This window comes from Brucella intermedia LMG 3301, assembly GCF_000182645.1.
Classification (GTDB): Bacteria; Pseudomonadota; Alphaproteobacteria; order Rhizobiales; family Rhizobiaceae; genus Brucella; species Brucella intermedia.
Map to the genome: position 1 here is coordinate 1146865 of NZ_ACQA01000001.1, position 56603 is coordinate 1203467.

Sequence of the window (56603 nt, forward strand, 5' to 3'; positions counted from 1 at the left end):
TCCAACAGGCCGAAAGGCTGTTTCGTCGCCGTTGTCGGCCCCAGCGGGGCCGGCAAGGATACGATCATGGATGCGGCGCGTGTGGCTCTGGCGGGCGACACGCGTTTTCACTTTGTGCGTCGGATCATCACCCGCCCGCAAATGCCGGGAACGGAAGATCACGACAGTCTGGATGAAGCAGCATTTGCAAAATCGGCGGGCGAGGGTGCTTTCTCCCTGCACTGGCAGGCGCATGGCCTGAGCTACGGATTGCCGAAAACGCTGGAGGATGAAATCGCCGACGGAACTGTGGTGATCGCCAATGTTTCACGCCGGGTTCTGGGCGATGTTCGCAGGCTCTACCCGTCGCGCTCGGTGGTCGTAATTACGGCCCGGCCGGAAGTTCTGGCCGAGCGGCTCGCATCGCGCGGCCGCGAAAGCCGGGAGGAAATCGTCGCGCGGCTAGCACGTGAAGTCAGCTTCGATGACGCTGCGGGCGATGTTGTCACAATAGACAATTCTGGCGAAGTCGGTCTGTCCACAAAAGCCTTCCTGCGTCACCTGGAGGAAATCAGCGTCAAAACAGTCGCTTAGATAGATTTCTTGTAGCAATATCTAAATTTACACAAACGTCATGGGGCTTTCATTGCAGTGTCATGGAAGCCATTCAGAGTAAGCATGAATGGAGACGAATTCATGCTTCAACTGAAAAACATAACGCGCCGCTATAATGACAAGGTGGCGGTTTCGGGTGTGGACCTCGAAATCGAGCCGGGCACGTTTGTGGGAATTATCGGGCGCTCGGGCGCAGGCAAGTCGACGCTTCTGCGCATGATCAATCGCCTTGTCGAGCCTTCAGAGGGAACCATTCACTGGGATGGCCGCGATGTTACCGGGCTGAAGGGCGCGGGCCTGCGGGACTGGCGCGCGCAATGCGCGATGATTTTCCAGCATTTCAATCTGGTTGACCGTCTGGATGTTCTGACCAACGTCCTGATGGGCCGTCTGAACTATGTTTCGACGCCGAAATCGCTCCTGCGTATCTGGAGCGATGAGGAGCGCCTGATCGCGCTTTCAGCTTTGCAGCAGTTCGACATTGCGCATCTTGCAGCGCATCGCGCGGACGAGCTTTCGGGTGGCCAGCAGCAGCGCGTGGCGATTGCCCGCGCGCTCGTGCAGCAGCCGCGCATCATCCTCGCCGACGAGCCGATTGCATCGCTCGATCCGCGCAACACGCGCAGCGTCATGGACGCTCTGCGTCGCATCAATCGCGAATACGGCATCACGGTTCTCTGCAATCTGCACTCGCTCGATATTGCGCGCAGCTATTGCGACCGTCTCGTCGGCATGTCCGCCGGCAAGATCGTATTCCGCGGCACACCGTCGATGCTGACAGATATGGCATCACGCGACCTTTACGGCATGGAAGCCGCTGACGTCATCGATGCCGATGAGCAGTTGGACGCACCGATGCCGATGCCAGTTCCGCAGTCGGCTGAAGCCGTTCTGCGCCAGCTTTCCGCCTGAGCGCACAAAGCTCCGGAAAAAACACGCTCCAAACTCAGGATTAACAGGAGATACCCATGCTTAACCGTAGAACCTTTCTGGCGGCTGTTGCGCTCACCGCTACGATGACCTTCAATGCCCAGGCTGCTGACTGGAGCAAGGACTATCCGGAAATCGTTCTGGGCGTAATCCCGGCGGAAAACGCCTCGACCACTTCCGACCGTTATGCGCCTCTGGCTGCCTATCTCGGCAAGGAACTCGGCACCAAGGTAACGCTGCGCGTCGCCAACGACTATGCAGCCGTTATCGAAGGCCAGCGCGCCGGAAACATCCAGATCGCATTCTATGGCCCGGCTTCCTACGCCCGCGCCGTCATGACCGGCGTTGAAACCACGCCGCTCGTCAACCAGCGTCACGACACCGGCGTCAACGGCTATTATTCGGTCGTTTATGTTCGCGCCGACAGCCCGTACCAGAAGATGGACGACCTGAAGGGCAAAACCATTGCTCTCGTCGATCCGAACTCGACCTCGGGCAACAACGCACCGCGCTTCTTCCTCAACCGCGAAGGCTATAGCGTAGACACGTTCTTCGGTAAGAACTTCTTCGCCGGCAGCCACGAAAACGCAGTTCTCGCTCTGGCGCAGGGCACCGCCGATGCCGCTGCCAACTCCTGGAACTCGGAAAACGATTCCAACCTGACCCGCATGGTCAGCCGCGGCGTTCTGAAGGATGCCAACGGCAAGGAACTGACGAAGGACGACTTCCGCATCATCTTCAAGTCGGACTTCCTTCCTGAAGGCCCGTTCGCCGTTCTCAGCACCCTGCCGGATCAGCTGAAGGCCGATATCAAGCAGGCTTTCCTCGACATGCGGAAGAAGGACAAGGCTGGCTTTGACGCTCTTTCCGATGGCAAGGATCAGGAATTCGTAGCCACCGAAGCCAAGGACTATGAGCCGATCATCGAAATGCTCAAGTTCAACGACAAGGCTCGCAAGTCCTGATCCGTGAGAAATTGAAGTGCCCGGAACGCAACCCGTTCCGGGCATTTTTTTAGGGCATGATTCCGAAAGGTTCTCGGGATCAGGCTTGATCAAAGGAATTTCGCATGACGGTATCCTCACTCGACGGCAGTGGAGCAAAAAGCCTGCTCGCCGATTACCGCAGGGAAGTCGGCAAACGGCGGCTCTATGGTATCGCGCTTCTCCTTGCGCTTGTCCTTGTCGCCATTGCCGCCTCCGTCGTTGCCGATGTTCGGCCCGGCACCCTGGTCGAAAATCTTTTTCGCTTCACAAGCTATCTCGGCCGCATTCTGCCGGATCTGACCATCGCCAATTTCTGGGGCGACCTCGCTGCCTGGTACTGGAACCTCGGCGGCTGGCTCAAGATGCTGTTCGAGACGCTGCTGATCGCCTATCTGGCGACATTGATCGGGGCGGTCGTCGCTTTCGCTGCATCCTTCGCAGCCTCATCCAACATGGCCCCCAATTCCACGGTTCGATTCATCGTCCGTCGCGGGCTGGAATTGTTGCGCACTGTTCCGGAAATCGTCTTCGCGCTGCTTTTCGTCATCGCCTTCGGCCTTGGGCCGATGGCCGGTGTACTGGCGCTGATGCTGCACACCACAGGCGCGCTGGGCAAGCTGTTTTCCGAAGTCGTCGAGAATATCGACATGCGCCCGGTGGAAGGCATTCGCGCATCCGGCGGTTCCGGCCTGCAGGTCATCCGCTTTGCCGTATTGCCGCAAGTGGCCGCGAATTTTGCTTCCTATGGCCTGCTGCGCTTTGAAATCAACGTGCGCGGCGCTTCCGTCATGGGTTTTGTGGGGGCAGGCGGTATCGGGCAGGAACTGCTCACCTCAATCCGCCAGTTCTATTACAGCGATGTCAGCGCCATCCTGCTTCTGATCATCGTGACGATCTTCGTGATCGATCTTGTTACGCAGCGGGTTCGCCACGCGCTTCTTGGCCGTATTGGCTAGAGCATGTCTCCCGAAAGCGGGAACCGGTTTCGGGTCAAAGACATGCGATAAAACAAACAGATAGAGCATTTCCAATGATTCAATCAAAACAGGAAAAGCTCTAGACTGGGAGATTATCATGACTGATGTAGCACAAAGTCTCTCCCGTGAGGCACACGCGCACGAAAAGGAACTGAGGGCCGAATATGCCGATCTGTTCGGCAATGGGCGCACATGGCGCAATTTGGCGATCTTGACCGTAGCCCTTATCGCCTCGGTCTGGTTTGCCTTTTACTGGCTCGATTTTTCGCTGCTGCGCATTCTGAACGGCCTTGGTCGCCTCGGCGATTTTGCACTGATGATGATGCCGCCGTCCTCCGGCGGGCGTTTCAGCCTTTACCTGTGGTCGATGATGGAAACGCTGGCGATTGCCTATCTCGGCACATTGCTGGCCGCGATCCTTGCCTTTCCGTTCGGCTTTCTGGCGGCGAAGAACATCATTCCCAATGTGTTCCTGCATTTCGGCATTCGCCGCTTCCTCGACACCATTCGCGGCGTCGACACGCTTATCTGGGCGCTGATCTGGGTGTCGGTCGTGGGGCTTGGACCGTTCGCCGGTATTCTTGCGATTGCCTGCTCGGACTTCGGTGCTTTCGGCAAGCTGTTCTCCGAAGCCATTGAAGGCGCAGACAAGAAGCCCGTCGAAGGCGTCGTCTCGTCTGGCGGCGGCAGGCTGCACGGCTATCGCTTCGGCGTGTTGCCGCAGGTTCTGCCGCTCATCGGCAGTCAGGTGCTTTACTTTTTCGAGTCAAACACGCGTTCGGCGACAATCATCGGCATTGTCGGGGCAGGCGGCATCGGCGCGCATCTGGCCGAACAGATCAAGGTTTTGAACCTTCAGGACGTTTCCTTCCTGATCATCATGATCCTGATCGCTGTTGCCCTCATCGACTGGTTCTCGTCGAAGCTCCGTCACGCCATGATCGGCAAGAAGGCGCAGAAATCGGCTTAACCACTGATAAGTGTCTTGATGCCGTCAGCCACGAACTGAACGGCAAGCGCTGCCAGAATGACGCCGAGAAGGCGAGTGAGGATGGAACGGCCGGTTTCGCCAAGAAACCGGTCGACGCGCTCTGCCAGCAGCAGCACGAGATAGGTGATGAACAGGCAGATGAAGATGACGCCGAGAAGGGCCGCTTTCGGCCCCACGCCTTCAAAGGAATTTGACGTCAGCACGATAGCCGAGATCGCACCCGGACCCGCAATCAGCGGAATGGCGAGCGGGAAGGCGGCGATATTGCGGATGTGATCCTTGGTGATCGCAACCTCGGCGCTCTTTTCCTTGCGCTCCGTCCGCTTCTCGAAAATCATTTCAAAGGCGATCCAGAAGAGGAGCAGGCCACCCGCGACGCGGAACGCGCCGATGGTGATGCCGAACATGCCGAGTATCTGCGCGCCCGCAATGGCAAACAGCGCCATCACGATAAAACCGATGATGGAGGCGCGAAGGGCGACCTGTCCGCGATGATGGCGCTCCATGCCCGGCGTCAGCGCCAGGAACAACGGCGCCAGCCCGGGCGGATCGATTGTAACAAGCAGGGTGACGAAGGCGCTGAAAACCGTATCGTAGAACCCCATACTGCACGCGCCCTTCCTGTTGGCATGTTATGCTCGATCGGATACATGGATTGTAGACGATCACGAGCACATGGTCGATGCAAAGCGCGAGGTCGGGCAACACCGTTGCTCAATCTTTATGTGAATATCTTTTAAGTCATTGAATTGACGTGCGGAAATAGCCCGCCGAAAAGGTCGTGAAATTGGCGTTTTTTGCTGGTTTCCGTTATAAAGTGACTTTATCGATTCTGTTGAGAAAGAAATCTGAATAGTGTCAGATCAAACGCCTCCACCCGGTTCCGACGATATGAATGGTGGCCCAAACGGCGGCCCTAGCGGTATCGAACCGATTTCCATCATCGAGGAGATGCAGCGCTCCTATCTCGATTACGCGATGAGCGTTATCGTGAGCCGTGCGCTGCCCGATGTGCGCGACGGCCTGAAGCCCGTGCATCGCCGCATTCTCCACGCCATGAATGAAATGAACCTCGCCTATAACCGCCCGTACCGCAAGTCGGCGGGTGTGGTCGGTGAGGTGATGGGTAAGTACCACCCGCATGGCGACGCCTCTATTTATGACGCTCTCGTGCGTATGGCGCAGGATTTTTCCATGCGCGATCCGTTGGTCGACGGGCAGGGCAATTTCGGCTCCATCGACGGCGATCCGCCGGCGGCGATGCGTTACACCGAATGCCGTCTGGAAAAGCTTTCCGAATCCATCCTGTCGGATATCGACAAGGACACGGTCGACTTCCAGGACAATTATGACGGTCGCGAGCAGGAACCTGTGGTCATGCCTGCGCGCTTCCCGAACCTGCTCGTCAATGGTTCGGGCGGTATTGCTGTCGGCATGGCGACCAACATTCCGCCGCACAATCTGGGCGAAGTGATCGACGGCTGCGTTGCGCTGATCGACAATCCGGCCATTGAACTGTCAGAACTGATGGAAATCATTCCGGGACCGGACTTCCCGACCGGCGGCATCATCCTCGGACGTTCTGGCATCAATTCCGCCTACACGACCGGGCGCGGTTCGGTGGTCATGCGCGGGCGCGCCACGATCGAGCCGATGCGCGGCGACCGCGAAGCCATCATCATCACCGAGATACCTTATCAGGTGAACAAGGCTTCGATGATCGAGAAGATGGCCGAGCTGGTGCGCGACAAGCGCATCGAAGGCATTTCCGATCTGCGCGATGAGTCCGACCGCGAAGGCTATCGCGTCGTGGTGGAGCTCAAGCGTGACGCCGTTGCCGATGTGGTGCTGAACCAGCTTTATCGCTACACGCCGCTGCAAACCTCGTTCGGCTGCAACATGGTGGCGCTGAACGGCGGCAAGCCGGAACAGCTCAACCTGCTCGACATGCTGCGCGCCTTCGTCGTCTTCCGCGAGGAAGTCGTGACGCGCCGCACCAAGTTCCTCCTTAACAAGGCGCGTGATCGTGCGCATGTGTTGGTCGGTCTTGCAATCGCCGTCGCCAATATCGATGAGGTCATCGCGCTCATCCGCCGCGCTCCCGATCCGACGACGGCGCGTGAGCAGTTGATGGAACGCCGCTGGCCGGCGGCAGATGTCGCACCGTTGATCCGTTTGATCGACGATCCGCGCCACACCATCAATGAAGACAACACCTACAACCTCTCCGAAGAACAGGCTCGCGCCATTCTCGATCTGCGTCTGCAGCGCCTCACCGCGCTTGGTCGCGACGAAGTGGCGGACGAACTGAACAAGATCGGCGAGGAAATCCGCGATTATCTCGACATTCTCGGTTCGCGCCTGCGCGTGATGACCATCGTCAAGGAAGAGATGATTGCGGTTCGCGACGAGTTCGCAACCCCACGCCGCACCGAAATCGGTTTCGGCGGCGCCGAAATGGATGACGAAGACCTGATCGCCCGCGAGGATATGGTCGTCACCGTCAGCCATGCGGGCTACATCAAGCGCGTGCCGCTGACGACCTATCGTGCGCAGCGCCGCGGCGGCAAGGGCCGCTCCGGCATGGCGACGAAGGACGAGGATTTCGTCACCCGCCTGTTCGTGGCCAATACGCATACGCCGGTTCTGTTCTTCTCCTCGCGTGGCATCGTCTACAAGGAGAAGGTCTGGCGTCTGCCGGTCGGCACGCCGCAGTCGCGCGGCAAGGCGCTCATCAACATGCTGCCATTGCAGCAGGGCGAGCGCATTACCACCATCATGCCGCTGCCCGAGGATGAAGATTCCTGGGCAAATCTCGATGTCATGTTCTCGACCACGCGCGGTACGGTTCGCCGAAACAAGCTGTCGGACTTCGTTCAGGTCAACCGCAACGGCAAGATCGCGATGAAGCTCGAGGACGAGGGCGATGAGATCCTCTCGGTCGATACGTGTACGGAATTCGACGACGTGCTTCTGACCTGCGCCGGTGGCCAGTGCATTCGCTTCCCCGTCACCGATGTGCGCGTCTTTGCGGGCCGCAACTCCATCGGCGTGCGCGGCATCAATCTGGCCGATGGCGACAAGGTCATCTCCATGGCGATCCTGCATCACGTCGATGCGGACGCGGCTGAGCGCTCGGCCTATCTGAAGCGTTCGATTGCCGAACGCCGTGCCCAGGGCGCGGATGACGCGGATGATATCGTGGTGGTTGGCGAGGAGGTCGGAAACGAAACCGAGCTCAACGAAGAACGCTATCAGGAGCTGAAAGCGCGCGAACAGACCGTGCTGACGGTTAGCGAATATGGTTACGGCAAGCGCTCCTCGTCCTACGAGTTCCGCGTTTCTGGCCGTGGCGGCAAGGGCATCCGCGCCACCGATACGTCGAAGACCGACGAAATCGGCAAGCTCGTCGCCTTGTTCCCGGTCGAGTCAAGCGACCAGATTCTGCTCGTTTCGGACGGCGGACAGCTTATCCGCGTGCCGGTTGACGGCATCCGCATTGCCGGACGTTCTACCAAGGGCGTCACGATCTTCAATACGGCGGACGGCGAAAAGGTCGTTTCAGTCGAACGCATTTCCGAAACGGATAGCGACGAAGAAAACGGCGGTGAGGGCGATGCGTCGCCGGAAGGTGAAGCACCGGCCGCGGGCAGCGAAGAATAAGCTGAAAGCCCGGGGCAGGCGGTTTTGCGGCGGATAATGCAACAAAACAACGGAACCGGGCTCTTGGTATAGATCAATGAAAAAGGCCGATGGCGGGAACCATCGGCCTTTTTCAGATGCCAAGACTGGAGGAATTGGCGATCACACAAACTCTTTTCCAGCAAGCTCCAACGCTATCGCGTGAGCTCAGCTGTTAATACCTAGCGCGAACGCATGTTGCGCAGAGTATTGATGTCGAATGCGACATGACGCACGCGCTGACGCTTGGCTTCATTCTCTTCGAGAAGCAGTATGATTGCCGAGGCAGCCATTGCGACCATCATGGATAATGCCAGAAGAAAGATCATCATCGTGTTATCCTTTCGACATACATACGCTTCAAAAGCGAAAAGGTTGCACCAAACTTGCGCCTATTTTGGTAAATCGGTTGTGAACTTGCCGTGAAATTGCGGTTCATATCGCGTTCATCTGTTTTCTTGGTTTCTGTTTCCTTAGCGCTGTGGTTCTTGTTGAAAATCCCGTCAGAAAAGGCTAGCTGGAAGAAATGACAATCGCGATTTATGCGGGTTCCTTCGACCCGGTGACCAACGGCCATATGGATGTCCTGAAAGGTGCCCTGCGCCTTGCCGATGAGGTTATTGTCGCGATTGGCGTTCACCCCGGAAAAAAGCCTCTCTTCACTTTTGAGGAGCGCGTGGCGCTCATCGATGAAAGCTGCAAGGCCGTGCTGGGGAAGGACGCAGGCCGGCTTTCCGTCATTTCCTTCGACGGTCTTGTTATCGATGCCGCCCGCAAGCACAGTGCTCAATTGATGGTGCGCGGTTTGCGCGACGGCACCGATCTCGACTATGAAATGCAGATGGCAGGCATGAACGGCACCATGGCGCCGGAATTGCAGACCGTGTTTCTTCCGGCAGACCCGGCAGTGCGCACGATTACCGCCACATTGGTTCGACAGATTGCCTCCATGGGCGGCGATATAAAGCCTTTTGTTCCGGCGGCTGTCGCTGCCGCCCTGAACGCCAAATTCAAATCCTGACCACAGGGAGTTTTTCGATCATGTCTTTCGTTCGTTCAGCGCTAGCCGCTGCCGCCTTCTTCGCGCTCTCGCAAGGCGCAGTCCACACCGCTTCTGCCGCCGAAAACACCGTGGTTCTCAAGCTGAAGGATGGCGACGTGGCCATCGAGCTTCGTCCCGACCTTGCGCCAAAGCATGTTGCGCAGATCGAAAAGCTGGTCGGCGAGGGCGCTTACGACGGCGTTGCCTTCCACCGTGTCATTCCGGGCTTCATGGCCCAGACCGGCGATGTAAAGTTCGGCAACATGGACAAGAACTTCGATGCATCGCGCGTCGGCACCGGCGGCTCTGACTATCCGGATATTCCGGCAGAATTCTCCAAGGAACCCTTCGTTCGCGGCACGGTCGGCATGGCCCGCAGCCAGAACCCGAACTCGGCCAATTCGCAGTTCTTCATCATGTTTGCGGACGGCTCATTCCTCAACGGCCAGTATACGGTCGTCGGCAAGGTTGTCAGCGGCATGGATGTCGTCGACAAGATAAAGAAGGGCAGCGAAGCCGATAATGGCGCCGTGAAGAACCCCGACAAGATCATCAAGGCCACGCTTCAGGCCACCAAGAAGTAAATACAAGGAGAGGCCCAATGGCTTACAAAGACCCTGAAAACACGCTCGTTCTTGAAACCACCAAGGGCAATGTCGTTCTGGAGCTTTATCCGGATCTCGCGCCGGATCACGTTGCGCGTATCAAGGAACTGGCGCGCGAAGGCGCTTATGACGGCGTTGTGTTCCATCGCGTGATCGATGGCTTCATGGCCCAGACCGGCGACGTGAAGTTCGGCAAGACGGGCGGCGCTCATTTCAACGGCTCGCGCGCTGGCATGGGCGGTTCGGACAAGCCGGACCTGAAGGCGGAGTTCTCCAACACGCCGCACAAGCGCGGCACCGCCTCGATGGCGCGTTCCGCCAATCCGAACTCGGCCAACTCGCAGTTCTTCATCTGCTTTGCCGATGCTCCATGGCTCGACCGTCAGTACAGCGTCTGGGGCCAGGTCATCGAAGGCATGGACAATGTCGACAAGATCAAGCGCGGCGAACCGGTCTCCGATCCGGACCAGATCGTAACGGCGCGTATCGCTGCCGACATCTGAGCCTGCCTGTTTCAAAGAAAAATTACGGCTCCGGTTCATGCCGGGGCCGTAATAATGAGGTCTATCATGCGTGTTGATCTTTTTGATTTCGATTTGCCGGAAGAGAGCATCGCTCTGCGCCCGATCGAGCCGCGTGACCACGCCCGACTGTTGCGTGTCCGTCCCGGCCAGCCATTCGAGGATCGACAGGTATTCGAACTGCCTGATCTGCTGCACCCCGGCGATGCGCTTGTCTTCAATGATACCAAAGTGATACCGGCGCAGCTTGAAGGCATGCGCGAGCGCGACGGCAATATAAGCCAGGTCAGCGCCACGCTGCATATGCGGAGCGGGGCCGATCGCTGGAAGGCTTTCCTCCGTCCGGCCAAGCGCGTGAAGGAAGGCGACCGCATCCGCTTCGGTCATTCCGGATCGAGCTGCTTCCTCGGCACGCTTGATGCCACCGTGGCGGAAAAGGGCGATGCGGGCGAGGCGCTTCTGGTGTTCGATCTTTCCGGCGCCATGCTGGACGAGGCGATTGCTTCGGTCGGGCACATTCCGCTGCCGCCTTATATCGCATCGAAGCGCGCCGAAGACGAGCGCGACCGCAAGGATTATCAAACGGTCTATGCGCGGGAAGAAGGCGCGGTCGCAGCCCCCACTGCCGGCTTGCATTTCACGCCGGAGCTTCTGGAAAAGATCAAGGCCAAAGGCGTTGAAGAACATTTCGTGACGCTGCATGTGGGGGCGGGGACTTTCCTGCCGGTCAAGGCCGATGACACCGCCGACCACAAGATGCATTCGGAAATCGGCCATGTGTCGCAGCGCACTGCCGATGCGCTCAATGCCGTTCACGAGCGGGGCGGCAGGATCGTCTGCGTCGGCACCACATCCCTGCGCCTGATCGAAAGTGCGGCGGGCGAGGACGGCGTCATCCGTCCATGGTCCGGTGCGACCGACATCTTCATCACGCCGGGCTACAAGTTCCGTGCGGTCGATCTGCTGATGACCAATTTTCATTTACCGCGCTCGACGCTATTCATGCTCGTATCGGCATTCAGCGGTCTGGACACGATGCGCGCCGCCTACGATCACGCCATCAGTAACGGTTATCGCTTCTACTCCTATGGCGACGGCAGCTTGCTAGAGCGAGCCGACAAAGTTAAAGACACCGCATGACTCTGGAAAATCTAAAGACAAGCGAAAACTTCGAATTCAAAGTGCTGGCAATCGACGGCGCTGCTCGTCAGGGCGAGATTTCCATGCCGCGCGGCGTGGTTCGCACACCTGCCTTCATGCCGGTCGGCACGGCGGGCACGGTCAAGGCCATGTATATGGACCAGGTGAAAGAGCTTGGCGCGGATATCATCCTTGGCAACACCTATCATCTGATGCTGCGGCCCGGTGCCGAACGTGTGGCACGTCTGGGCGGCCTGCACGAGTTCGGCGGCTGGAAAGGCCCGATCCTGACCGATTCCGGCGGTTTTCAGGTCATGTCGCTCGCGCAATTGCGCAAGCTTGACGAAAATGGCGTGACATTCCGCTCCCATATCGACGGCAAGCCTTATGAGATGACGCCGGAACGGTCCATCGAGATACAGGGACTGCTCGACAGCGATATCCAGATGCAGCTCGATGAATGCGTGGCGCTGCCTTCGCCGGAAAAGAACACCGAGCGCGCAATGGAACTGTCGCTGCGCTGGGCCGAGCGCTGCAAGGTCGCTTTCGGCAATCAGCCGGGCAAAGCAATGTTCGGCATCGTGCAGGGCGGCGATGTTGCGCGCCTGCGCGAAAAATCGGCGGAAGCGCTAAAGGCCATGGATCTCAAGGGCTATTCGGTCGGCGGGCTTGCGGTCGGCGAACCGCAGCAGGTCATGCTCGACATGCTGGAAGTCGTATGCCCGATCCTGCCGTCGGAAAAGCCGCGCTACCTGATGGGCGTCGGCACACCGGATGACATTCTGAAATCCGTGGCGCGCGGGATCGATATGTTCGATTGTGTCATGCCGACGCGGGCAGGCCGCCACGGCCTTGCGTTTACGCGGTTCGGCAAGGTGAATTTGCGCAATGCACGCCATGCCGACGATCATCGCCCGCTCGATCCGGAATCGGATTGCCCGGCATCGCGCGACTACAGCCGCGCCTATCTGCATCATCTGGTGAAATCGGGTGAAGCGCTCGGCGCCATGCTGCTGACGTGGAACAACCTGGCCTATTATCAGTATCTGATGAAAGGCATCCGCGCATCGATTGCCGGGGGACGCTTTGCCGATTTCTCCGCCGAAACCTCGGAAGGATGGGCGAGGGGCGATATAGCCCCGCTCTGATTCGCAGATTACAAAGACGAAGGGCGTCCTGCGCCCTTCCACTCTACGACTTCAGCTTTCGATCAACATGTTCTCCAGACGGCAGAGAACGGCGCGCTGTTCTTCATCGTCCAGAATTTCACATTCCATCAATTTGGAGCATTCCAGCCCGGCGACGGCCAGATAGACGATCAGCGCCGTATCGGAATCGGTCGTGTCCTTGATCATGCGGTCGAGGAAAGCCCTGTGATATTGTCGGACAGGCACCATGAAACCGGGGTCTTCGGCAAGCGCGGCAAGAACGCCGCAGGCAGGAGGTTCCTCATCGGCCTGCACCCGGTAAACATCCAGAAAAGCCCGCGCCACGCGGTTTTTATCGCCTTTCTGAAGTGTCTCATGAACCTCCATGGCGTGTTCATGCTCTTTCATGTATTCTTCGACCACCGCTTCGAGCAGTTTGGCCTTGGTCGGAAAAGTATAAAGCAATCCGCCTTTTGAAAGCCCCGCACGGGCTGCTACGGCATCGAGAGAGAGGTGAGCAGGGCCGATCTCACGGGCAAGCTCGATAGCAGCGCGCAAAATACGTTCGCGCGACGAGACTTTCTTTTTAGTTGGCAACTTACTGGTGTCTCCTGACAGTTCGAGTGTTGACAATACCGTCTGGACGGTACAGTTATTCGCCACTTTCATTCAAGTAAAATACGCGCGACCTTTGCGTGAATGCGAAAGAAGGCGCCGCGGCCAATCCCCCAACCCTGATCAATCAGGGAGCCATCTGGAGTGCATCCGCAATGATCAAGCGCCTTATACTGGCAATAATATTCCTCGTGATCGTCGTCGGAGGCCTCGTCGGCTTTAACCTGTTCCGATCACAGGCCATCAAGGACTTCTTCGCCAACATGCAGCAGCCCGCCCAGACGGTTTCGACCGTCACGGTGGAGCCGGGCGTATGGAAGCCGGGTGTCGAGGCCATCGGCACGGCCAACGCGCTCAATGGTGTTGACCTGACCGTGCAGCTCGACGGCGTCGTGCAGAAGATCAACTTCAAGGCCAATCAGGAAGTCAAGGAAGGCGCCCTGCTGCTTCAGATGGAAGACAGCATTCAGAAGGCGGACCTCGCAGCCGCTGAAGCCGAAGCCGTCCTTGCCCAGCAGAACCTGAAGCGAGCTGATACGTTGCGCACCCGGGGCGTGGGTGCGGTGTCGAACGTCGATACGACGGCTTCGGCCTCCGATGCTGCAAGCGCACGTGTTGAAAAAATGCGCGCAACGCTGGCGCAGAAGTCGGTCAAGGCTCCGTTTTCCGGCGTTATCGGCATCTCCAAAGTCGATCTCGGCCAGTATCTGACCCCCGGCACGGTCATCGCCACGCTGCAGAACACCGACGTGATGCGTATCGACTTCACGGTTCCTGAACAATCGCTTGCGTCCATCAAGCTCGGGCAGACCGTCAAGGTCGGTTCGACGGCGGACGCGCTCGACTTTACGGGCAAGATCGTCGGCATCGATCCGAAGATCGACCCGGCCACCCGTCTCGTTTCCGTGCGCGCCGAAGTGCAGAATCCGGATCACAAGCTGACGCCGGGCCAGTTCGTGCAGGTTCGTGTCGAACTGCCGGAAGAAGACAATGTCATCGCTCTTCCGCAGACCACGATCATCTCCAGCCTTTACGGCGATTATGTCTATGCTGTCCGTCCGGAGCAGAAGCCGGAGGGCGCGAAGGCCGCCGAAGGCGACAGCACCGCCAAGGCTCCGGCAGCCGATGCCAAGCCGGAAGAAGGCGAAAAGCAGGTGGCGCAGCAGGTCTTCATCAAGCTTGGACGCCGTTATTCCGGTCTGGTCGAGGTAACGAGCGGCCTCAAGGCCGGCGATATCATCATCACGGCAGGCCAGAACCGGCTTTCGCCCGGTGTTCCGGTGAAAATCGACAACACCGTCAATCCGATTCCGGCCGGCCAGCCGGCCAAGCAATAGGCGAACCCGATGAGCTTTTCCGATATCTTCATCCGGCGCCCCGTGCTTGCCACGGTGGTCGCCCTCATGATCATTCTGTTGGGCCTTCAGGGGATCGCGCAGCTTACGGTGCGTGAATATCCGAAGGTCGACGAAACCGTCATTACGGTAACGACCACATATGCCGGTGCGAGCGCCGATCTCATTCAGGGCTTCATCACCGCTCCGATTGCAGAAGCGGTCGCGACCACCGAAAACATCGATTACGTGACGTCGTCGAGCCGCCCGTCGTCAAGCACCGTGACGGTGCAGATGAAGCTCGGCGCAAACCCTGACGCGGCGCTGACGGAAGTCATCGCCAAGGTCAATCAGGTTCGCGGCGACCTGCCGGACGAATCCGATGATCCGGTCATCGTCAAGGGCACAGGCCAGAACTTCGCCACCATGTATCTGGCGGCGCAGAACCCGAACATGACGAGCGAGCAGATCACCGAATATCTGGAGCGCGTTATCCAGCCGCGCATGTCCACCATTCAGGGCGTTGCAAAGGCGGAAATTTTGGGCGGCCAGGTCTATTCGATGCGCGTCTGGCTGGACCCTATCCAGCTTGCGGCCCGCCAGATCACGGCGCCGGAAGTTCTGGCGGCCATCAAGGCCTCCAACTTCCTGTCGGCTCCGGGCACGACGAAGAACGAATATGTTGCCTCTTCGATCACGCTGAAGTCGACCTTGCAGACCCCGGAAGCCTTCGGCGCCATGCCGATCAAGGCGTCGGGGGATGACGTCGTTCGCCTGCGTGATGTGGCGCGGGTCGAACTCGCGGCGAAAAGCACCGACACCATCGTTTCGTTCAACGGTTCGGCGGGTACATTCCTCGGCGTCTTCCCGACGCCGGCGGCAAACCCCATCGACATGGCGGCGGCGGTCCGCAAGGAGCTTCCGTCCATCCAGGCATCGCTGCCGGAAGGCATGTCGCTCGTTCTGGTCTACGACGCGACCGAACAGATCAGCTCGTCGATCAAGGAGGTCTTCACGACCATCGGCGAGGCCGTGGCCATCGTCATTCTGGTCATCATCGTCTTCCTCGGATCGTTCCGTTCGGTGCTGATTCCGATCGTCACGATTCCGATTTCGCTGATCGGCGTGTGCTTCTTCCTTTATGTGCTCGGCTTCTCGATCAATCTCCTGTCGCTGCTTGCCATGGTTCTCGCCATCGGTCTTGTGGTCGATGACGCCATCGTGGTTCTGGAGAACATCCACCGGCATATCGAGGAGGGCCTGAGGCCCATTGACGCCGCGTTCAAGGGCATGAAGGAAATCACCGGCTCGATCATCGCCATGACGATCACGCTGGCGGCGGTGTTTGCACCGCTCGGTTTCACGGGCGGCCTGACGGGCGCTCTGTTCCGGGAATTTGCCTTCACGCTGGCCGGTGCCGTCATCATCTCCGGTATTGCCGCCTTGACGGTTTCGCCGATGATGTGCGCCCGCATGCTCAAGCACGGCGACCAGACCCGGTTCCAGAAGTTCATCGACCGGACCTTCTCGCGTTTCGAGAAGTGGTATCACCGCCGCGTCTCCAACTCGCTCAACTATCGCGGCATCACGCTGATGATCGTTATTGCGCTGATGGGCCTGACGGGGTTCCTGTTCATGAACACGTCGAGCGAACTGGCACCGGAAGAAGATTCCGGCGCGCTGTTCTCTATGTTCCAGGCTCCGCAATATGCAACCTCGGCCTATACCAATCTCTACGCCGAACAGATCGACGAACTGACCAAGGATCTTCCCGAACTGAAGACCCGCTTCCAGATCGTCGGCATGGACGGCGGCACGACATCCGGTATCGCGCTATGGGTTCTGAAGGACTGGAACGAGCGCACGCGTTCGCAGAAGCAGATCCAGGAAGACCTGACCGCACGTATCTCCAAGGTCGCAGGTGTCGAAGCCTTCATCTTCGCGCCTCCATCCCTGCCGGGAACGGGTGGCGGTCTGCCGATCTCGATTGCGCTGCAATCGACCGGCCCGGCCGATCAGGTCTTCGAACTCGCCGAGGAAATCAAGAACGAAGCGCAGGCTTCCGGCCAGTACATCATCGTGCAGAACTCGCTCTCCTTCAACGCACCGCAGATCACGATCACCATCGACCGTGACCGTGCGGCGACGCTGGGCGTGCAGATCAGCGATATCGGTTCGACACTTGGTCTCCTGACCGGTGGCGCATCGGTGGCGAAATTCGACCGCGATTCGAACAGCTATGACATCATCACGCAGGTTCCTGATGTCTACCGTTCGAACCCGGAAAAGCTGGGCGACTTCTATGTGCGCAGCGTCTCCGGCTCGATGATCCCGCTGTCTTCGGTCATCAAGGTCAGCCAGAACGCATCGCCTGCTGCAATCGAGCAGTTCAACCAGCTGAATTCGGCAACGATTTCGGCGCTGCCGCTGCCGGGCGTCACCACCGGGCAGGGTCTGCAAACCCTGGTCGATCTGGCCAAGTCCAAGATGCCGGAAGGCTTCTTCCTGGATTATTCCGGCCAGTCGCGTCTGGAAGTGGAGCAGGGCAACACGATCCTGATCGCCTTCGGCCTCGCCGTGATCGTGATCTATCTCGTGCTTGCGGCGCAGTTCGAAAGCTTCCGCGATCCGTTCATCATCATGATGTCGGTTCCGCTGTCGATCTTCGGGGCCATCGTGCCGCTGAATATCGGCCTCGGTACCCTCAACATCTATACGCAGGTCGGTCTCATCACCCTTGTCGGGCTAATTACCAAGCACGGCATTCTGATGGTCGAATTCGCCAATCAGCAGCGCCGCCTGCATGGCCTGTCACGCCGGGATGCAATCATCGTCGCGGCTGAAACCCGCCTGCGTCCGATCCTGATGACCACTGCGGCCATGGCGCTCGGCGTTGTGCCGCTCATCATCGCGACCGGTGCCGGTGCTGCGGCTCGTTATTCGATGGGCCTCGTGATCTTCACCGGCATCGTGATCGGTACGATCTTCACGCTGTTTGTGGTGCCTATGTTCTACACCTTCATCGCGAAGAAGGATGTGGAAGGCGAGTATGTCGCGTCCTCCGAAGAGGGCGGCGAACCGGCTCCAGTGCAACATCACTGAAACTTGCGTTGAACCAACGACAAGGGGCGGCCTAGAAATAGGTCGCCCTTTTTTGTTCTGCGGACGTTGCGAATGCGGCGTTCCAACCCATATGAGCCAGTATGATACCTTTGTCCGTTCTTGATCTTTCGCCCGTTCCCGAAGGCAGTGATGCAGCGCAGTCGCTGCACAACACGCTGGAACTTGCGCAACATGCCGAACGGCTCGGCTTTCACCGTTACTGGCTCGCCGAGCACCACAATATGCCTGGCATCGCCAGCGCGGCGACATCCGTGGTTATCGGTTACGTAGCCAACGGCACCTCGACCATCCGCGTCGGTGCAGGCGGCGTCATGCTGCCCAATCACGCACCCCTTGTGGTTGCGGAACAGTTCGGCACGCTGGCGTCGCTGTTTCCGGGCCGCATCGATCTCGGTCTTGGACGCGCTCCCGGCACCGACCAGATCACCGCCCATGCCCTTCGACGCAATCTCGACAGCGATGCAAACGCATTTCCGCAGGATGTGGTCGAGTTGCTCAACTATTTCAAACCTGCCGAGCCGGGCCAGCGCGTGCGCGCCGTGCCGGGTGAGGGGCTGAATGTGCCTGTCTGGATTCTCGGTTCCAGCCTGTTCGGCGCGCAGCTTGCCGCCATGCTGGGATTGCCATACGCATTCGCCTCGCACTTTGCGCCTGCCGAGATGGAACGCGCCATTGCGCTTTATCGCGAGCGGTTCGAACCATCGGAATATATGCAGAAGCCTTATGTGATGCTGGGCCTCAACGTCATCGCTGCCGATACGGACGAAGAGGCGAATTATCTTTTCACTTCGCAGCTACAGGCTTTCGTGAACCTGCGCAGCGGTCGCCCCGGCAAGCTTCCGGCACCTGTCGAAGGCTATATGGAACGGCTTGATCCGGCAGCGCAGGCGCTTGTGCGCCAGATGCTTTCATGCCGCGTGGTCGGTGGACCGGAGACAGTAGCGCAAGGCATCAAGGCCTTTGCGGAGAGCACCGGCGCCGACGAGCTGATGTTGACCGGCATGATCCACGATCACAAGAAACGCCTGCGTTCATACGAGATCGCAAGTCGATCAATTGCCTGACTTGCCAGTGTCCATGTCTGCATAGACCAGATAGCGAAGCGGGCCAGGAGTAATCGCATCGAACGGGTAACAGGTCGCCAGCACGAGGTGGCGGCCTTCGCGGTCCGGCGCGATCCTCGCCTCATCCCACCGCACCACGGCCATGTGGCTGACGCGATAGGAAACCGTCTTTCCGTCGCTGCGAGTGACGAGTATCTTGTCGTTCTCCTCGACATTCTTCAGAAATGCGAAATGCGTGTCGCGATGCGCGGCATAAACGGCCGTTCCCCGTTCGCCCGCCATTGGCGTATTGTCCAGATGGCCGGGGCCAAAAGCCAATGCCTGCCCGCTGGCGCCTTTCAGGGCAATGGCTGATTCTTCAAGCCGCGGGACTTCGATACGGGCTACCGGCCAGGTATCGGCCCAGTTCCACGGTTTGACGGGAGCGCCTGTTTCAATGCTCTCCGAAAAAGCCCGTTCAAGCAGGATTTGCGCGACAAACGCTTTGGCATGTATCCAGATACCCTGACCGGAAAGTACCAAACCCATTGCGACCAGCATCATGCCAAGCGCGGGGAGAAGGGAGCGCTTCAGCGCGCTCCCCGTAACAAACTGACCGACAGCCATCACACATTCTCCCTGCGAGGGAAGAACCAGAGGACGAAGAGCCCGACCAGCATCGAACCGAGGCCTTGCATGAGCAGGAGCGTCGCTGGCGTTGCCGTCTGCGGCAGCGGAAGGGGCTGCGACGGCGATGATGGTGAAGCAAGGCGCTCATGGCTGCGAACAGGTGCGCTCACGCCCTTCACATCCATACCTGCATGTTCCTCGACATTGCGTTCCGCACGGATGCCGAACAGCTTGTCATAATCCCAGCCAGCAGGCAGTTGCAGCGGAATATCGGCGCGAGTGAGCGGTGTGTTGGCCGGTCGCGACGGCGTCTTGTCGACCGCAACCAGGCTCGTCAGCCGGCTAACCAGATGATGTTCCAGTGCGAGCCGAAGAATGCGCGCATTGGCGGCGTCCTGAGAAATCTTGCCAAGGGTAAGTTCCACTTCCGCATCATCAATCTTGCGGCGAGCCCACAATTTTGAAATGCCTTCCGCTTTCATTGCCTGATCGAGCGGCAGATTGACTGTCCATGGACGGCCATCAATCTGGCCTTCGATAACAAGGTTTCCGGCTGCCTTGCCCATCCGCGCAGCGATAACCAGCGGTTCGCCACGATAGAGATCGGGCAGAATGGATGGGGTCATGCTTACATTCTTTTCCGAGAAATTGGCCTTCAGATCGGTAACAGCCGGGTTTTCAAGCTTGTCGAACAGAGCCCGCATGCGTTCGTCCACTTCCGCCGCCGACCCGATATGGGTGAAGGTTCCGCGTCCAAGCTCCGCCGCATGGTTCATCAGGTAGGAATTGGGGGCAGTGCCGATACCGACCATGAAAATGCGCGAGCGTCCCCGACGCGCTGCAATGGCATCCAGCAGTTGCTGCTCATTGCTGATTTCGCCGTCGGTCAAAAACACGATCTGGCGCAATCCGTTACCCTGATGGCTGTCATCAAGCGCTGCATGAAGGGCTGGCAGCATTGCCGTACCGCCTTGCGCTTCAAGGCTCATCACGAAATGGCGGGCGGAGGCGATATTCTGCTGGCTGGCTTCGACCGAAACCTCGAAGAACCTGGTCAGCGTGTCGTCGAAACGGATCACGTTGAACCGGTCTCCGGGCTGAAGATGCGACAGTGCATAATCCAGACTGGCCTTTGCCTGTTCAATGGAAGTACCGCCCATCGATCCGGAATTGTCGATCACGAAGACGACTTCACGCTGCGCCTTTTTTGCGCTGGCAACAGCCGGTGGCGTGACATAGGCAAGCACATAGTCGTCCTTGCCGACATGTTCGCGGAACAGCCCGACCTGCGGTGCATCATTTGCAACAGCACTCCATTCCAGAACGAAATCGCGGTCCGCAGCAGCGGTGCCGTCCAGCGTAATTTCTCGCGTGGCGTCATTCGTCGTCTCGATCCTGACCTTGTGGTAAAGGCTTTCAACCTTGCCAAGCGGGAAGCCGGGCTTCAATTCGACCGAGATGCTCACAGGATTGGTCCGCAGTTCAGCCGGGGGAGTTAGGGGCGTTACAATCGGCGCATTATAAGGATCGGGCTTGCCAGCGTCGCTCGACTTGCCCCAGCCATTCTGCATTTCGACTTTCTGGACAACGGGTGAGGCAATGTTCGGATTGTAGCGCGGTGCAACGACCAACGGCACACGCAGCGAAAAACGCTCATCGGCAAGCCGCACCGCCTGCTGATATTCGATCTGGATGACAACTTTTTCGTGCGGGCCAATGTTGGCAACTGCATTGGTGAACACGTTCGGCCGCTGCTGCTCGATCAGCGTGGCTTTCTTGCCTTCGCTTTTCGCCTTTTCATATATTTCACGGGCTGCCTGCTTTTCCTTGATGTCAGCGACAACCACGCGATCGCCGATAACCATCTTCAACGAATAGACTGCACTTTCTTCGGGCAACGGAAAAACATACAGGGCTTCAACGAAACTGTCGGTCGGGTTCTCGAATGCCTGCGTCAGTCGGGCTCGGACCGTCGGCCCGCTCACATCGAGATTGACGTCCGTCGCAAGCCGGGGTGCTTCGACATAACGCCCGGCTTCGCTTGTTTCCAGCAGAAGGCTGCCGGATTGAACCTCGTTCGGGGTGACCAGACCGGGTGTTTCGGCACGCGCCTGGACTATCTGCAACAGGCAGAAAATGACGGCCAGCGCGGGCAGCAACGCCATGTTGCATAACCAGACGAACGAACAGAAGCGGGAGAGTACCCCGCCTCTAATGCTATGATTTGAAAGACTTGTCGCCGGTGACATGACATGCTCCTTGTTCACCTCGAAGAACTGGAGCCATTGTCGCCGGAGCGGCTGTTTCCACTCCAGCGTAAGCTTTGCCAAGTTTCAGCCGTCCCTTTCCGCAAACCGCCTTGCCCGTTACGCATATGTGTGGAATTGTGAAGAAAAGTACGCAGTTCAGGATAAGCCATGTCCGATCAGGACTCTCACCTTCCCGACCAGATCAATACCCGCGTTGCCGTTCGGGTTCGTGAGGAAATCGCAAAACGGCGAATTTCGCGCCAGCTTTTGGCCGATGAAGCGCGGATCAGTCTTTCGACATTGGAAAAGGCGCTGTCGGGCCACAGGCCCTTCACGCTCGCAACGATCATCCGGCTCGAACAGGCAATGGGCGTCGCCCTGCGCGAGCAGGCGGGTGAAGCTCCCGTTCAACTGACCAGAAATGGCAACAGCCACGCAGCGGAAGAACTGGGGGCCTATTCGCGCGCCTCGGTTTCATGGCTCGAAGGCGATTATCTCACCTTGCGTCCATCCTTCGGCGAGGACAAGGCGCTCTTCGCCTACATCACGGAAATCGGTTGGGATTTCGACGCCGGGCATCTCAATTTTCGTGAGCGGGAACGTTCCGACGTTTCGTTCTCGCAACAGGGAGCGGTTTCCGTTCCGCATCTTTCGGGGCACATCTATCTGGTCACGAATACGTCCGGCCAACATCGCATGGCCGTCCTCTCTCGCCCCAGCATCACGGGTGAAATGTTTGGTATCCTGACGACATTGCGGGCCGGGCAGGGCGCACATCTAACACCCGTTTCGACGCCGCTTGCGCTCGTGCCGATGCGGCAATTCACCAGCCCCTCATTCGGGCGTATACGCGCGGACGATCACTCCTTCGCCGACTATGCGGCGATCCTGCGCAAGACCCTGAACGACGGCTATGCAGGTTTCGTGGCCGGGTGAGCCGCATTCTCGCTTTTGATTTCCGCGAGCAGCCAGTCCCGAAAAGCAGATACAGCCGGAGTGCTCGAACGAGCCTTCGGCGTCACAAAGTAATAGCTGCTCGGGCTTCTGACCGTATGCGGGCAGGCGACCACAAGCTGTCCGTTCTCGATTTCAGCCCGTATGAGGAAGAGCGGCATCAGTGCCACGCCCAGACCGGCTATGCAGGCCTGCGAGACATTTGAAAACTGCTCGAAACGCATCCCCGGGGAAACCGGGGCGGCGATATCGAGGCTCTTGAACCAATGATCCCATGCGCCGGGGCGTGACGCCATGTTGAACAGAGGGAGCGGCAGAAGATCGGTCGGCGCCTGCACGGGATGTTGCTGGAGAAAAGCGGGACTGCACACAGGCGCCACTGTTTCATCCATCAGGAAGACACTGTCGGCATTGGGCCAGTCCGGCTGGCCGATATGGATCGCCGCATCCAGCCCTTCGCGATCAAAGTCGAACTGGCCGATACGGGTCGCAAAATTCAGGATGATATCCGGATATTTCGCCACGAAACGCGGTATGCGCGGTATCAGCCAGCGTGTCCCGAATGTCGGCAGGAAGGCCAGATTGAGCGTGGTGCCGCGCATCTGCGACATGACTTGCAGTGAGGCGGCCCGAATGGACGCGAGCGCCGGCCCCACTACCTTGAGATAGGCGCGTCCGGCATCCGACAACACCACATGACGACTGGTGCGGTCGAAAAGTGCCGTTCCTAGCTGTTCTTCAAGCGTTGCAATCTGTCGGCTCACCGCGCCTTGCGTTAGCGACAACTCCTCGGCCGCAGCCGAAAAGCTCTCATGCCGCGCAACGGCATCGAAGGCGGCAAGCGCACTGGTGGAAGGAAGCAGGCGTCGAGAGATCGAAGTCATGATCCATTACTAAATGGAATAGATCGATGAGTAAACGTCGATTGCACCGAACTGCGGCACGGTCCATATTTCCTGCAAATTTTCATTGAGGAGAATACACTGATGTCACGTGCGGCTTTTAGCTGGGAAGACCCGTTTCTGCTGGATGACCAGCTGAACGAAGACGAGCGCATGATCCGCGACTCGGCCAAGGCTTTCGCAACGGATGTTCTGCTGCCTCGTGTCGAAAAGGCCTATCTGGATGAGACGACCGATCCTGAACTCTTCCGTCTCATGGGGCAGGCTGGACTTCTGGGCGTGACGCTTCCTGAAGAATACGGCGCGGCCAATGCAGGCTATGTGTCCTATGGTCTGGTTGCGCGTGAAGTCGAGCGGGTCGATTCCGGTTATCGCTCCATGATGAGCGTGCAATCGTCGCTCGTGATGTATCCGATTTACGCCTATGGCTCCGAGGAACAGCGCAAGAAATATCTTCCGGGCCTCGTCTCCGGCGAACTGATCGGCTGCTTCGGTTTGACCGAACCTGATGCGGGCTCCGACCCGGCAGGCATGAAGACCCGGGCGGAAAAGATCGACGGCGGCTATCGTCTCAGCGGCTCCAAGATGTGGATTTCGAACTCGCCGATTGCCGACGTTTTCGTCGTCTGGGCCAAGTCTGCCGCGCACGACAACGCCATTCGCGGCTTCGTTCTCGAAAAGGGCATGAAGGGCCTTTCCGCGCCGAAGATCGGCGGCAAGCTTTCGCTGCGTGCATCGATCACCGGCGAAATCGTCATGAATGGCGTCGAAGTTTCGGAAGATGCGCTTCTGCCGAATGTCTCCGGCCTCAAGGGTCCGTTCGGCTGCCTCAATCGCGCTCGTTATGGCATTTCCTGGGGCGTGCTGGGTGCGGCGGAAGATTGCTGGTTTCGTGCGCGTCAATACGGCCTTGACCGCAAGCAGTTCGACAAGCCGCTTGCAGGCACGCAGCTTTATCAGAAGAAGCTCGCCGACATGCAGACCGAGATTGCGCTTGGCCTTCAGGCATCCTTGCGCGTCGGTCGCCTGTTCGACGAAGGAAAGATGGCGCCGGAAATGATCTCCATCGTCAAGCGCAACAATTGCGGCAAGGCGCTGGATATCGCCCGTCAGGCACGCGACATGCACGGCGGCAACGGTATCCAGATCGAGTACCACGTCATGCGTCACGCGCAGAATCTGGAAACGGTAAATACCTATGAAGGCACGCATGACGTTCATGCGTTGATCCTGGGCCGCGCCCAGACCGGCATTCAGGCTTTCTTCTGATAGCTGTTAGAGCATTTCCTGTTTTTCATGAGTCGCTGGAAATGCTCTATCCATTTGTTTTTACGCATGTCTTTAACCCGAAACCGGTTCCTACTTTCGGGAGACATGCTCTAGCCAAGCCTTCCATTCGGGCCCGTTCGCAGTTCGCGGGCGGGCCTCTTTATTTTGTATGGGATTGCAGAAAATGCAGAACACACCGCTTGACGGTCTCAAGGTGGTAGAACTGGCGCGCATTCTTGCCGGGCCATGGGTGGGGCAGACGCTCTCCGATCTGGGAGCCGATGTCATCAAGGTTGAAAGCCCCGAGGGCGACGATACGCGCAAATGGGGCCCGCCTTTCATTGATGTGGAAGGCGAACGCTCTGCTGCTTATTTCCACGCCTGCAACCGCGGCAAGCGCTCGATCACGGCCGACTTCCGCACCGAAGAGGGCAGGGAACTGGTCCGCCAGCTCGTGGCTGACGCCGATGTCGTCATCGAAAACTTCAAGCTGGGCGGACTCGATAAATATGGCCTCGACTATGAGAGCCTGAAGGCCATCAATCCGCGCCTGATCTATTGCTCGATCACCGGTTTCGGCCATACAGGCCCGTATGCGGAACGCGCAGGCTACGATTTCATGATCCAGGGCATGGGCGGCATCATGGATCTGACCGGTGAACCGGACCGGGAGCCGCAGAAGATCGGTGTGGCTTTCGCCGACATTTTCACCGGCCTCTACAGCGTGATTGCAATTCAGTCGGCGCTCATCATGCGGGAGCGCACCGGCACCGGCCAGCATATCGATATGGCGCTGTTCGACTGCATGTCGGCGGTGCTTGCCAATCAGGCAATGAACTATCTGGCGTCCGGCATATCGCCGAAGCGCATGGGCAATGCGCATCCTAACATCGCGCCCTATCAGACGCTGCCGGTTTCCGATGGCTATTTCATCATCGCCTGCGGCAACGACGGACAGTTCGGAAAACTGACTTCATTGCTCGGTGTCGGTGATATCGCTACCGACGAGCGCTTCGTCAGCAATTCGGCGCGCGTGGCCAACCGGGCGACCCTGACGGCGTTTCTGGAAGAAAAGACCCGAGCGTGGAAGCGTGACGACCTTCTGGCCGAGCTTGCCAGAATCGGCGTGCCTGCCGGCCCGATCAACACGGTGGCCGATGTGTTCGCAGACCCGCAATTCGAGGCGAGGGGGATGAAAATAGACCCGCAAGGCGTTCCCGGCCTGCGGATACCCATTCGCTTCTCTGATGCCGAACTGAAGCTCGACAACCGCTCCCCGAAGCTTGGCGAACACAGCGACGCGATCCTCTCGGAGATCGGAAAAGGCTGAACGAAGACCCGAAACTTTATCGGCGCGCTCTTCCTTGCAGGGCGCGTTTTCGTTTGCAATCCATTGAAGAGAAGTGAAGTCTCTAATCAAGAAACGACTTTAACCCCTTGCGGGGAAAGTATTTTAAATTGTTCTTGAGAGAAGATGGTGCGGTCGAGAAGACTCGAACTTCCACGGGTTGCCCCACAGCGACCTCAACGCTGCGCGTCTACCAATTCCGCCACGACCGCCCGTGGTAGGAGCCGAACTCCGTCGGCGAGTGGGCATTTAGCAAATCACTTTGGGGTGCACAAGCCCCATCTGCATCTTCCGGCAATCTTTTTGAAAAAGAATGTGAAAAAGCTTGTGCTCAATCACGACAGAAGCGGAGGAAACTCCGAATTTCCGGGCTTTTTCAAAGACTTCCACAAATCAGAAAAATTTCTGAAAAACGTCATCAAGCGGATGCGCGGCGGTCAGCGACCAAGCTCAAGGGAGCAACGGGAAGCGAATCCGGTGAATCCGATTCCCCCGGATTCGTTTCGGCTGTCGAAAATCAGCCAGCGATGCCCTGCAGGCGCTTGATATCCTCAAGGCGCTTCAGCGTTTCTGTATATCCGGCGTCGATCGCTTCGGATGCGCGATGGAAATCGGCAAGCCCGATCTGTCCCACGATCGGCATCAGCGTGACGTCCGGCGGGTCGCCAGCCATGCGGGCGCGCGATATACGATCCTGAATGATGTTGAAGGCTTCCATCATCACGCCGGTAATGCCGAGCCGTGCTTCCTTCTCGCCATGGATTGCGTCGGTAAGACTGTCCTGCCGGGTTTGCGCGTGTTTGATGACCGCCGCGCGACCATACTGGTCGTAGTGGAGGTTGACCGCCAGAACGAGGCGCTGCTCATAAGCCCTGCATACGGATACCGGCACGGGATTGACCAGTGCGCCGTCGACCAGCACACGTTCCTGCCAGCGCACAGGCTCGAAAACGCCGGGCAGGGCGTAGGAGGCGCGCATCGCTTCCACCAGAGGGCCGGAGGACAGCCAGATTTCATGCCCAGTGCGCAACTCGGTGCAGATCGCAACAAAGGGACGATCCAGTTCCTCGATGCGCAGGCCATCCAGATGCTCACGCAGTCGACCGTCCAGTTTCATGCCGCCGAACAACCCGCTGCCGCGAAATGTAATGTCGAGAAGATTGAACATGCGCCGCCGGGTAAGGCTGCGGGCGAACTCTTCCAGCTCGTCCAGCTTTCCGGCCAGATAACAGCCGCCAACAAGCGCGCCGATCGACGTGCCGGCGATCATCTCGATATCGATATTGGCTTCGTCCAGCGCGCGCAGCACGCCGATATGGGCCCAGCCGCGTGCAGCGCCACCGCCCAGCGCCAGGGCTATCCGGCGCGGGTCTCGCTTGATTTCAGGCTTTTCAGCGGGTTCTTCTGCTGGCAGAGCAAGGTCGTTATTCGCAGCCTTCCGCTTCTGCCCCCATGCAAGCATCACGATGGACACCTCTTCGTTTCCACCCGAAGCACTTCCGGCAAAAGAGCCCGGTAAAAGGGCAAACGGTTTGCGTCAGGAAATGCACAGGCAAATAGCTAAAACGATTCCGACAGTTCCGTTTGGCGGGAACAGCTTCACGTTAGTGAAACATAGTATCCAAAGAATAAATGCTGCGAATTGATGGCGCGACTCATATTCGCGCCATCACATCCTTTTGACCGGGGTTAGTGCCCGTGATCGCAAGAGCCTTCAACGGCCAGGGAAATATCGCCATTCTCGGCAATAACCTGCCGATAGAAGCAGGAGCGGCGTCCTGTGTGGCAGGTTGGTCCATCGCCTGCAACGCGTACTTTCAGCCAGAGCGCGTCCTGATCGCAATCGGTGCGCAACTCGACCACGCTTTGCAGGTTGCCCGACGTCTCGCCCTTCTTCCAGAGCGTGGAACGCGAGCGTGACCAGTAATGCGCAATTCCCGTTTCGAGGGTGAGCCGCAGCGCTTCCTCATTCATATGGGCGACCATCAGCAATTCGCCGTCACGCGCATCGGTAACGACAGCGGTGATGAGGCCCGATGCATCGAAGCGCGGCATGAATGTCGCGCCTTCTTCTATGGCCTTCTTGTCGGAAGGCTGTGTGGGAAAGAAGCTCATTTCAGCCGCTTATCTGCGGGTCAGGGTCATGAAGCGAACCTGCTCCTCCGCATTTACCTGCATTTCGCCGGTAAAAGTGGTGGTGATGGTTGTCGAACCCTGCTTGCGGATGCCGCGCATGGCCATGCACATATGCTCCGCCTCGATCATGACGGCAACGCCGCGAGGCTTCAGAATGCGCTGGATACTGTCGGCGATCTGCGCAGTGATGCTTTCCTGCGTCTGCAGGCGGCGCGCGAAAATATCCACGACGCGGGCAATCTTGGAAAGGCCAACCACCTTGTGGTCGGGCAGATAGGCGACATGGGCCTTGCCGATGATCGGCACCATATGGTGCTCGCAATGCGAATGGAACGAAATGTCCTTTACGAGGACGAGATCGTTATAGCCGCCGACTTCCTCGAAAACCGTACCGAGGACTTCTTCCGGGCTTTCCGTATAGCCTGCGAACAGTTCCTTATAAGCCTTTGCCACACGCTTCGGCGTTTCCAGAAGGCCTTCGCGCTCCGGGTCGTCTCCAGCCCAAAGCAAAAGCGTGCGTACCGCCGCTTCCGCATCGGCCTGCGTCGGCTTGCCATGCAAAAGAGTTACATCTGCCTGCTTGTTCGGCAGGCCGGATTCGTCATCTTCTTTGAGGATGCGAGCGTCCATCAGTATTCTCCAGTAGTCTCCTTCAAGGAGGAGACGAGTTAAACGGACAATACAACGATACGCTTTGCGAGCGGGCGATGTATTGATCCGGCGCTTACGGTCACCGGACAGGTTTTCGTGCGACTGCCCCCGGGGTCTGTGCTATTGTTACCCATGGCGCAGACGCTACTTGCCTATTATATAGACAATAAATTGCAACTTCAAACCGCAGCCGGGCGACAAATTTATGTTTTTCTCCGGCACGGCGGAAGGTCGCCTCGATGATCGATGATATTTACAACAAACGCATCCTGGAATTCGCCGGAAACATGGAGCGCCTTGGGCGTCTTCCCGAACCGGACGCGGTTGCCAAGGTGCATTCCAAGCTGTGCGGTTCGACCGTTACCGTCTATCTGAAAATGGCGGATGGCGTCGTGACGGATTTCGCGCATGAGGTGAAGGCCTGCGCGCTTGGACAGGCTTCTTCCTCCGTCATGGCGCGCAATATCATCGGCGCTTCCGCGGAGGAACTGAAAGCCGTTCGCGATGAAATGTACAAGATGCTCAAGGAAGAAGGCCCTGCACCGGAAGGACGCTTTGCCGATCTGAAATATTTCGAGCCGGTGCGCGAATACAAGGCGCGCCATGCCTCCACGCTGCTGACCTTCGATGCGGTTGTCGATTGCATCCGGCAGATAGAGGAGAAGGCCAAAGCTGCCTGATGTGTTCCTGCGGCAAGGATCATGGGGGCGAGGGGCCGCCAAAACGGTATAGCAGGAACTTTACCGATCCTTGGCGCAAGACGCCGGGAAGGCTGATCGGCACGGCATTCGTACGATTCTATCAGGTGACATTATCGTCCCTCATCGGCAATTCCTGCCGGCATTTGCCGACCTGTTCCGAATATGCCTACGAAGCCATCGCACGTCACGGACTGTGGAGCGGCGGATGGATGGGGCTGTTTCGCGTCATGCGCTGCGGGCCATTCGGCACACACGGATTCGATCCCGTACCCCGGACGCTCCCCAATGAATTGAAATGGTATCTGCCCTGGCGCTACTGGCGGTGCTCATCACCGCACGGAGATTTCTGACAGTTTTTTGTTAGCTGATTATAATTCATTAAGGATATCAACGTTTCATTGAGAATTGAAATTTAAGGCAGTGCTGTGGTCTTTTTCGGGCCGCAATTTGCCTGCATGTCCCCCTCGGCGTTCATATTCCTGCGAGCTGTTATGCTGAAATCATCGTCCCGCCTTTCGCGTCTCATTGCATCCTTTGCGCTTGGTGCAGGTGTGCTTTGTACATCCGCGTCCATGGCGAGCACCTCCTGGGTGGTTTTCGATGCCGATAGCGGACGGATTCTCGGTCAGGACGACGCCAATATTCAGCATGCGCCTGCTTCGCTGGCGAAAATGATGACGCTTTATCTCGCTTTTGAGGCGCTCAAGACCGGCAGGCTGCATTGGGACGATGCAATGCCCATTTCGAAGAACGCCGCATCCAAGGTCCGCATGAAGCTTTGGCTGAAGCCGGGCGAAACCATCACCGTGCACGATGCCATCTATGGCATGATCGTCATATCGGCCAATGATGCGGCAACGGTAATGGGCGAGTATATGGCGGGATCTGAAGCCGCTTTCGGTCGCCTGATGACGCAGCGGGCGCGCCAGATCGGCATGAAGAGCACCTTCTTCGTCAATCCTTCGGGTCTGACTGCCAAGGCCACACAGCTTACCACCGCCCGCGACATGGCAATTCTCGGCATGAGCCTGCGTCGCGACTTTCCGGAACAATATGCGCTTTTTTCCACGCGCTCCTTCACGTTCCGCAATCGTGTCCTGAACGGTCACAACACCCTGATGTACCGCTATCAGGGCGTGGATGGCATCAAGACCGGCTATACGGACGTGTCCGGCTATAATCTCGTTTCCTCGGCTATCATCAACGACAAGCATCTTGTCGGCGTTGTTCTTGGCGCCGGATCGGCGCGGCAGCGCGACGATCAGATGGCGAAGCTTCTGACACGGTTCAGCACCGAAGGCGCCGAAACCAAGGGGCAACTCGTCGCAATGGCCAAGCCGCAGCCTGTCGCGAAGCAAACAGCCGCAGCCCAGCCCAAAGCCGACGCTGTCGCCGGGCTGATCGACGATTCGCGCATAGAGCAGGGCGATGGCGGATTCCTGATCGCCTCTGCCGCTGGCGCATCTGCCTGGACAATCCAGCTTGGCGCTCCGCCGACGCTAGACGGCGCAAAGCAACTGCTGGCCAAGTATCGGCCTGCGGTCGACAAGGTCGCGCCGGGTCTGAAGGCTGAAATTTCTCCGGCCGAAAAGCGTCGCAAGGTCTATCGCGCGCGTTTCTCCGGCTTCAAGGATTCGGCCTCCGCCGAAAAGGCATGCGCTCAGCTGAAGCAGCAGAAGATTGACTGCCTGCCGATCCGGAACTGATTTATTCTTTTCGACGTCGATAAGCGCGGCCTGACTCTGTCAGCGTGTCGCGCTTTACTGACCGGGCGAAAAAGACTAGAACCCAACCTTCATTTCATACGCATGAACCCCACCCGCAATCGTTGGCGGGACTGGATAAGGATGACTAGAATGTCGAATACCGTTTCCATGCAATTTCCCGATGGCTCTGTGCGTGAATACGATGCGTCGATGACCGGCGCCGGCCTCGCGGAATCGATTTCCAAATCACTTGCCAAAAAAGCTGTTGCCTACGCCGTCGATGGCACCGTGCGCGATCTTTCCGATCCCCTCGGCGCTTCCGGCAAGGTCGAGATTCTGACCCGCGAAGACCCGCGCGCGCTCGAACTGATCCGCCACGACACGGCGCACGTTCTGGCAGAAGCCGTGCAGGAGCTCTTTCCGGGCACGCAGGTTACCATCGGTCCTGTCATCGAAAACGGCTTCTATTACGACTTCGCGCGCAATGAACCGTTCACGCCCGACGATCTTCCGGTGATCGAAAAGAAAATGCGTGAGATCATCCAGCGCAACAAGCCGTTCACCAAGGAAATCTGGTCACGCGAAAAGGCCAAGCAGGTTTTTGCCGACAAGGGCGAAAACTACAAGGTGGAACTGGTTGACGCCATTCCGGCCGGGCAGGATCTCAAGATCTATTATCAGGGCGACTGGTTCGACCTCTGCCGCGGTCCGCACATGGCCTCCACAGGCCAGATCGGCAATTCCTTCAAGCTGATGAAGGTTGCCGGCGCCTATTGGCGCGGCGATGCCAACAATCCAATGCTGACCCGCATCTATGGCACTGCCTTTGCGAACGATAACGATCTTCAGGCCTATCTCCATATGCTTGAAGAAGCCGAAAAGCGCGATCACCGTCGCCTTGGCCGTGAAATGGACCTGTTCCATTTCCAGGAAGAAGGGCCGGGCGTCGTGTTCTGGCACGCCAAGGGCTGGAAGATGTTCCAGAATCTGGTGAGCTATATGCGCCGCCGCCTCGACAGCCACGGCTATCAGGAAGTGAACGCGCCGCAGGTGCTGGACAAGTCGCTGTGGGAAACCTCCGGTCACTGGGGCTGGTATCGCGACAACATGTTCAAGGTGACCGTCGCCGGGGATGAAACCGACGATGATCGCGTGTTCGCGTTGAAACCGATGAATTGCCCCGGCCATGTGCAGATATTCAAGCACGGCCTGAAATCCTATCGCGATCTGCCGATCAAGCTTGCTGAATTCGGCAATGTGCATCGCTACGAACCGTCCGGCGCATTGCATGGGCTGATGCGTGTGCGCGGCTTTACGCAGGACGATGCGCATATCTTCTGCACCGAAGAGCAGATGGCGGCGGAGTGCCTGCGCATCAACGATCTCATCCTGTCGGTCTACAAGGATTTCGGCTTCGAGGAAATCACCATCAAGCTGTCCACCCGTCCTGAAAAGCGCGTGGGGTCGGACGAACTATGGGATCGTGCAGAAAGCGTGATGATGTCGGTGCTGGATCAGATCCAGCAGCAGTCCAACAACATCAAGACCGGCGTCCTGCCGGGCGAGGGCGCGTTCTACGGGCCGAAGTTCGAATATACGCTGAAGGACGCCATTGGTCGTGAATGGCAGTGCGGCACCACGCAGGTCGATTTCAACCTGCCGGAACGCTTCGGTGCTTTCTATATCGACAAGGATTCAGAAAAGCGCCAGCCGGTGATGATCCACCGCGCGATCTGCGGTTCAATGGAACGCTTTCTGGGCATTCTGATCGAGAACTTCGCCGGTCACATGCCGTTGTGGTTCGCGCCGGTGCAGGTTGTCGTTGCCACGATCACCTCGGACGCCGATGAATATGCCGCACAGGCTGCCGCAAAGCTGAAGGCCGCCGGATTGCAGGTCGCAACCGATCTGCGCAACGAGAAGATCAATTACAAGGTTCGTGAGCACTCGTTGCAGAAGGTTCCAGTCATCCTGGTTTGCGGCAAGCGCGAGGCGGAAGAAAACACCGTCAATATGCGCCGTCTCGGTTCCCGGGATCAGGAATCGATGACGCTCGACGAAGCGATCGCGCGCCTTGTGGAAGAGGCAACGCCGCCTGATCTGCTGCGTCTGAAGAATGGCAATTGATGATAAAAAGGCCGCGCACTGCGCGGCCTTTGATTTTTTAAGGCGGAAAGAGTCTAATCCATACTGTCCTGAGCAGGTTCGGATTCGCCATTGGCGACGACTTCAACTTCCTCGTTCTTGCCGGACGACACCTTGAAATCACGCTGATAAATGCGGTCCTTGTTCTTGGCGACCGCAACATAATCGCCTTCGATGAGAACCATTGATGAATAGGCACCGGCGCTTTCACGCACCACATCGCCGGAAGCGTTGAGGATAGACCAGGATGTGTCGGCGAGTGCTTCGCCGCCGCGCTCGCGCACAAGCTTCAACGTCACTTCCGCAGCACGATGCTGAACAGTCGCTTCGGTCAGTTTTCCGGCTTCCACCCGAATATCCGCACGGATGATGGCGTTCGCCGAACCATAATTGGAAACAACGTGATAGGTGCCGCTGTTGAGGCGGATGATCGTGTTCGGCTTGACGTCGGGGACGATCAGCGAACGGTCACTATTATCCTCGTCGGCATAAATCGAGAAACGCAGGAGATCATTGTTGATCTTGCCGCCATCGGGCAGGATAGCGCTAAGCTTCATCCCACCGGCATCCAGCATCATCACTTCATGGCGCGTCGCATTTCCAACCGTGATCCGCTTTGTGGCACCCGCGCGCCCATAGGCGACATGCACGAGATAGCTGCCTTCGGGCAGGTTGAAAACCGCGCCGCCGCCCTGGGCGCTCGCGATAAGCGGCAATTGGCCATCAGCTCCGACATCGGGCGAGAATACGCGCCAGACAAGCCCTGCCGGGATGTCTCCGCCGTCCTCACTCAGTCGCGCCTTGAGATCGAGTTCGCGCGTCTGGGCGAGCGGATTGTTCTCGGGGCTCGAGGGGGAGGCGTAATTATTCAGCGTCGGGAGATTGAGCGCCGGTTGCGGCAAGTCGGGCAGGCCGGTCGTCGTGGTCTGCAATTGCGGAATATGTGTCTGCGGATCGAGGCCCTGAGCCAACGATGGCACTGCACTGACGGCAAGCATGATCGCTGATAGGAGCGATCCTCTCCCGAGGGCTGTTTTTCTCTTTGAATAAAGCAGGTTCAAGCAATCCGACATGCTGTATTTTTGAGCCCATGCGGGTGGCGAATTCAAGGCCAAATCGCTTTCGGAGCCCGCATTTTTGCAAATTCCTGCAATTGTTCCAACCTTGAATTTTGACTTTACAGTTCGGGTGCAACGGGCGAGAAGAGGCAGCCCCAAATAAGTGGAGCGATATAAGCAGCATTGTAGTGATGAGGTTATCCGTGGCCCACCCGGTATTCGATTTTCTGGCGCAGCGCAGTTCCACCCCGATTTCGGCGATTACCGAACCGGCACCCGAGGGCGAGGAACTGGCAACACTGCTGAAAGTCGCCGCGCGCGTGCCGGACCACGGACGTCTGACGCCGTGGCGCTTCATCCTCTATCGAGGCGATGCACGTGTCAGGGTTGGCGAGTATCTGGCCCGGCGTGCCGAAGAAATTGAAGGCCCGCTTCCGGAAGGTCGCAAGGAAAAAGAGCTGACGCGCTTTTCTCGCGCGCCGCTCGTCGTTGGCGTCGTATCGTCACCCGTCGCCCACGAGCGCATTCCGGAATGGGAACAGTTTCTGTCCGCCGGGGCTGTAGCGATGAACCTTTGCACCGCTGCCAATGCGCTCGGATACGCTACCAACTGGATCACAAACTGGTATGCCGACGACGCGCCCGCCCGCGCATTTCTGGGGCTGGCGCCCCATGAACGCGTTGCCGGGTTCGTTCATGTCGGATCGGCAGCAAACAAGATGCCGGAACGCCCGAGAGCAGATATGGACAAGATCGTATCGGAATATTCCGGCCCGTGGGAGCAAGCCTAGAATCGGCTTTAACAACCATTGCTAATCAACGGACAGGCTTATGTTTTACGAACCGAAGGAAGGGCACCCGCTGCCCCATAATCCGTTCAAGGCGATCGTGGCCCCGCGCCCTATTGGCTGGATAGGGACGCAATCGAAGGAGGGCGCGGTCAATCTCGCGCCCTATTCCTTCTTCAACGCGATCTGCGACACCCCGCCCATGGTCATGTTTTCCTCGAACGGTGCGAAGGACAGCGTTTCGTTCATCGAGCAGACCGGTGAGTTCACTGCAAACCTGGTGAGCGATCATTTGAGAACGCAGATGAATGCGTCATCCGTCAACGCCCCGCGCGGCGTCAGCGAGTTCGACTACGCGGGTCTCACCAGGGCAGCAAGCAGGCTTATCGCAGCACCGCGCGTCAAGGAAGCCTACGCCGCGCTTGAATGCGTTGCGGTGGAGATCAAGCGATTGCAGGATAAAGAGGGCAGGCTGACCGACAATTACATGGTGATTGGCGAAGTCGTCGGCGTCCATATCGATGAACAGGTCTTGACCGATGGTCTCATCGATATTGCCAAGACCAGACCTGTCAGCAGGCTGGGCTACATGGATTTTTCCACGACGGAAAGCGTCTACCAGATGTTCCGACCAAAATGGGAAGACAAGAAATAGGCGTCATCAGAGCATGATTCCGGAGAGTGGGAGCCCGCCTTCAGGCAAAAGCTTTGAGGGGGGCGATCCAACCTGACAGAACCCCGCTCTAAAGGCCCTTTTTCTTCGCTTCACCCCAGATTGCTTCCATTTCGTCGAGGGTAGCAGCGTCGAGATCGCTACCGGCTTCACCGAGTGTCTTTTCGATGAAATGGAACCGCCGCTTGAACTTTTCATTGGCGGCGACAAGTGCGGTTTCTGCGTCGATTTCGAGATGGCGGCCAAGATTGACCATGGCAAACAGCAGGTCGCCATATTCCTCTTCGATATTTCCGCGTTCCCGTGCCGCCATTGCTTCCTTGAGCTCTGCGGTTTCTTCGGCGATCTTGTCGAGAATCGGTGCCGCTTCAGACCAGTCGAATCCGACTTTCGCAGCTTTCTGCTGAAGTTTCAGGGCGCGCAGCAGGGCGGGGAAGGCTTGTGGAATATCATCCAGGAAGCCGTTCTTTTCCGTCGTTTCAAGTCCAAGTTTGGAGCGCCGCTCGGCCCGTTCGGCCTTTTCTTCCGCCTTGATGCGGTTCCACGACCCCTTGGCCATGCCGGCACTTCTGGCTTCGGCGTCACCAAAAACGTGCGGATGCCGCCTGATCATCTTATGCGTGATGGCTTCGACAACATCGCCGAATGCAAAGCTGCCCTGTTCCTCGGCCATGCGCGAATGAAACACCACCTGCAACAGCAGGTCGCCAAGCTCTTCACGCAGATCGTCCATATCGTTGCGCTCTATGGCATCGAGGACCTCATAAGTTTCCTCGAGCGTATAGGGCATGATGGATTCGAAACTCTGTTCCACATCCCACGGACAGCCGGTTTCGGGGTCGCGAAGCGCTGCCATGATTTCCAGCAAGCGATCAATATTGCGGGAAGGTTTCATCTTCGCTCCATCAAACTTGGCTAATCCGTGTCTGTCAATTCGAGAGAATCGTGCCGGATGGCTTGAAGTCTGTTACTGATTTTGCATAGTCAGCCGGGGATCGCACATCGGGGCGGTATGTTCAACAAGCGGATACATAAACGATGACAATTCTTGTGACTGGCGGTGCCGGCTATATTGGTTCGCACACCTGCGTTCAGCTCATCGAGGCAGGCCACGACGTCGTTGTGGTCGATAATTTTGATAACAGCCACCCGGAAGCCCTGCATCGCATCGAACAGATTACCGGGCGCACGCCACGCCGTGAAGCCGGTGATATTCGTGACCGCGCCTTTCTGGAACAGGTGATCCGGCATCACAAATGCACCGCCGTCATTCACTTCGCCGGTCTGAAGGCTGTGGGGGAATCGAGCGAAAAGCCGATGCTCTATTATGATTGCAACGTGGTCGGGACACTCCGACTGTTGCAAGCCATGGAGGCCACAGGCGTCAAAACGCTGGTTTTCAGTTCGTCCGCCACTGTTTATGGCGATCCGCAGAAACTACCTATCACCGAAGATCAGCCGCTGACGGCGACGAATCCCTACGGTCGCACCAAGCTCGTCATCGAAGACATGCTTCGCGATATTTATAATGGCGACAATAGCTGGAGGATTGCCATCCTGCGCTATTTCAACCCGGTTGGCGCGCATGAGAGCGGCCTGATCGGTGAAGACCCGAAAGGCATTCCGAACAATCTGATGCCGATCATCGCGCAGGTCGCGACCGGCCGCCGCGAGAAACTGAATGTCTGGGGCAATGACTATCCGACGCCTGATGGCACCGGTGTTCGCGACTATATCCATGTGGTCGATCTGGCTGCGGGGCATCTGAAAGCGCTCAAGAAGCTTGATGAGCCGCAGTGCTTCTCGGTCAATCTGGGCACGGGGCAGGGCTATAGCGTTCTCGATGTGGTCAAGGCCTTCGAGCATGTTTCCAACCGCGAGATCAAATATGAGATCGCACCGCGCCGTCCTGGCGACGTGGCGGAATGCTACGCCGATCCAACCTTTGCCCGCGACTTCCTCGGCTGGTCAGCGGAGAAGAACCTGCGCGAAATGTGCCAGGACATGTGGCATTGGCAATCGAAGAACCCCAACGGCTACGAATGAACCGGACAGGGCCGAATTAGTTCATAGTTCGGGCCCGCTCTTGAAATTGCGAGCTGTTTCCGGACATCGGGGGGATTGCAACTCCTCCCGAGACTTTTGAAATGCCGCGAGATTGGACGATATGATGCGTTTCCTGCCTGACAAATTCACCAGCATGCTGATCGTGACCATCCTGTTTGCGTCCGTGTTACCCGTACATGGTGAATTTGCGGAATGGTTTGCACTGGCGACGAAATTTGCTGTCGGGCTCCTGTTCTTCCTGCATGGTGCCCGGCTGTCGCGAGAGGCTGTCGTTGCAGGCATAACGCACTGGAGACTGCATCTGGCGGTGCTCTCATCGACGTTCATCCTGTTTCCTATCCTCGGTCTGGCGGCGGGATGGTCCGTTCCTGGACTGTCGCAGTCCGCCTTTTTTACAGGCATCCTCTTTCTTTGCGTTCTGCCTTCGACGGTCCAGTCGTCGATCGCCTTCACCTCAATTGCGGGCGGCAACGTTTCGGCGGCAATCGTGTCGGCGTCAGCGTCAAACATTTTCGGCATGTTTCTCACACCGTTGCTGGTCGGCCTGTTGTTTGCAGTCAAAGGCGGCGGTGGAATATCGGTCGACGCGCTTGAATCCATCCTGCTGCAACTGCTGGCGCCATTCGTGCTCGGGCAGATTCTGCAACCCTGGATCGGGAGTTTCATGCGGCGCCACGGCAAGGCGCTCGGTTTCGTCGATCGCGGCTCGATCCTGATGGTGGTCTATCTGGCTTTCAGCGAGGCTGTGGTTGAAGGCCTTTGGCGTACCGTTTCCTGGGACGATCTTGGCATGATGGTAGGCGTCAATATCGTCCTGCTGGCCGCCGTGCTGCTTGCGACCTGGTACGGAAGCAAATGGCTGGGCTTCAACCGGCCCGACCGCATTACGATCATGTTCTGCGGCTCGAAGAAGAGCCTCGCCAGCGGCGCACCAATGGCGAGCGCCATTTTCGCGGGTGCGAATGTCGGCAGCATCGTTTTACCCCTAATGCTCTTTCACCAGATACAGCTCATGGCCTGCGCAGTGATCGCCAGAAAACTGGCCGATCATAAAGATCACGACGAACGTATTGCGGCTGCCGCGGAGTAGGGCGCTCTTCTATTTTTCCGGAAATAGAAACGTCGTTACGAAGCGGGCGCCCCATTTAGGCCCGTCCGACGGTGCTTCGGCATAATACCGCGCAGAAACACCGAGGCTGACCCGTTGTTCTCCGAACTTGAAAACCTTCGATATGCCCGCGTTGATTGGCACGGTCCACTGCTCCGAGGTCCAGTCATAGGAGGATTCCGACGAAAGGCTCAGCGCTGTCGTATCGGGAAAAGTACAGGTGAGAAACGGCTGGACAAAGCTCTGGCTGACAGCCTCACGGTCGCTGTGCCCGGCATAGGACCATATATGGTTGGCGAGTGCGCCATAGGTCCAGCCGCCATGCTGCTTGAGGATGACGCCTGTGGGGCCTGCCCCCCATTTTCCGGTGCCAAGCTCGCTGCTGGTGGCGGTCGGCCACAGAAACACGGGGCCAACGCCCCAGGTTATACCGTCCAGAGATTGCGCCGGCGAAAGAAAGAAACTCTGTTCTGTGTCGCTCAGACCAAAACGACTGTCGAAACCGGCCGCTGGAGCCTCCTGATAGACGACAGGCACAATTGTGCGGACGATAAGGTTCCAGTCCTCATTCAGCGAAAACGGAATGACGGGCTGAATGTTGAGTGAATATCGGTAAGCATCCTTGGGGCCGAAGCAGCAGTCGTAATTCTGCTGGAAAGGAACACTGATGAGGCTTGAAATGGGGTTGGCGAGTTTTTTGGCCAGTTCCTGTTCTGCATCAGCGCGAGCGAGATGGATACTAGCGGCAACAGCAGCCAGAAAGACCAATAATTTCAAAATTGAACTGCGCACCTGAGCCTCATTACAGTTAAATGATATAATGATGTAAATGCCCGTAAAGTATCATGACGCTACCATTACGATTTTATATTTCCATCGATTATTTTTCCCAATGGAAATTATAAACAATATTAGATTTATCTGTTTTATTTAAAACGGAAACAAACCTTTCCATAATGCGCTTGCGAGTGCAATTGGATCGGCGTAGGAGAACGGGCAGGGGCTGGCTCCGCGATTACGGGATTCCGGCCTTCAAATATTCTAACGAAATGTGCGCAATCGTTGCGCTGTCTTTGCACGTGCGCAGTGCAAGGCGGAGAAGGCAGAAATCAATGGCAAAGAACGATGCCCAGGCTTTTGATCAGGAAGCACTAGCAGAAGCCTATAACCGGGCTCTCGCTCTGGAAAAGGCTGGCGATTTCGATGCTGCCGCCAAGGCATATGAGGATGTGCTGCGCATCGATCCTGATGACCATGGCGGCGCTGCCGTGCGGCTTGCGAGCATGGGACGCGGCGCTGTGCCGTTAAAGGCGCCGGATGCCTATGTGTCCACGCTCTTCGATCAGCACGCCGAAATGTTCGATACGATCCTTGTAGACCAGCTAGGTTATGACGTTCCGCTGCAGCTGCGCGAAATGCTCCTTGAACTGGACGACGAGTTTTTCGCAGAACGCATGCTTGATCTCGGCTGCGGCACCGGTTTGTCCGCCGACGCGCTCGACGACATGGCCGGACATAAGACGGGCGTCGATATTTCTGAAAACATGATCGAAGTCGCTTACGAGAAAGGCGATTATCAGGCGCTGTTTGTCGGCGAAGCCGTACGCTTTCTCGAGACCACCAACGAACCGCAATGGGACCTGATCGTCGCCACCGATGTCCTGCCATATATGGGCGAACTCGACAAATTCTTCGCGGGCGTTGCCGCGCATCTGTCGTCAGGCGGACATTTCGGCTTTTCAAGCGAGACACTGGACGATGCGCGACTTGCCGGACGCGCATTCATGGTCGGTGATTATCAGCGCTTTGCACACGCACAATCCTATGTGCGTGCGATGCTCGACAACCATGATATGGACTGCGTGCGCTGCGAGGATATTGTCGTTCGCAGCGAACAGGGAGCGCCGGTTCCAGGACATCTCTATATCGCGCGGCGCCGCTGATTTTCACGCTGGCTACATGTCCTCGAAAGCAAGGGCAGCTTTCATAGTGGCATCGGCTTCGAGGTCAGGTTCTCACGCAGGCTTCACATCGGATAGTTCCATAATCTATCTTATGCAATCGCTGTATGTAGCCGGGGTGAGTTCCAGCTCGAAATGCGACTTGCAGATGAGCTGCCTTTTGCGTCGCGCGCTTTGTACCGATCGACCGTGCACCTGCCCGCTCTGCGTCGTTGATTTCAATCATTCCCTAGAATCGCGGACCATGGGAGACACGGCGGGGTTCACAGCCGTCCGTTTTGGCTTCTAAGACCAAAGCATGCGTGTACTGCTCGTCCATATGCGCTAATACGCAGGCGGTGCCGTGACCGCAAATCGAACGGTGGCAGTATCCGGCGTTGGACGCAGCGAGCGCCATTTCCGGCTCAAGCCCGGAATGGCGAGGAAGGTAGTTTTAAAGATGTTGGAAGCACGTATTCGCAACACTTCGCTTCGGGACAAGATCATTACCGCGGAGCAGGCCGCGAGCCTGATTAAAGACGGCATGGTCGTCGGCATGAGCGGTTTCACCCGCGCTGGCGATGCCAAGGCCGTGCCGGTCGCCATGGCTGCGCGCGCTGCGACAGACCCTTTCAAGATCACGCTGATTACCGGTGCATCGCTTGGTCACGATGTCGACAAGCTGCTCACCGAAGCCCATGTGCTTTCGCGGCGCATGCCATTTCAGGTCGACAGAACCCTTCGGGCCGCCATCAATCGCGGCGAAGTGATGTTCATCGACCAGCATCTTTCCGAAACCGTCGAGCAATTGCGCTCCAACCAGATCGGCCCCATTGATTATGCCGTCGTTGAAGCGCTTGCCATAACCGAGAGCGGCGGGATCATTCCCACGACATCGATCGGCAATTCCGCGAGCTTTGCCATTCTGGCCGAAAAGGTCATCGTGGAAGTGAACCTCAACCAGTCCATGGCGCTTGAAGGTCTGCACGACATCTATATCCCAACGAAGCGCCCTTCCCGCGACCCGATACCGGTCACGGCCTGCGACAGCCGCGTCGGCCTGCCCTACATTCCGATCCCGCCGGAAAAGATCGCGGGCATCGTCATCACGAAGGAGAATGACAGCGCATCGACCGTCGAACCGGCCGACAGTGAAACCATCGCCATCGCTGGCCATCTCATCGAATTTCTGATGCAGGAAGTAGCTGCCGGGCGTCTGGACCTGACGCTCAATCCGCTTCAGGCGGGTATAGGCACCATTGCCAATGCAGTCTTGAACGGTTTTGCCGACAGCCCGTTTCACAATCTGCGCATGTATAGCGAAGTGTTGCAGGATAGCACCTTCGATCTCTTCGATGCCGGAAAGCTGGACTTTGCATCGGGATCGTCCATCACGCTCAGCCCCGCTTGCGGAGAGCGCGTGTTCAACAATATCGACCGTTACCGCGACAAGCTCATTCTGCGTCCGCAGGAGATCAGCAATCATCCGGAAGTCATCCGTCGTCTCGGCATTATCGGCATCAATACCGCGCTGGAATTCGACATTTACGGCAATGTGAACTCCACGCACGTGGACGGCACCCATATGATGAATGGCATCGGCGGTTCAGGCGACTTCGCCCGCAACGCCTTCATTTCGATCTTCGTGACCAAATCCGAAGCCAAGAATGGCGCCATATCGTCCGTCGTACCGATGGTTACGCATGTCGATCACACAGAACATGACGTGGATATTATCGTGACCGAGCAGGGCCTTGCAGACCTGCGCGGCCTCGCTCCGCGCGAAAGGGCGCGCGCGATCATAGACAACTGCGCGCATCCGGACTATCGCGACCAGCTTAACGATTATTTCGACCGGGCCTGTGCGCGTGGGGGACATACCCCTCACCTGATCGAAGAAGCTTTCAGCTGGCATCAGCGCCGTCGCGAAACGGGCAGCATGCGCAAATGACGAGTTGGAAACTCCAGAACTGAACAGCGCGTTGCGTTTTAAGTTCTTGCTTATAAAGCGGAACCTTCTTTTTCTTGGAACGTTAACCGGCACATTGTTTTTGGATTGGAAACGATGTGCCGGCAGCGAGGGCCCTGCTCTTTCTTCCGGTTAGAACGGCTCAACCGGACGACGCGGAGGAACGGTCGTCGGGTGGGCAATGCAACCCCAAGTTCCGGGAAGGATCAGACCGCCCATGTCCATCCTCATCAGCCTGCTGATAACAATTCTCGTTATCTTCCTCATACTTTATCTGATCAACATGCTGCCGTTGGACGCCAAGGTCAAACAGATCGCTCAAGTTATCGTGATCATTATCGGCATCATTTCGCTTCTGAAATATCTGGCGGTCTTCTGATTTAAAGCCTTCAGCAGCTACGATCCCGGAGTTTGTGGCTTTGCGCTACTCCGGGATCTTCCAAAACGCCTTGCGAGAGACGCTCCATACTTATATTAGCTATTGATGATTTATGTCTCGCCAGGATCGTTCTTTTAAACATAGTTGTGCTTATTTACATTTCTTCGTAATATATAACCATCACGCTACCTATGATTGTGTCATTAATGGCACTCATAAACAAAAAATTGTAGGGCGCGCATGGTGATACCTTTCCCCTCTCCGGCGTTCCTTTTATAAGGCCCGCAAAATATAGCCCGTTCATTCTGGGTTAAGGCGGGGTCGTTGATCATCCTCACTCAGGGTTGGGAGTGCGAGGGAATGAAGAAGACTGCTCTTGTGAAAGCAGCACTGATAACGCTGTCTGTCGTTGCGTTCTCGCTTGGGGCAACGTCGATAGTGGCTTTTTCCGCTGGCGCCACTCCTGGCATCATTGCGCTTAGCCTCAGCGCGGGCATTCCCGCAGCAACGGCCTTCCCCTCCCTTGCCTATATTTTCCACCAGCATGGGAAGCTGAAAGACGCTTATCTTCAGCTGGAGAGGGCTCATGTTGAACTGCAGGCACGGTCGCGGATCGATCACATGACCGGTCTTCTCAACCGTGAGGCGCTTTTTGAAGCCATGAAGATCAGCCGTTCCCGTATCGAAACCGGCACCCTGCTCGTTATCGATGCTGACCACTTCAAGGCGATCAACGATACGTTTGGCCACGGCGTCGGTGACCGCGCCTTGAAGCTGATCGCTTTCGCGCTTCAGAATGTGACGCGGAAGGGTGATCTGGTCGGCCGGATCGGCGGGGAGGAATTTTGCGTGTTCTTGCCGGGCGCAAGCGGAGAAACCGGCATGCGTGTTGCACAGCGTATACGCGCCGAAGTGGAAAACACACCGTTTCACACGACCGAGTATCAGGTCTATCCGTTGACGATCAGTATCGGTGTTGCATCCGCGCCGAAGAACGAGACGAACTCGCAGGTGCTAAGCCGCGCGGACCGTTGTCTCTATATGGCAAAGCAGCGCGGGCGCAATTGTGTGGTCTTCGATGAGGAAAGCGGACGTCTGGCCAGCGCGTCCATCGTTTCCATCGCGAGTGTACGGGAAGTGGCACGCGGTTAGAGCATTTCGAGCAAAAGTGTGAAACGTCTACGCGGGGAAATCAGTTCACTGGACTGATTTCTTATCCGCTTCGATGCGTTGGATAATGCGATAAAACAAATAGTTAGAACGGTTCCGGCGGTTCTGTTAGATCAGCAACCGCTCTAGCGCCAGCCCCTACTCCCAAGGTTCGATGACCTCTTCGGACCAACCAACCGGGACGAAACCCATTTTCTGGTAAAGCTGCAATGCGCGCGGACTGTCGAGCGTATTGGTATGGATCGTCACCTTTTGCGGTCCATGCGCCCAGGCCGCTGAAATAGCCTCGCTTAGAAAGAACTTGCCCAGCCCCCGCCCCTGAAAATCATCAATGAGACCGAAATAAAGGATTTCCGCGGTGGCGGGTAATACCGACAGGTCCAATTCGACAAAGCCCGCCGGACATCCTTCCGCATAAAGAACGTGGATTTCGGTGGTGTCGGCGTGGATCGCAGCCGCAACCTCTGCGTCCGTCTGAACGCGGCGCATCATCCAGTGATGCTTGCGCCCCACCCGTTCATAGAGATAGCGGTAATAATGGACGGGCATATCGCCCGCACGCATGATTGCCAGCCGGATACCGGAAGGTACCGGCACTGCGACAGCTTGACGGGCAGACATTTCCAGATGGGTGATGCGGGCAACCAGCTTTTCCGACATGCTTACTCGGCTTCACCAGTCACCACAGGCGTGTCCTGCCTGCTGCCCCATTCACTCCAGGAGCCATCGTAAAGGCGGTTTTCGGTATGACCGAGCGATGTGAGGGCCAGCGTGATGACCGCAGCCGTTACGCCCGATCCACAGCTTGTAACAACCGGCCTGGAAAGATCGATCCCGGCCTCATCGAAAATCCTGCGCAGGCTGTCCAGATCCTTGAGTTCGCCTTGTTCGGACAGAGTGCCGACGGGAACGTTGCGTGCGCCGGGCATATGGCCGGATCGCATTCCGGCGCGCGGTTCCGCATCGCGGCCTGTGAACCGTCCGGCAGCACGTGCATCGGCGACCTGCGAACGCCGTTCGTCCACGATATCGCGCATTTCGGCGAAATCGACCACCGCGTCCTTATTGAAGGATGGCGTGAAAAGCGTCGATGCAATCTTTGTGGCTTCATCGGTGACAGGATATCCGGCCTTTTTCCAGCCATCAAAGCCGCCATCGAGCACAAAGACATTCTTCACGCCCATGATACGGAACATCCACCAGACCCGGGGCGCGGAAAACATGCCCGGCCCGTCATAGACAACGACTGTCTCGTCGGCCGTAATCCCCATGGCGCCGACATGCTGGGCAAAAAGCTCGGCCGATGGCAGCGTGTGCGGCAGACCCGATTCCTTGTCGGCGATCTTGTCCTGATCGAAGAAAACCGCGCCCGGAATATGCGCCGCGTTGTATTCTTCCTGTCCATTGCGCCCAGCAGCCGGAAGATACCAGGATGCATCGACAATCGCGATGCCCGGCTTGCCGAGCCGTTCTTTCAACCAGTCACGCGAAACGACGAAAGCGCTTTTATCAGCCATGACAATCACTCCCCTACGGCTCAGGATTCCGGCAAGGCGCCGAAACGAATGCGGAAACGGCGGTTTTCCTTGCCCTTCTTTTCGATCTTGCCGATGTGGATTTCTCCCACTTCCTGCGTCTCGGAAACGTGTGTGCCGCCGCAAGGTTGCGAATCCACCACTCCGTTCTCACCAATAAGAACGAGGCGTATGCGACCGAGCCCCACCGGGGGGCGTACATTCTTCGACTTCACTATATCCGGATTGGCCAGAAACTCTTCATCACTGATCCAGCGAATGGCGACAGCATCGTTGGCGCTCACCCGCTCCATGAGCTTTTCGGTCACGAATTCCTTGGTGTAGGTCGGATCGGGGAGATCGAAATCAACGCGGCTTTCGTCCTCGCCGACAGCGGCGCCGGTAATCGGGAAAGGGCAGACAACAGACAGCAGGTGACAGGCCGTATGCATGCGCATCAGCTTGTAGCGCCGGGGCCAGTCTACATGCAGCACCAGTTTTTCGCCGATTGCGGGTGCAGCCTGCCCCTCTGCCGGCACATGAATGATTTCGTTCTTGTTTTCGCCGGTAACGGTCGCCGCAATCTCTATACGAGAGCCGTCCGCACGTTCGAAGAAGCCGATATCCCCCGGCTGACCGCCGGAGGTCGCGTAAAAATTGGTCTGGTCGAGAATAATCCCGCCCGTTTCGGTAATGGCGAGCACCGTGCCCTCCGCCGTTGAAAGATAGGAATCTTCGCGGAAAAGCGCTTCGGTCTCGTATGCCATGATTATCCCTCGAACGGTATGTCTATCTCGGTTTTCGTCTCCAGCCAGCCCGGTACGGGCAGGTTCTTGCCGCGCAGGAAAGCAGGATTGAACAGCTTGGACTGATAGCGATTACCATAGTCGCAAAGCACCGTCACAATTGTGTGGCCCGGACCGAGATCTTTTGCAAGCCGGATTGCGCCTGCAATATTGATGCCTGATGAACCGCCAAGGCAAAGCCCCTCATTTTCCACGAGATCGAATACGAGATCGAGCGCTTCCACATCGGAAAGACGATAGGAGAAATCGGGGGTGAAGCCTTCGAGATTGGCGGTGATACGCCCCTGCCCGATGCCTTCGGTAATCGAGTCGCCTTCGGCTTTCAGCTCGCCCGTCGTGTAAAAGGAATGAAGTGCAGCTCCATACGGATCGGCAAGTGCGATCTTGATATCGGCATTGTGGTCCTTCAAGCCGAATGCCGTACCGACAAGCGTTCCGCCTGATCCGACTGCCGCGACAAATCCATCAACCTTGCCATTGGTATCGCGCCAGATTTCCTGTGCAGTGGTTTCGACATGAGCTTGCCGGTTGATTGGATTATCGAACTGATTGGCCCAGACAGCACCATTCGGCTCGCTTCTGGCGAGTTGTTCGGCTAGCCGTCCGGAAAGACGCACATAATTGTTCGGATTGCGATAGGGCGCGGCTGGAACTTCGATCAGTTCGGCGCCAAGCAGGCGCAAGGCGTCCTTCTTTTCCTGGCTCTGCGTTTCGGGAATGACGATGACAGTGCGATAGCCGAGCGCTTTTGCAACCATCGTGAGGCCAATGCCGGTATTGCCAGCCGTGCCTTCGACAATAACCCCGCCGGGTTTTAACAGCCCGCGCTTTTCCGCATCGCGAATAATATAGAGCGCTGCCCGGTCCTTCACCGACTGACCGGGATTGAGGAACTCGGCCTTGCCGTAAATTGCGCAGCCGGTCAGTTCGGAAGCCTTCTTCAAATGGATCAATGGCGTATTGCCGATTGCGTCGAGCACCGATTGGAACATGGCATCCGTCCTTCCTGTTTCGCAGAGGAAACTATGAGGAACAGCTCTGCCCTTCAAGCAAGCGGGGAATATTTTTCCCCGCCATTACGCAAAGCGAAACCCGTTTCGCGGCCATAAATAGAAAAGCCGCCCGAAATGGGCGGCTTTTTGGAAAAATGTTTGAGAAGCGGAATTATGCCGCGCGCTGGCCGCCATTGCCGTTGGCATTGCGGCGCTTACGGCGGAACGGGCGCTTCGCTTTGGGAGCGGCGTCCGCCGTTGCGTGGGCGGCTCCGCGATGATCGCCAGCTTTCGGGGCTGCGCGGCGCGGTTTCTGTGGAGTTCCGCCTTTGCGATGGGTCTTCTGCGGGCGCTCGCCGGGAGTTGCAGCGCGGGGTGCCGGAGCCGGTGCAAGTTCCACAGGCGCATCCTTGATCGGAAGCTTGCTGCGCGTCACGCGCTCGACCGCTCGCAGTTTGGATTCCTCCGCCGCCGGATCGTAGAGCGTGATCGATGCGCCGCTGGCGCCATTGCGGCCAGTACGGCCAATGCGGTGCACATAGGTTTCCGGCTCGTCAGGCAGATCGTAGTTCACGACATGGCTGATACCCGGAACGTCAATGCCGCGTGCAGCGATGTCGGTTGCGATCAGAATTCGCAGCGATCCATCACGGAATCCGTTCAGCGCACGCTGGCGCGCATTCTGCGACTTGTTGCCGTGGATCGCAGCGACTTCGTAGCCATCCCGCTCCAGATGGCGCACCACTGCATCTGCACCGTGCTTAGTACGGGTGAAGACGATGACCGAACGCATGGCCTTGTCACCGAGCAGTGCGGAAAGAAGACGGCGCTTTTCCTTGGTGTGCACAGGATGCACGACCTGCGTGATTTCAGCAGCAGTCGTTCCCTGCGGAGCAACTTCGACGCGAACCGGGTCACGCAGCAGGCTTCCCGCCAACGATGCGATTTCCTTCGGCATGGTCGCCGAAAACAGCGCGGTCTGGCGTTCGGAATGGGTCGCCTTCGCGATGCGCTTCACATCGTTGATAAAACCCATATCGAGCATACGGTCCGCTTCGTCGAGAACAAGCCAACGCGTCTGCGAAAGGTCTACCAGACCGTCACGCATCAGATCAGTGAGACGGCCCGGCGTAGCGATCAGAACGTCGATGCCCGGCGCGATGCGCTTGATTTGCGACAGTTTGGAAACGCCGCCAAGAACAAGCGCGGTCGAGATATGCGCATGTTTGGAAACATTGCGGATCGTCTGTTCGATCTGCACGGCCAGTTCGCGCGTCGGCGCGAGGATCAGCGCACGTGCGGTCTTGGGACGGCGCTTGTCGCCGAGCCCGATGATCTTCTGCAGGATAGGCAGGCTGAAAGCAGCGGTCTTGCCGGAGCCCGTCTGCGCAATGCCCAGAATATCGCGACCTTCAAGCTGATGCGGGATAGCCTGCAACTGGATCGGCTTCGGCTCGGTCATGCCAGCGGCTTCAACGCCCTTGAGCAAAATGCCGGTAACGCCAAGAGCGGCAAAGCCGCCCGTAATTTCTTTTGTCAATTCAATCTCTCTCAGTGGCACCATGCTGTCATGGTCCACATCCAATGCCGGTCAAGCGCAACTTGCCGAACTCTATCTGTTCAATGATAACGACGGGACGCCGGAACTTTAAACTCCTGGCGACTTGCGCTGCCGTGCCCGAACATTTCTCGGGTCTCCCCGCCTCCGGACCATTCCGGAAGACAGAGGCGAGACGCAACAAGTCCAATGCCGGGAAAGCCGACAAACACGTCGGCCCATGCGCCTGCCCCGGCATATGGGGTGTTTTCGCCAGAAAAGCAACCGATTTTGCTTAAACCACCAAAATCAGATGATGAAGTCGGCAAGCACCTGATTGTCCGTTATGTCCTGATAAGCCCAGCCCGCTTCAGCGAACTTCTTTTCCAGAAGCTTGAAGTTAGACGCATTCTTCGTTTCGATACCGATCAGGACCGAACCGAAATTGCGCGCCGACTTCTTCAGATATTCGAACCGGGCAATGTCATCCTCGGGCCCCAGCAGATCAAGGAACGAGCGAAGCGCGCCCGGCCTCTGCGGAAAACGGAAAATGAAATACTTCTTCAACCCTTCAAATCGAAGTGCACGCTCGCGAACGTCCGGCAGGCGCTCGAAATCGAAATTACCGCCTGAAACGACAATGACGATCCGCTTGCCCTTGAGATCGCTCTTCTTGAAATCCTTGAGCGCATCGATGCCAAGTGCGCCGGCCGGTTCAAGGACGACACCTTCGATATTGAGCATCTCGATGATGGTCGCGCAAAGCCGGTTTTCCGGAACCGTTATGACAGTTTTCGGATCAAAGCCTTTGAGAAGCTTGAAGTTTTCCTTGCCGATCTCAGCAACAGCCGCGCCATCGACGAAATTATCGACGTGGGTAAGCTTGATGCGCTTGCCTGCCTCAAGGCTGCCTTTCAGGCTCGCCGCGCCCTGTGGCTCGATAAAGCGGAAACTCGTCTTCCAGCCGCGATCCGAAACATATTGGGTAACGCCGCCGGACAGTCCCCCGCCACCCACGGGCAACAGGATAAAGTCAGGCTTCTTTTCGTCGGGTAATTGCCGTTCGATCTCCAGCGCCACCGTGGCCTGTCCTTCGACAATGCCGGGATGGTCGAAAGGTGGCACCATCACGCCCTTGTTGCTTGCTGCAAATTCCTGCGACGCGGCATAGCAAACGTCGAAAATATCGCCCACCAGCTTGATTTCGATGAATTCGCCACCAAAAGCGCGCGTCTTATCAATTTTCTGCTGCGGCGTTGTGACCGGCATGAACACGACGCCCTTGCGGCCAAAATGGCGGCAGACAAATGCAAAGCCCTGTGCGTGATTGCCTGCGGAAGCGCATACGAACACCACATTCTTGTCGGTTGTTTCGACAGCCTTGGAAATGAAATTGAAGGCGCCGCGAATCTTGTAGGAACGGACAGGCGTCAGGTCCTCGCGCTTGAGCCAAATCTCCGCACCATATTTCCGCGACAGGTAATCGTTAAGCTGCAGCGGCGTTTCTGGAAACAGCGCGCGCATTGCCTTTTCGGCCTCGGATACGGATTTAACGAAGGCGGTCATTATTGGACTTTCTGCATTTCCAACGGAATTTTGCCCATCGCTACATGGCTTTGACCTCACAGACAAGGTTGAAGCCTTGCCGGATGCCAAATCAGCGATCTGGAGCGGGCATATATTCGGCAGTTCTAACTGTTGATGTTAACAGGCTTTGTGGCTTGAAATCGTGATACAAATCATGACATAGACAATGGCAATTGCTGCGGTCGTGGCGAAATTGGTATACGCAACGGACTTAAAATCCGTCGTCTTTTAGACTTGCGGGTTCAAGTCCCGCCGACCGCACCACCTTTGCTCACTGTTATCGGTCCGTCGCTGGTACCTTTACCGGGCGTTTAGACGCCATCAATACAAAAAGATAATATAATACAATTCACTAATTGAGATACATAACATACAACATGAAAAGCCGCAGATCAGGTCTGCGGCTCCTCTAGCTTAAAACCTGATTAGCCGTGCAGTCTGGCGGTAATTTCCGCAACGCGCTTGCCCTGGAAACGAGCTCCCTCCAGTTCCTGCTCCGAAGGCTGACGCGAACCGTCGCCATCGGCGGTCGTCGTCATTCCGTAGGGCGCACCGCCACGCACCACATCGTTACCCATCTGGCCCTGATACGCGTAGGAAAGCGGAACGATGATCATGCCGTGATGCTGCATCTGCCATTGCGTGGAAATCAGCGCGAGTTCCGCACCGCCATGTTGTGTGGCTGTGGAAACCATCACCGACCCGACCTTATTGACGAGAGCACCCTTTGCCCAAAGCCCGCCGGTCTGGTCGAGAAAGTTTTTCATCTGGGCTGCCATCATGCCGTAGCGGGTAGCAGTAGCGATGATGATGGCGTCGTAATCTGCAAGTTCCGCCGGCGTAGCGATCGGCGCATCCTGATCCACCTTATAGTGCGAGGCTTTTGCGACATCTGGCGGGACCAGTTCGGGCACCCGTTTGAGAGTGACCTCCGCGCCGCCTTCGCGCGCGCCTTCCACAGCGGCCTTGGCCATTTTCTCGGTATGACCGTAGGCCGAATAATACAACACCAGCACCTTAACCATGTGACTCTCCCTATCCCGGTTTGTGAGGCCCCGACCTCGAAAGCTTCAATTAGGGGAGCGGCCTCCTTTGGAAAGGCGCAACCGCGGCCAAACGAATGAAATGCTGAAATAAAGCAGTTGCAGCCTTGTCCTGCTGGCGCTTAACTGAAGCCAGAAAATGGAGTCTGGATATGACCAACAATCCGCAGCAAGCCGTCAGGGCCGCGATGCTGGCAATTGGCGACGAGCTTCTCTCTGGCCGCACCAAGGATAAGAATATCGGGCATCTTGCCGACGTGCTCACAGCGGCCGGGATCGATCTGAAGGAAGTACGGATTGTTCCGGACGAGGAAGCGGCCATCGTAGACGCTCTCAATGCGCTGCGACCGCATTATGATTATGTCTTCACGTCAGGCGGAATAGGCCCCACCCATGACGATATCACTGCGGATGCTGTTTCGACGGCGTTCGGCGTGCCTTGCATCTATGACGAGAAAGCCATGAGGCTGCTCGGTGATAATTACGCGAAGCGCGGGCTGGAATTTACCGACTCGCGCAAGCGCATGGCGCGCATGCCGCAAGGCTCGGAGCATATAGCGAATCCCATCTCAGCTGCTCCCGGCTTTCATATCGGCAATGTCTATGTGATGGCTGGCGTACCTTCCGTGTTCCAGGCGATGCTCGACAACGTGCTGCCCACGCTGAAGACCGGACGGAAGCTTCTGTCGAAATCCGTGCGCTGTCCCTTTGGCGAAGGCGTGATCGGTGCGCCCCTGACGGAAATCCAGAAAGAAAACCCGGATACGATCATCGGTTCCTACCCGAAATTCGAGAATGGACGCTTCAGCACCGAACTTGTCGTCCGGGGCAGCGATCCTGCGAAAATTGATACGGCGATCGATGCAATCGAGAAAATGATCTCTTCACTCGAAAAGATGGGCGCTGCTTGATCGCCTGCAACCTTTTGCCTGCGCAACTCGTTGCATTATATGCTAAAATAGAAACACAGCCGGAAGGAGTTCTGTCATGTCCTACAAGACGGTGGTTGCCTATTCTCGCAGTGAATCCGAGTTGAAGCGGGTTTTGTCCGCCGTTGGACTTTTGAAGCAGAAGCTGCCCGATATTCATGTCATCGGGCTGTATGCCACTCCTTCGCCCATCGTCTATGCCGACCCGAACGGCTTCATCGATCCCGGAATGTTCGAACTGCATGACAAGCAGCACAAGGAACTCTCCGAAAGATTGAAACATGTCTTTGAAGAGGAAATGCGCCGTCAGGGCACCAATTATGAGTATCGCATCACGCGCTCGGAAACAGGCACAGCCGCAGACGGCGTGCTGACCGCTTGTCTTGGCGCGGAATTGCTGATCGCCGGACAACCGGACCCGGACGATCCGGCCACCAACGACGAGACCGCCGATACCATCGTTTTCAATTCAAGCTGCCCTGTTCTGCTCGTACCCTACGCACCGGTGCTGCCTATGGTTTCACTGGATCGTATCGTCGTCGCCTTCAACGGCAAGCGTGAAGCCGCCCGCGCTGCGTTCGACGCCCTGCCCCTGATGAAACATGCGGACAGGACGGAAATCGTTTGGGTTGATCCGCCGGAAATCGAAGGCGAGGATCAGGCGCTGGCAAGCCACGATATCGCAGAATCAATTTCGCGCCACGGCATCGAAGTAACGCCGACGGCAATCGCCTCGAACGGCCGCTACGCCCAGGATGCTTTGCGGGAGCACATTATCGCGCAACGTTCCGATCTTCTCGTGATGGGCGCCTACAGTCATTCAAGGTTGCGAGAACTGGTCTTTGGCGGCGTGACGCGCTCCATGTTGAACGAATTGCCAATCCTCACACTTTTCTCGCGTTAAAAGGCATGGCTGAGGACCGGTTTGGTCGTTCAGCCCCCATGTGATCGCACGACACGCTTGCAAGAACGCCATTTTTGCGGTTATCAGCATCACCCGGCGCTGACTGTGCCGGGTGGAGAGCCTTTTTCTTACTCGCCGCCTGCCTGAATTGGCGCGGGTGGAAAAGCCGCAGATCCTGACAGTTACAGCGCTTGGCAACCGTCACAGCGCATTTTTGGTTTTAAAAGGTCCGGAGAACAAACTCCGGATCGTTCCACGGAGCGTTTCGATGTCCTTGCCAGATAAAGCCTTTCCCGTTTCCTGGGACCAGTTCCACCGCGATGCCCGCGCCCTCGCCTGGCGGATCGCCGGCATGAACCGCGATTGGCACGCAATTGTTGCCATTACGCGTGGCGGACTGGTTCCAGCGGCCATCGTTTGCCGCGAACTCGGCATTCGCCTTATCGAAACCGTCTGCATCGCCTCCTATCATGACTACACATCGCAGGGAGACATGCAGATTCTCAAGGGCGTCAGCGAAACGCTTCTCGAAAATGGCGGTGAAGGCGTCATCGTCGTCGACGATCTGACCGATACGGGCAAGACTGCCGCCATCGTTCGCGAAATGATGCCGAAGGCCCATTTTGCAACCGTTTATGCCAAGCCGAAAGGCCGCCCGCTGATCGATACCTTCGTGACTGAAGTATCGCAGGACACCTGGATCTACTTCCCCTGGGATATGGGCTTCACCTATCAGGAGCCGATTGCAGGCGGAAAACGCGGCTAAAGCCTGAAGTGAACTTGCCCTAAGTCCATAGGGATTCCACTTCTGCTGGAACTGGTGGCTTTCGGCTGTGCCGGGTCCTAACGCTACAAAACGAAAATAAACGAATGCGATTGCGGTGATATTTCCGCCGCAATCGCACCTTATAGAAACTACACCGAAATAACGCCGACCAAGGGCGAAGTGCCTTTCCTAAGCTGCCATCCCATCTCGTAATTTCAGTAATGCCTTTAAATTAAAAGATTTTTTGGAACATTTTCGAAGGTTCGCAGTCTAAGTAATCAGTTGTTATTTTGGCGAATCGGATCATGCTATAAAGAAAGAGGGGATTTTCGCGGTGAAGTCGCAAGCAAAACAACTTATTGCAACCGAAAAGCGTATTCTTACGCCTTCGGGTCGTTTGCAGCAGGTTGCAGCACTTGTGCATCGTCGCGACATGGGCGCACTCAAGGTTCTCGTCATCACGAGCCGCGGCACAGGGCGATGGATCATTCCAAAGGGCTGGCCGCAAGTGGGGCGTACCCTTGCAGAAACCGCTCTTCGCGAAGCCTATGAAGAAGCCGGCATTCGCGGTGAAGTCTCTCCAATACCGATTGGCAGTTTTTGCTACTGCAAGACGGACCTTCCGCCGGAGCGCATCAACCAGTTCGTGGCTGCGGTATTTGCCGTGCAATTCACAGGTCAGGAAAAAGACTGGCCAGAGCGGGACCAACGCATCTGCGAGTGGGTATCGCCGCAGGAAGCTGCATGTCGTGTCGAAGAAAGTGAATTGAAGCAGATTCTGAACCAGTTTGGTGATTCGGGAATAGCGGCGGCCGCCGAGTAGGCAGCTAGCCGCCCCGACACCGCAATTTCTCCCGGCTTGCGACCTATTTGCCGGGATTTCCCCTTTCTATAGAAAATCCTACCGAAATTGCTCCAGGAAGCGCCACGAGGGGGCGAGGTTCCAGGCCCTTCGTTCTCCAGCCGGCTTGTTTCTTAAAACTGTCGCTTCTCCCCGTTATCCACATTTGCCCCAAGCGGTTACGCACAATATCTAGATGCTGGAGCGTTGCAGCAAACCATTGCTTGACGCTCGAAGCCGAGTCGTTTTTTATGAGACTATCGTTGCGTAAGTAGCGTGGTCGGGCGTTGTAAATCCGTCGATCTTTTTTCGGTCAAGTTGAGTATCGAACGAGCGTCGCGCTTTGGAAGTGTGTTTTTCGCTCGGTGCTTTCTTGCGCCCGTATTCTGGGCATTCCGGTCTTTGGAGAAGCAGATGCAGCGTCGGAAAGAAACAGCGTTAACACTAGATTTAGTATTTGCGCTCACACTCCTTACAAGATAAGGTATTTTTCGTTCTGCTGATTTTTAATCGCGAATAGCGTTAGCAAGGTTGCAATTAAGCTCCCCTGAGGCGTTTTTTCGTGGGATTGAAAGAGGCGGAAGCGGATTTCCGGGAGCTTTCTCCCCAACAAGACGCTCCTCCCCGCAGAAGAGCTGTTTTGACAGAGACGCGATACAGACAGGCCGTGGCTGAAAACCGTCACTAAAGCTACTATATATAGAACGTTTGGATGGGACAGATGAAGATCGAACGCCGTTTCACGAAAGAGAATCAGTCGGCCTATGCGGACATCGCGTTCCGGACTGCGACCAGCGAGATCAAGAATCCCGATGGGTCCATCGTATTCCGTCTTGAAAACATCAATGTGCCCGCGCAGTTCAGCCAGGTGGCCGCTGACATTCTCGCCCAGAAGTATTTTCGCAAGGCCGGCGTCCCCGCGCAGCTGAAAAAGGTCGAGGAAAACGACGTCCCTTCATGGCTGTGGCGTTCGGTCGCCGATGAGGACGCGCTCGCCAAGCTGCCGGAAAACGAACGCTATGGCTCCGAGATGGATGCCTGCCAGGTTTTCGACCGTCTCGCCGGCACCTGGACCTACTGGGGCTGGAAAGGCGGCTATTTCGCCTCCGAA

Annotated in this window: 54 protein-coding genes and 2 tRNA genes (2 of these 56 only partly in view); 36 read left to right on the top strand and 20 right to left on the bottom strand. The window is 57.2% G+C overall.

Features of this window, described 5'->3' with window-relative positions:
• The 5 genes from phnN to phnE (OINT_RS05490) all read left to right on the top strand — a co-directional run.
• On the top strand, positions 1 to 573 hold the 3' portion of the coding sequence (gene phnN / locus OINT_RS05470; protein WP_039852945.1) for a phosphonate metabolism protein/1,5-bisphosphokinase (PRPP-forming) PhnN. Its footprint begins 6 nt before the window's first position; the window shows 573 of its 579 coding nt (coding positions 7–579); its start codon lies beyond the left edge, outside the window; its stop codon occupies positions 571 to 573.
• A 102-nt stretch (positions 574 to 675) separates the two neighbouring features.
• A complete protein-coding gene (gene phnC / locus OINT_RS05475; RefSeq protein ID WP_031352623.1) occupies positions 676 to 1506 on the top strand; it encodes a phosphonate ABC transporter ATP-binding protein in 831 nt (276 codons plus the stop codon).
• Positions 1507 to 1562: 56 nt separating this feature from the next.
• Positions 1563 to 2489 carry a phosphonate ABC transporter substrate-binding protein gene (gene phnD / locus OINT_RS05480; protein ID WP_006466787.1) on the top strand — a complete coding sequence of 309 codons (927 nt, stop codon included), beginning with the start codon at positions 1563 to 1565 and terminating at the stop codon, positions 2487 to 2489.
• A gap of 104 nt (positions 2490 to 2593) precedes the next feature.
• The gene (phnE, locus tag OINT_RS05485; protein WP_006466788.1) at positions 2594 to 3466 is read left to right on the top strand and encodes a phosphonate ABC transporter, permease protein PhnE; all 873 of its coding nucleotides are present in this window, start codon (positions 2594 to 2596) and stop codon (positions 3464 to 3466) included.
• Between the two features lie 118 nt (positions 3467 to 3584).
• A complete protein-coding gene (phnE, locus tag OINT_RS05490) occupies positions 3585 to 4457 on the top strand; it encodes a phosphonate ABC transporter, permease protein PhnE (protein ID WP_006466789.1) in 873 nt (290 codons plus the stop codon).
• Here the strand turns inward: phnE (OINT_RS05490) and OINT_RS05495 are convergent.
• Positions 4454 to 5083, bottom strand: a complete 630-nt coding sequence (locus tag OINT_RS05495) for a MarC family protein (RefSeq protein ID WP_006466790.1) — start codon at positions 5081 to 5083, stop codon at positions 4454 to 4456. The genes phnE (OINT_RS05490) and OINT_RS05495 overlap by 4 nt on opposite strands.
• A 286-nt stretch (positions 5084 to 5369) precedes the next feature.
• Here OINT_RS05495 and gyrA point away from each other — a divergent pair, with 286 nt between their 5' ends.
• Positions 5370 to 8141 (top strand): DNA gyrase subunit A, encoded by a 2772-nt coding sequence (gene gyrA / locus OINT_RS05500; protein ID WP_022568451.1) that lies wholly within the window; start codon positions 5370 to 5372, stop codon positions 8139 to 8141.
• A gap of 200 nt (positions 8142 to 8341) precedes the next feature.
• On the opposite strand, the gene OINT_RS23790 is transcribed toward gyrA, so the two are convergent.
• The gene (locus OINT_RS23790; protein ID WP_006466792.1) at positions 8342 to 8491 is read right to left on the bottom strand and encodes a hypothetical protein; all 150 of its coding nucleotides are present in this window, start codon (positions 8489 to 8491) and stop codon (positions 8342 to 8344) included.
• A gap of 194 nt (positions 8492 to 8685) precedes the next feature.
• On the opposite strand from OINT_RS23790, the gene coaD reads away from it, so the two are divergent.
• The 5 genes from coaD to tgt all read left to right on the top strand — a co-directional run bounded on the left by coaD (position 8686) and on the right by tgt (position 12615).
• Positions 8686 to 9180: a pantetheine-phosphate adenylyltransferase gene (coaD, locus tag OINT_RS05505; protein WP_006466793.1), complete on the top strand. Its 495-nt coding sequence runs from the start codon at positions 8686 to 8688 to the stop codon at positions 9178 to 9180.
• Positions 9181 to 9200: 20 nt separating this feature from the next.
• Positions 9201 to 9785, top strand: a complete 585-nt coding sequence (locus tag OINT_RS05510; protein ID WP_006466794.1) for a peptidylprolyl isomerase — start codon at positions 9201 to 9203, stop codon at positions 9783 to 9785.
• Positions 9786 to 9802: 17 nt separating this feature from the next.
• Positions 9803 to 10309, top strand: coding sequence for a peptidylprolyl isomerase (locus tag OINT_RS05515; protein WP_006466795.1), 507 nt, complete (start codon positions 9803 to 9805; stop codon positions 10307 to 10309).
• Positions 10310 to 10375: 66 nt separating this feature from the next.
• Positions 10376 to 11467 (top strand): tRNA preQ1(34) S-adenosylmethionine ribosyltransferase-isomerase QueA, encoded by a 1092-nt coding sequence (gene queA, locus OINT_RS05520; protein WP_006466796.1) that lies wholly within the window; start codon positions 10376 to 10378, stop codon positions 11465 to 11467.
• On the top strand, positions 11464 to 12615 hold the full coding sequence (gene tgt / locus OINT_RS05525; RefSeq protein ID WP_006466797.1) for a tRNA guanosine(34) transglycosylase Tgt: 1152 nt from the start codon (positions 11464 to 11466) through the stop codon (positions 12613 to 12615). Before queA ends, tgt begins: the two co-directional genes overlap by 4 nt.
• A 51-nt stretch (positions 12616 to 12666) precedes the next feature.
• On the opposite strand, the gene OINT_RS05530 is transcribed toward tgt, so the two are convergent.
• Positions 12667 to 13212, bottom strand: coding sequence for a TetR/AcrR family transcriptional regulator (locus OINT_RS05530; RefSeq protein ID WP_039852581.1), 546 nt, complete (start codon positions 13210 to 13212; stop codon positions 12667 to 12669).
• A 173-nt stretch (positions 13213 to 13385) separates the two neighbouring features.
• Between OINT_RS05530 and OINT_RS05535 the strand changes: the two genes are divergently transcribed.
• From OINT_RS05535 to OINT_RS05545, 3 genes are all read left to right on the top strand, one after another.
• Positions 13386 to 14567: an efflux RND transporter periplasmic adaptor subunit gene (locus OINT_RS05535; protein ID WP_006470454.1), complete on the top strand. Its 1182-nt coding sequence runs from the start codon at positions 13386 to 13388 to the stop codon at positions 14565 to 14567.
• A gap of 9 nt (positions 14568 to 14576) precedes the next feature.
• Positions 14577 to 17666, top strand: coding sequence for an efflux RND transporter permease subunit (locus OINT_RS05540; RefSeq protein ID WP_006466800.1), 3090 nt, complete (start codon positions 14577 to 14579; stop codon positions 17664 to 17666).
• Positions 17667 to 17767: 101 nt separating this feature from the next.
• A complete protein-coding gene (locus OINT_RS05545) occupies positions 17768 to 18751 on the top strand; it encodes an LLM class flavin-dependent oxidoreductase (RefSeq protein ID WP_006466801.1) in 984 nt (327 codons plus the stop codon).
• Here the strand turns inward: OINT_RS05545 and OINT_RS05550 are convergent.
• On the bottom strand, positions 18740 to 19357 hold the full coding sequence (locus OINT_RS05550; protein ID WP_006470455.1) for a class GN sortase: 618 nt from the start codon (positions 19355 to 19357) through the stop codon (positions 18740 to 18742). The genes OINT_RS05545 and OINT_RS05550 overlap by 12 nt on opposite strands.
• Positions 19357 to 21609, bottom strand: coding sequence for a marine proteobacterial sortase target protein (locus OINT_RS05555; protein ID WP_036564628.1), 2253 nt, complete (start codon positions 21607 to 21609; stop codon positions 19357 to 19359). The genes OINT_RS05550 and OINT_RS05555 overlap by 1 nt, the downstream gene beginning before the upstream one ends.
• A 168-nt stretch (positions 21610 to 21777) precedes the next feature.
• Between OINT_RS05555 and OINT_RS05560 the strand changes: the two genes are divergently transcribed.
• Positions 21778 to 22545 carry a helix-turn-helix domain-containing protein gene (locus OINT_RS05560; protein WP_006466804.1) on the top strand — a complete coding sequence of 256 codons (768 nt, stop codon included), beginning with the start codon at positions 21778 to 21780 and terminating at the stop codon, positions 22543 to 22545.
• On the opposite strand, the gene OINT_RS05565 is transcribed toward OINT_RS05560, so the two are convergent.
• Positions 22521 to 23447 carry a LysR family transcriptional regulator gene (locus OINT_RS05565; protein WP_006466805.1) on the bottom strand — a complete coding sequence of 309 codons (927 nt, stop codon included), beginning with the start codon at positions 23445 to 23447 and terminating at the stop codon, positions 22521 to 22523. The genes OINT_RS05560 and OINT_RS05565 overlap by 25 nt on opposite strands.
• Before the next feature lie 102 nt (positions 23448 to 23549).
• Between OINT_RS05565 and OINT_RS05570 the strand changes: the two genes are divergently transcribed.
• Both OINT_RS05570 and OINT_RS05575 read left to right on the top strand, forming a co-directional pair.
• A complete protein-coding gene (locus tag OINT_RS05570) occupies positions 23550 to 24734 on the top strand; it encodes an acyl-CoA dehydrogenase (protein WP_006466806.1) in 1185 nt (394 codons plus the stop codon).
• A gap of 184 nt (positions 24735 to 24918) precedes the next feature.
• Positions 24919 to 26064, top strand: coding sequence for a CaiB/BaiF CoA transferase family protein (locus OINT_RS05575; RefSeq protein WP_006470457.1), 1146 nt, complete (start codon positions 24919 to 24921; stop codon positions 26062 to 26064).
• 145 nt (positions 26065 to 26209) lie between these two features.
• Here the strand turns inward: OINT_RS05575 and OINT_RS05580 are convergent.
• Positions 26210 to 26294: transfer RNA gene (locus tag OINT_RS05580), tRNA-Leu, on the bottom strand.
• A 91-nt stretch (positions 26295 to 26385) separates the two neighbouring features.
• On the opposite strand from OINT_RS05580, the gene OINT_RS23795 reads away from it, so the two are divergent.
• Positions 26386 to 26628, top strand: coding sequence for a hypothetical protein (locus OINT_RS23795; RefSeq protein ID WP_157796373.1), 243 nt, complete (start codon positions 26386 to 26388; stop codon positions 26626 to 26628).
• Here the strand turns inward: OINT_RS23795 and OINT_RS05590 are convergent.
• The 3 genes from OINT_RS05590 to folE form a co-directional block, all read right to left on the bottom strand.
• Positions 26600 to 27547: a patatin family protein gene (locus tag OINT_RS05590; RefSeq protein ID WP_006470459.1), complete on the bottom strand. Its 948-nt coding sequence runs from the start codon at positions 27545 to 27547 to the stop codon at positions 26600 to 26602. The two genes, OINT_RS23795 and OINT_RS05590, sit on opposite strands and share 29 nt — an antisense overlap.
• A 224-nt stretch (positions 27548 to 27771) precedes the next feature.
• The gene (hisI, locus tag OINT_RS05595; RefSeq protein ID WP_006466809.1) at positions 27772 to 28197 is read right to left on the bottom strand and encodes a phosphoribosyl-AMP cyclohydrolase; all 426 of its coding nucleotides are present in this window, start codon (positions 28195 to 28197) and stop codon (positions 27772 to 27774) included.
• Between the two features lie 9 nt (positions 28198 to 28206).
• On the bottom strand, positions 28207 to 28848 hold the full coding sequence (gene folE / locus OINT_RS05600; RefSeq protein ID WP_006466810.1) for a GTP cyclohydrolase I FolE: 642 nt from the start codon (positions 28846 to 28848) through the stop codon (positions 28207 to 28209).
• A 260-nt stretch (positions 28849 to 29108) separates the two neighbouring features.
• Here folE and OINT_RS05605 point away from each other — a divergent pair, with 260 nt between their 5' ends.
• The 4 genes from OINT_RS05605 (at position 29109) to thrS (ending at position 33403) form a co-directional block, all read left to right on the top strand.
• On the top strand, positions 29109 to 29549 hold the full coding sequence (locus OINT_RS05605; protein ID WP_006466811.1) for an iron-sulfur cluster assembly scaffold protein: 441 nt from the start codon (positions 29109 to 29111) through the stop codon (positions 29547 to 29549).
• On the top strand, positions 29549 to 29920 hold the full coding sequence (gene yidD / locus OINT_RS22825) for a membrane protein insertion efficiency factor YidD (protein ID WP_006470460.1): 372 nt from the start codon (positions 29549 to 29551) through the stop codon (positions 29918 to 29920). Before OINT_RS05605 ends, yidD begins: the two co-directional genes overlap by 1 nt.
• Positions 29921 to 30061: 141 nt before the next feature.
• Positions 30062 to 31276 carry a D-alanyl-D-alanine carboxypeptidase gene (locus tag OINT_RS05610; protein ID WP_031352572.1) on the top strand — a complete coding sequence of 405 codons (1215 nt, stop codon included), beginning with the start codon at positions 30062 to 30064 and terminating at the stop codon, positions 31274 to 31276.
• A gap of 150 nt (positions 31277 to 31426) precedes the next feature.
• Complete coding sequence (gene thrS / locus OINT_RS05615) at positions 31427 to 33403, top strand: threonine--tRNA ligase (RefSeq protein ID WP_006470462.1); 1977 nt, start codon at positions 31427 to 31429, stop codon at positions 33401 to 33403.
• A gap of 53 nt (positions 33404 to 33456) precedes the next feature.
• Here the strand turns inward: thrS and OINT_RS05620 are convergent, their stop codons facing one another.
• Positions 33457 to 34419 carry a hypothetical protein gene (locus OINT_RS05620; protein ID WP_006470463.1) on the bottom strand — a complete coding sequence of 321 codons (963 nt, stop codon included), beginning with the start codon at positions 34417 to 34419 and terminating at the stop codon, positions 33457 to 33459.
• A 263-nt stretch (positions 34420 to 34682) separates the two neighbouring features.
• On the opposite strand from OINT_RS05620, the gene OINT_RS05625 reads away from it, so the two are divergent.
• A complete protein-coding gene (locus tag OINT_RS05625) occupies positions 34683 to 35270 on the top strand; it encodes a nitroreductase family protein (RefSeq protein ID WP_006470464.1) in 588 nt (195 codons plus the stop codon).
• Positions 35271 to 35310: 40 nt separating this feature from the next.
• Entirely contained in the window at positions 35311 to 35922 is a 612-nt protein-coding gene (locus OINT_RS05630; protein ID WP_006466816.1) for a flavin reductase family protein, read from the top strand.
• A gap of 88 nt (positions 35923 to 36010) precedes the next feature.
• On the opposite strand, the gene mazG is transcribed toward OINT_RS05630, so the two are convergent.
• A complete protein-coding gene (gene mazG / locus OINT_RS05635) occupies positions 36011 to 36835 on the bottom strand; it encodes a nucleoside triphosphate pyrophosphohydrolase (protein WP_006466817.1) in 825 nt (274 codons plus the stop codon).
• 143 nt (positions 36836 to 36978) lie between these two features.
• On the opposite strand from mazG, the gene galE reads away from it, so the two are divergent.
• A complete protein-coding gene (gene galE / locus OINT_RS05640; protein ID WP_006466818.1) occupies positions 36979 to 37986 on the top strand; it encodes a UDP-glucose 4-epimerase GalE in 1008 nt (335 codons plus the stop codon).
• A 124-nt stretch (positions 37987 to 38110) separates the two neighbouring features.
• The gene (locus OINT_RS05645; protein ID WP_031352573.1) at positions 38111 to 39097 is read left to right on the top strand and encodes a bile acid:sodium symporter family protein; all 987 of its coding nucleotides are present in this window, start codon (positions 38111 to 38113) and stop codon (positions 39095 to 39097) included.
• A 9-nt stretch (positions 39098 to 39106) separates the two neighbouring features.
• On the opposite strand, the gene OINT_RS05650 is transcribed toward OINT_RS05645, so the two are convergent.
• Positions 39107 to 39907 carry a hypothetical protein gene (locus OINT_RS05650; protein WP_006466820.1) on the bottom strand — a complete coding sequence of 267 codons (801 nt, stop codon included), beginning with the start codon at positions 39905 to 39907 and terminating at the stop codon, positions 39107 to 39109.
• 320 nt (positions 39908 to 40227) lie between these two features.
• Here OINT_RS05650 and OINT_RS05655 point away from each other — a divergent pair, with 320 nt between their 5' ends.
• The 4 genes from OINT_RS05655 (at position 40228) to OINT_RS05665 (ending at position 44555) form a co-directional block, all read left to right on the top strand.
• On the top strand, positions 40228 to 41058 hold the full coding sequence (locus OINT_RS05655; RefSeq protein WP_006470467.1) for a class I SAM-dependent DNA methyltransferase: 831 nt from the start codon (positions 40228 to 40230) through the stop codon (positions 41056 to 41058).
• A gap of 457 nt (positions 41059 to 41515) precedes the next feature.
• Complete coding sequence (locus OINT_RS05660; RefSeq protein ID WP_006470468.1) at positions 41516 to 43006, top strand: acetyl-CoA hydrolase/transferase family protein; 1491 nt, start codon at positions 41516 to 41518, stop codon at positions 43004 to 43006.
• A gap of 235 nt (positions 43007 to 43241) precedes the next feature.
• A complete protein-coding gene (locus OINT_RS23370) occupies positions 43242 to 43403 on the top strand; it encodes a Thivi_2564 family membrane protein (RefSeq protein ID WP_006470469.1) in 162 nt (53 codons plus the stop codon).
• 360 nt (positions 43404 to 43763) lie between these two features.
• Complete coding sequence (locus tag OINT_RS05665; RefSeq protein WP_006470470.1) at positions 43764 to 44555, top strand: GGDEF domain-containing protein; 792 nt, start codon at positions 43764 to 43766, stop codon at positions 44553 to 44555.
• 156 nt (positions 44556 to 44711) lie between these two features.
• Here the strand turns inward: OINT_RS05665 and OINT_RS05670 are convergent, their stop codons facing one another.
• The 6 genes from OINT_RS05670 to ilvA form a co-directional block, all read right to left on the bottom strand.
• Positions 44712 to 45233, bottom strand: a complete 522-nt coding sequence (locus OINT_RS05670; protein WP_006466826.1) for a GNAT family N-acetyltransferase — start codon at positions 45231 to 45233, stop codon at positions 44712 to 44714.
• 2 nt (positions 45234 to 45235) lie between these two features.
• Complete coding sequence (gene sseA, locus OINT_RS05675) at positions 45236 to 46090, bottom strand: 3-mercaptopyruvate sulfurtransferase (protein WP_006470471.1); 855 nt, start codon at positions 46088 to 46090, stop codon at positions 45236 to 45238.
• 20 nt (positions 46091 to 46110) lie between these two features.
• Positions 46111 to 46854 (bottom strand): alanyl-tRNA editing protein, encoded by a 744-nt coding sequence (locus tag OINT_RS05680; protein ID WP_006466828.1) that lies wholly within the window; start codon positions 46852 to 46854, stop codon positions 46111 to 46113.
• A 2-nt stretch (positions 46855 to 46856) separates the two neighbouring features.
• On the bottom strand, positions 46857 to 47885 hold the full coding sequence (locus OINT_RS05685; protein WP_006470472.1) for a cysteine synthase A: 1029 nt from the start codon (positions 47883 to 47885) through the stop codon (positions 46857 to 46859).
• A gap of 172 nt (positions 47886 to 48057) precedes the next feature.
• Entirely contained in the window at positions 48058 to 49449 is a 1392-nt protein-coding gene (locus tag OINT_RS05690; protein WP_006470473.1) for a DEAD/DEAH box helicase, read from the bottom strand.
• A 282-nt stretch (positions 49450 to 49731) separates the two neighbouring features.
• Entirely contained in the window at positions 49732 to 50991 is a 1260-nt protein-coding gene (gene ilvA / locus OINT_RS05695) for a threonine ammonia-lyase IlvA (protein ID WP_036564632.1), read from the bottom strand.
• A 196-nt stretch (positions 50992 to 51187) separates the two neighbouring features.
• Between ilvA and OINT_RS05700 the strand changes: the two genes are divergently transcribed.
• Positions 51188 to 51273: transfer RNA gene (locus OINT_RS05700), tRNA-Leu, on the top strand.
• 161 nt (positions 51274 to 51434) lie between these two features.
• On the opposite strand, the gene wrbA is transcribed toward OINT_RS05700, so the two are convergent.
• Positions 51435 to 52034, bottom strand: a complete 600-nt coding sequence (wrbA, locus tag OINT_RS05705; protein WP_006466832.1) for an NAD(P)H:quinone oxidoreductase type IV — start codon at positions 52032 to 52034, stop codon at positions 51435 to 51437.
• A 170-nt stretch (positions 52035 to 52204) separates the two neighbouring features.
• Between wrbA and OINT_RS05710 the strand changes: the two genes are divergently transcribed.
• The 5 genes from OINT_RS05710 to OINT_RS05730 form a co-directional block, all read left to right on the top strand.
• Positions 52205 to 52963, top strand: a complete 759-nt coding sequence (locus tag OINT_RS05710; protein ID WP_006470475.1) for a competence/damage-inducible protein A — start codon at positions 52205 to 52207, stop codon at positions 52961 to 52963.
• A 76-nt stretch (positions 52964 to 53039) separates the two neighbouring features.
• Entirely contained in the window at positions 53040 to 53885 is an 846-nt protein-coding gene (locus OINT_RS05715; RefSeq protein ID WP_006466834.1) for a universal stress protein, read from the top strand.
• A gap of 268 nt (positions 53886 to 54153) precedes the next feature.
• Positions 54154 to 54651, top strand: coding sequence for a xanthine phosphoribosyltransferase (gene gpt, locus OINT_RS05720; protein WP_006470476.1), 498 nt, complete (start codon positions 54154 to 54156; stop codon positions 54649 to 54651).
• A gap of 334 nt (positions 54652 to 54985) precedes the next feature.
• Positions 54986 to 55474, top strand: coding sequence for an NUDIX hydrolase (locus OINT_RS05725; protein ID WP_006466836.1), 489 nt, complete (start codon positions 54986 to 54988; stop codon positions 55472 to 55474).
• 739 nt (positions 55475 to 56213) lie between these two features.
• Positions 56214 to 56603 carry the 5' portion of a vitamin B12-dependent ribonucleotide reductase gene (locus tag OINT_RS05730; RefSeq protein WP_006470477.1) on the top strand. It continues 3399 nt past the right edge of the window, so 390 of the gene's 3789 nt are visible here — the first part of the coding sequence; its start codon is at positions 56214 to 56216; the stop codon falls past the right edge of the window.

What these genes read in the sequence shown, in the direction of transcription:
- folE (WP_006466810.1), bottom strand. Translation starts at nt 28,848, where the DNA reads ATGGACGCTCGCATCCTCAAAGAAGATGACGAATCCGGCCTGCCGAAC.
- phnD (WP_006466787.1), top strand. Translation starts at nt 1,563, where the DNA reads ATGCTTAACCGTAGAACCTTTCTGGCGGCTGTTGCGCTCACCGCTACG.
- OINT_RS05510 (WP_006466794.1), top strand. Translation starts at nt 9,201, where the DNA reads ATGTCTTTCGTTCGTTCAGCGCTAGCCGCTGCCGCCTTCTTCGCGCTC.
- OINT_RS05715 (WP_006466834.1), top strand. Translation starts at nt 53,040, where the DNA reads ATGTCCTACAAGACGGTGGTTGCCTATTCTCGCAGTGAATCCGAGTTG.
- OINT_RS05680 (WP_006466828.1), bottom strand. Translation starts at nt 46,854, where the DNA reads ATGGCATACGAGACCGAAGCGCTTTTCCGCGAAGATTCCTATCTTTCA.
- OINT_RS05665 (WP_006470470.1), top strand. Translation starts at nt 43,764, where the DNA reads ATGAAGAAGACTGCTCTTGTGAAAGCAGCACTGATAACGCTGTCTGTC.
- OINT_RS05545 (WP_006466801.1), top strand. Translation starts at nt 17,768, where the DNA reads ATGATACCTTTGTCCGTTCTTGATCTTTCGCCCGTTCCCGAAGGCAGT.
- OINT_RS23370 (WP_006470469.1), top strand. Translation starts at nt 43,242, where the DNA reads ATGTCCATCCTCATCAGCCTGCTGATAACAATTCTCGTTATCTTCCTC.
- tgt (WP_006466797.1), top strand. Translation starts at nt 11,464, where the DNA reads ATGACTCTGGAAAATCTAAAGACAAGCGAAAACTTCGAATTCAAAGTG.
- OINT_RS05575 (WP_006470457.1), top strand. Translation starts at nt 24,919, where the DNA reads ATGCAGAACACACCGCTTGACGGTCTCAAGGTGGTAGAACTGGCGCGC.
- OINT_RS05660 (WP_006470468.1), top strand. Translation starts at nt 41,516, where the DNA reads ATGTTGGAAGCACGTATTCGCAACACTTCGCTTCGGGACAAGATCATT.
- galE (WP_006466818.1), top strand. Translation starts at nt 36,979, where the DNA reads ATGACAATTCTTGTGACTGGCGGTGCCGGCTATATTGGTTCGCACACC.
- OINT_RS05555 (WP_036564628.1), bottom strand. Translation starts at nt 21,609, where the DNA reads ATGTCACCGGCGACAAGTCTTTCAAATCATAGCATTAGAGGCGGGGTA.
- OINT_RS05645 (WP_031352573.1), top strand. Translation starts at nt 38,111, where the DNA reads ATGCGTTTCCTGCCTGACAAATTCACCAGCATGCTGATCGTGACCATC.
- OINT_RS05565 (WP_006466805.1), bottom strand. Translation starts at nt 23,447, where the DNA reads ATGACTTCGATCTCTCGACGCCTGCTTCCTTCCACCAGTGCGCTTGCC.
- OINT_RS05550 (WP_006470455.1), bottom strand. Translation starts at nt 19,357, where the DNA reads ATGGCTGTCGGTCAGTTTGTTACGGGGAGCGCGCTGAAGCGCTCCCTT.
- gyrA (WP_022568451.1), top strand. Translation starts at nt 5,370, where the DNA reads ATGAATGGTGGCCCAAACGGCGGCCCTAGCGGTATCGAACCGATTTCC.
- OINT_RS05610 (WP_031352572.1), top strand. Translation starts at nt 30,062, where the DNA reads ATGCTGAAATCATCGTCCCGCCTTTCGCGTCTCATTGCATCCTTTGCG.
- OINT_RS05685 (WP_006470472.1), bottom strand. Translation starts at nt 47,885, where the DNA reads ATGTTCCAATCGGTGCTCGACGCAATCGGCAATACGCCATTGATCCAT.
- OINT_RS05560 (WP_006466804.1), top strand. Translation starts at nt 21,778, where the DNA reads ATGTCCGATCAGGACTCTCACCTTCCCGACCAGATCAATACCCGCGTT.
- coaD (WP_006466793.1), top strand. Translation starts at nt 8,686, where the DNA reads ATGACAATCGCGATTTATGCGGGTTCCTTCGACCCGGTGACCAACGGC.
- OINT_RS05630 (WP_006466816.1), top strand. Translation starts at nt 35,311, where the DNA reads ATGTTTTACGAACCGAAGGAAGGGCACCCGCTGCCCCATAATCCGTTC.
- OINT_RS05605 (WP_006466811.1), top strand. Translation starts at nt 29,109, where the DNA reads ATGATCGATGATATTTACAACAAACGCATCCTGGAATTCGCCGGAAAC.
- OINT_RS05710 (WP_006470475.1), top strand. Translation starts at nt 52,205, where the DNA reads ATGACCAACAATCCGCAGCAAGCCGTCAGGGCCGCGATGCTGGCAATT.
- OINT_RS23790 (WP_006466792.1), bottom strand. Translation starts at nt 8,491, where the DNA reads ATGATGATCTTTCTTCTGGCATTATCCATGATGGTCGCAATGGCTGCC.
- OINT_RS05515 (WP_006466795.1), top strand. Translation starts at nt 9,803, where the DNA reads ATGGCTTACAAAGACCCTGAAAACACGCTCGTTCTTGAAACCACCAAG.
- OINT_RS05570 (WP_006466806.1), top strand. Translation starts at nt 23,550, where the DNA reads ATGTCACGTGCGGCTTTTAGCTGGGAAGACCCGTTTCTGCTGGATGAC.
- thrS (WP_006470462.1), top strand. Translation starts at nt 31,427, where the DNA reads ATGTCGAATACCGTTTCCATGCAATTTCCCGATGGCTCTGTGCGTGAA.
- OINT_RS05535 (WP_006470454.1), top strand. Translation starts at nt 13,386, where the DNA reads ATGATCAAGCGCCTTATACTGGCAATAATATTCCTCGTGATCGTCGTC.
- OINT_RS05540 (WP_006466800.1), top strand. Translation starts at nt 14,577, where the DNA reads ATGAGCTTTTCCGATATCTTCATCCGGCGCCCCGTGCTTGCCACGGTG.
- OINT_RS05620 (WP_006470463.1), bottom strand. Translation starts at nt 34,419, where the DNA reads ATGCTTGCCGTCAGTGCAGTGCCATCGTTGGCTCAGGGCCTCGATCCG.
- gpt (WP_006470476.1), top strand. Translation starts at nt 54,154, where the DNA reads ATGTCCTTGCCAGATAAAGCCTTTCCCGTTTCCTGGGACCAGTTCCAC.
- sseA (WP_006470471.1), bottom strand. Translation starts at nt 46,090, where the DNA reads ATGGCTGATAAAAGCGCTTTCGTCGTTTCGCGTGACTGGTTGAAAGAA.
- phnE (WP_006466789.1), top strand. Translation starts at nt 3,585, where the DNA reads ATGACTGATGTAGCACAAAGTCTCTCCCGTGAGGCACACGCGCACGAA.
- OINT_RS05655 (WP_006470467.1), top strand. Translation starts at nt 40,228, where the DNA reads ATGGCAAAGAACGATGCCCAGGCTTTTGATCAGGAAGCACTAGCAGAA.
- phnC (WP_031352623.1), top strand. Translation starts at nt 676, where the DNA reads ATGCTTCAACTGAAAAACATAACGCGCCGCTATAATGACAAGGTGGCG.
- mazG (WP_006466817.1), bottom strand. Translation starts at nt 36,835, where the DNA reads ATGAAACCTTCCCGCAATATTGATCGCTTGCTGGAAATCATGGCAGCG.
- queA (WP_006466796.1), top strand. Translation starts at nt 10,376, where the DNA reads ATGCGTGTTGATCTTTTTGATTTCGATTTGCCGGAAGAGAGCATCGCT.
- yidD (WP_006470460.1), top strand. Translation starts at nt 29,549, where the DNA reads ATGTGTTCCTGCGGCAAGGATCATGGGGGCGAGGGGCCGCCAAAACGG.
- wrbA (WP_006466832.1), bottom strand. Translation starts at nt 52,034, where the DNA reads ATGGTTAAGGTGCTGGTGTTGTATTATTCGGCCTACGGTCATACCGAG.
- OINT_RS05670 (WP_006466826.1), bottom strand. Translation starts at nt 45,233, where the DNA reads ATGTCGGAAAAGCTGGTTGCCCGCATCACCCATCTGGAAATGTCTGCC.
- phnE (WP_006466788.1), top strand. Translation starts at nt 2,594, where the DNA reads ATGACGGTATCCTCACTCGACGGCAGTGGAGCAAAAAGCCTGCTCGCC.
- hisI (WP_006466809.1), bottom strand. Translation starts at nt 28,197, where the DNA reads ATGAGCTTCTTTCCCACACAGCCTTCCGACAAGAAGGCCATAGAAGAA.
- OINT_RS05495 (WP_006466790.1), bottom strand. Translation starts at nt 5,083, where the DNA reads ATGGGGTTCTACGATACGGTTTTCAGCGCCTTCGTCACCCTGCTTGTT.
- OINT_RS05690 (WP_006470473.1), bottom strand. Translation starts at nt 49,449, where the DNA reads ATGGTGCCACTGAGAGAGATTGAATTGACAAAAGAAATTACGGGCGGC.